This window comes from Streptomyces sp. ISL-96, assembly GCF_018614035.1.
Taxonomy (GTDB): domain Bacteria; phylum Actinomycetota; class Actinomycetes; order Streptomycetales; family Streptomycetaceae; genus Streptomyces.
This window is the reverse complement of record NZ_JAGGPA010000018.1, coordinates 1-55,763: the sequence shown is the minus strand read 5'-3', so window position 1 is coordinate 55,763 and position 55,763 is coordinate 1. Positions and strand designations below refer to the sequence as shown.

Sequence of the window (55,763 nt, the reverse complement as noted above, 5' to 3'; positions counted from 1 at the left end):
CCGCCGTGACCCGTACGGCCCCCGCACACCTCCCGCCACGGGCCGCCCCCTTCGACGCACGCGGCGCATCACTCCTGGTGGCGCTGGCGACCGCGCTGGTCTTCATCCCGCACTACCCGCTGCCGGCGGCCGTCGCGGCGCTCGCGTTGGCCGCGCTCCTGACCGCCCATGTCCGCGCCCGCCCCGACGGCTTCGTCCCGGCCACGCTCCTGCGCACCCCGGCGTTCCTGTCGGCCGCGCTGCCGGCCTGCGCCCTGTCGACGTCGTACTTCACCCTCCTCTTCGCGATCCCCCAGCTCCTCGCCGCCCGTACACACTGGTCGACCGCCACCATCGGCACCGGCCAGCTCCTCGTCCTCCTGACGGGTTCCTTCCTCTCCCTCGCCTTCGCCGCGGTCTCCGCCCGGCTGGGCAGGCGCAGGGTCCTGGCGGTGCTGATCACCCTGGGCGCGCTGGCGCCGGTGACGGCCGCCGTGAGCCCTTGGGCGCCGCTGCTCCTGCTCGCAGCCGCGACGGCCGTCTTCACGACCACGGCGGGCAACGCCACCCTCGCGGTGTACGCGACCCGGGCCGCCCCGGACTCCCAACGCCCCACGGTGATCGGACTGTTCAGCCTCTGCTACCAGCTGGGCGGCGCCTTCGGCCCGGCGTTCGCCACACTGATCACGCTCACCTGACCTCGGCGGGCGACGCGTCATTTGCACCGCTGTGTGGGAAAATGGAACGGAACATGTCACCACGCCCGACGTGGAGGTGGATCATGGGGCAGGCACGTGAAGTGATGGACCAGCTCACCGAGGCGCTGACCACGGGTACGGACCTCAAAGCCGTCATGGAGTGCTTCGCAGAGGACGCGGTGGCCGTTACGCCGGACGGCGAGATCCGGGGCCGGGAGAGCATCGGCGAGTACTGGCGCCAGATGACGGACGCGATCCCGAACAGCGAGTACGAGTCGACGCACAAACACGAGTCGGGCAACACGGCGATCGACGAGGGATTCTTCCACGGAAAGAACACCGGTCCGCTGGTGCTGCCTTCCGGGGAAAGCCTGGAGCCGACCCAGAAGGACGTCAGGGTACGGGGGTGCGACATCGCGACCGTCGAGAACGGCAAGATCGTCAGCTACCGGCTCTACTTCGACCAGCTCGACTTCCTCGGCCAGCTCGGCCTCCTGCCCAACGCGCCGGTCTGAGGCTTGGAGGCAAAACCCTGCTCAGCGGCGGCTCTTACCCTTACGGGCCACGTAGTAGACGTTGAGGATGTCGCCCTCCACCTCGCGCACCTCGACGTCGTCGAAGCCTGCCTCCGCGAGCATCCGCAACGCCCGCTGCTTGCCCCACACCGTGCCGAGGCCCGCGCCGCCCTCGGCGAGCGAGACGGTCATGCAGTAGAAGACCGAGAAGGTGTAGAGGGTGGGGCCGAGCGGGTGGGCGATGTTCTCCTCCAGCTTGCTGGAGGCGGCGATGTCACCCATCAGGAACACCCCGTCGTCCCGCAGCGCCCCGGCCACGGCCGACAGGGCGCGCTCCGGCCGCGCCAGGTCGTGGATCACGTCGAAGGCCGTGATGAGGTCGTACGTCCCGGCCAGTTCGGCGGTGTCGGACACGACGAACCGCGCGTTGTCCAGCCCGAGCAGCTCCGCCTCCTCCCGCGCTGCCGCGATACCCGTGTCGGAGATGTCCAGGCCGAGGAACTGGCTGGCGGGGAAGGCCCGGGCCAGCAGATTGACGGCGTGCCCCTGGCCCGTACCGATGTCCAGTACGTCGATGCCCTCGCTCAGGCGCTCCGTGAGTCCGGGCGCCAGCGGGATGATCGTGTCGACGAGCGCGGCGTCGTACACCCGCGCCGTCTCCTCGGCCTGGAGCTCCTGGAAGCGCGGATACGCCGAGTACGGGACGCCGCCGCCCCGGCGGAACGCGTCGAGCACCTTGTCCTCGACGTTGCCCAGCAGCGCGAGGTCCTGCATGAAGGAGGCGAGGTTGTCGGGCCCGGCGGCGCGGGTGAGGGAGGCGGCGTGCTCGGGCGGCAGCCGGTAGGTGCCGCCGGCGGGGTCGTACTCGACGAAGCCGCCCACCGTCATCCCGCCGAGCCACTCCCGTACGTACCGCTCGTCGAGACGGGTGGCCTCGGCGATCTGCGCACTGGTCGACGGCTGCAGCCCGGCCATGACGTCGAAAAGCCCTGTGCGGTGGCCGAGGCTGCACAGGTATCCCAGACAGGAATCGTTGAGCACGTGGAGCATCCGCTCCGCGAACTGCTCCCGCCGCGCGGGGTCCATCGTCTGCTCAGTCGTCATCGCAGTCGCATCCTTGTCAGTTGCACTGGCACACCACGCCCGGGCTCCGCTGTCCATGCTCCGCCGGTTCGGCCACGCTCTCCACTCGGGCGGCGTTCACCTGAATGCCCCGGTCACCTTGATTCCTGTGTCCTCCACCCGTCGCATGGAGTGCGGGACACGGCCCACCCGGGGTTCGCCGCAGGAAGGGCGCCATGTACGTACGCACCACCTACGCGACAGGCGATCCGGCCAAGCTCGACAGCGTGGCCGATGCGCTCAGCACTGAAGCACCCAGGCTGCTGTCGGAGCGGCCCGGCTACCGCGGGATGGGCCTGTTCGTCGACCGTGAGCTCGGCAAGCTGCTGGTGGGCTCGTGGTGGGAGGACGAAGAGAGCCGACGGACCAGTGACGAGGCCCTTCGCGAGCGCCGAGCGGAGTTGATCGCACCGTTCGCCCATTCCGTGGCGACCGACAACTGGGAGGCGGCCGTCGTCAGTCGTCCCGAGGCGCTGGAGCCCGGTGCGTGGTTCCGGCTGGTCCGTCTGGAGTTCGAGCCGCCCGACGCGGACCTGCTGGTGGAGACGTTCCGCGACACCGCGCTGCCCAAGCTCCGGGGCATTCCCGGCTTCGCGGGCGGCTCACTGCTCATCGACCGCGCCAAGGGCCGGGCCACCGTGGGCGCGTTCTACACCGACCGCAACGCGCTGGCGGCATCCCGCAGCGCCGTCGCGGCGGTCCGTGCCGAGGCCACCGCGAAGGCACGCGTGATCACCCGGAGCATCGAGGAATTCGAGGTGGTCCTCACCCAGGTAATCCGCCCGTCCTGACCCGAACCGCGCGTGAATCGAGGAACCGAAATGGCAATTCTGGTGATCAACCATGGCGCCAACTGGACCAAGGATCTCTACCAGGCCACCTTCGACCGGGTAATCCCGGACCGTACGAACCCTCCGGCCGGACTCATCTCCCACGTGGGGGCGCCCGGCGACGGCGGTGGCTGGCAGGTCATCGACGTATGGGAGTCGGAAGAAGCGTTCCGGCGCTTCATGGAGGAGTCGGTCAAACCCGCCGCGCAGGAGCTGGGAGCGCCGCCGTTCGACTCAAAGGTGGTCGAGGTCTACAACTCCCTGATCCCGTAGCGATCAGCAGGGGTAGCGGTCAGCCGGGTGGCCCTGCCGGGCAGGTCGATGAAGGGGCCGATTCCCGGAAGAGTCGGCCCCATCTGACATGTACGTTTGCCAGGCCGCAGGCGTGGTGTTACTTCACCCGCTCACACATTGAAGTGGAATGTCTAGTACAGAGCTCCCACCTGCAGGAACATCGATTTTGAGGGGGCCATCCCAGCACCATCCCAGCACGGAAGCTCCATCCCAGCACCATGCAGCTCAGACGCCCCTCACGCCCCCTGTGAACGGGCCTGATTCGGGCGACCCGTTTCTCGTTGACCCGCCGCCCTTTCTCGCGGAGCTCGGCGGTCACTCGCGGGGAGCCGTAGGCGCCGCCGGACTCGCCGTGGACCTCGCGGATCTCCTCGGCCAAAACCCGGTCCTTGTGCTGCCGGGCGGCCCGGGCCTCGGCGCCGGCGAGCCACTTGTAGTAGCTGGACCGGTTCACGTCCAGGACTTGGCAGAGCCGCTTCACCTCGTAGGTGTCCCGGTGGTCGTCAACGAACTGGAAGCGGCTCATCACCAGTTCGTCTCCCCGGCGAAATACTTGGCCGCCTTGCGGAGGATGTCCCGCTCGGTGGCGAGCTTGCGCTCACTCGCCTCGAGTTCCGCCACCCGAGCCTCCAGCTGCCGGACCCGCTCGTCCGGATCAGCGGACAACATCGCCACCCCCGGTCGGGCGGCCGGTTTCGCAGCCGCAGTGGTGACGCCACGGCGCTCACGGTCCCGCAGCACCCATTCACGCAGCGTCGCCCGGTTGACCCCCAGGTCAACGGCGATGCTCTTGTAGGTCGCCCTGGGTGTGGACTCGTACAGAGCCACCGCATCGGTCTTGAACTCGACCGAGTAATCCTTCATCGCCATCGGCGGTCTTCTCGCTTCCTCCGGATCAAGCAGATCCAGTATCAGCGTGTCCACCACTCAGGGGGAGGCCCCCCGGTCATCACCGACGACATGCTGCACACCGTGCTTCGCCGGAGGGCGATGGGCGAGTCCGTCGAGCAGATCCAGCCGGACCTGATCATCCCCACAGGCAAGCGCAAGGGACAGAACCCCTTCGTCGCCAGCATCTACCGGGCCCTCGCCGAACACGCCAAGCGCGAGGCGTACCCGGCGGCTGTCGCCCAGGCGCACGCCGACTTCGCCGCCCTGACCGGCGGCGAAGTGCCCGAGCCCGGCACCGAGGACAAGGCCCTGACGACACGCTGACGCACGCCGACGACCCCTGATGTCGGGCGGGAATCAGGGGCCGTCACCACACGAGTTCCGGCAAGAAGCCGGAAGGGGTGCACGTGTCGCTTGTCCAACGCGCCCACGGGCGGGAAGGTCACGCCGCCGGGGGCGAGAGTCGGTGAACGCCGTGGCAGTTGGGATCCTGGGCTATCTGGCGTTATCGGATGGGGCGGCGGCCGGAGCGCCGGGACCAGCGCACCGCGATGAAGGCCACAGCGGCCACGAGGACCACGATGCCGATGATCAGCAGGTAGCCCAGCCCCTCCACCGCCACGCCGACGATTCCCAGCACGACGGCGACCAGAACGAGAAACAGGAACGGAGCCATGACACGAACACCTCCTTCGGGATGAGCGCGGGGCGGTCAGCGGCGCGCGAGTTGCCTCTCGCCGCCCGCGCCCGGCTGGTAGGTCAGGTCGTAGTACTGGAAGATCGCTTCCTCTGCCTCGGCGGGCAGGATATCGTCCATGCCGACCGTGGGCGACTTCTTCACCAGCGCCTTGTCGTAGGAGACCTTGACGTAGTCCGGTCCCAGGATCGCCTCGTCGAGGGGCACGAAAGCCAGCTGGTGACGGGTGGGAAGTCCGATACGGACCGTGGCCATGGCAGGTTCGTCGGTGGTGGTGTCCACGTAGATGGCTTCGAGCACGCCGATCTTGCGGCCCTTGGGGTCGACGACGCTGTGGTTGCGCCACTCACGGATATCGGCTGCATGGATCATGGTCTGTCCGTCTCACTCTGCTCTGTCGTCTGGTTCGGTCAGCACAGCCTCGTCGCCCTCGCCCTCGCCCTCGCCGGCGCGGGCAGGCTTCAGCCCTATCAGCATGGCCCCTGGGAACGGATCGCGGTGATTGCTTCGGCGAGCTGGTCACGGCAGCCTGCCCACACCCTCTGGCCCCGCCGCCGCAGCGGCCGGGCTCTCGGCGTCCTGCCTGTTCCGGTCGTTCTCGCTCACCCCGTGAAGGGTGCCCCGAAACCGGTTCCCCCAACGCCCCGTCCGCACGCTGCGCGCCCGGCACCGACCCGTACACCGGCCGCAGACGGGAAGGTGACGCGGCCGGACCCCGGGGGTCAGTGGACCCCGTGGCAGTTCGGATCGGTGCACCCGCCCAGCTCGAAGGAGCGGTCCGCCGCCGGCGCGTCCTGCCACTGCGCCCGCATCGCCTGGAGCCTGGCCACGTCCGAGGAACGTCCGGCAGCTCTGATCGCAGCCGGGCCGCCCACCTGCTACCTTCCCCTGCCGGACCAGGGCCTCGGTCGCAGCCCGGGCCCGGGCCGTCGCCGCCTCATCAACCGGCGGCAGCGGGTCCGGCGGCCCGGGCGGCTCCAGCATCACCACTGACGTCATGGATGACGGCTCGGACCAGCACTGTCGTAACCGCCCTGCTCGCCGACCTCGTCAACACCACGCGATACCTCACCCGCCGGAGGGGCGGCTGAAAAGGCTCCAGTTATGCCGGATCCGTAGCAGTCACCGGGTGTTTGGTGAAGCGATGCCACCAGTGGCGGCGCCGGGGATGCACTGCACGGCCCAACCGGAGGCCGATCAGCAGGTAACCCAGAAGAGCACCTGTGGTGTTGAGCAGAACGTCATCGATGTCGAAGGTACGCCCGATGATAAGGGCGCCTTGAACGAGTTCCACGAGGAGCATCACGAGAGCGGTGACCACCGCCACCCGGACCAGCCCTCGCGTTCGGGGCACCAGCACCGGCAGCAGCACACCGAACGGCACACCCATCACGATATTGCCGCCGAGCTGCTTGACCGTGTCAAGGGACGCGGGCTGGGCGAGATAGGCACGGATGGAGTCACCAGGGCGCAGATTGCTGTGCGTCAACGGCACGGAGGCCGCCGACGGTTCCAGCGTCAGCCGGGCCAGCACCACCGCGAATCCCACCATCGCCGAGAAGGCCAACAGCATGGCCAGTACCCGGCCGAGCACAGACATGGGAGATTTTCCGGAAACCCGGTCTTCGGGTTCCGTCGCGGTCTTATCACGCAGGACCATCCGCGCCATTACAAGCTCCTAGCCACATTGGTTTGCTTGGACGTTCCGATATCCGCGACGTGAAGCGGCAGGCGCTACGCGGGGGTCCGTCCCGGTCCGAAGATGTCGGCGTGCACCGCAGGCAGAGCATGCGGCGTAGCAGCGCGTCGTCAGGCTCCTCAACGACCGGGGCGGGCACTGGTCACCGACGGGCCAGTTGAGTGTGTCACGCTCTCAGCCTTTTCCAACCTCACACGTGCCGATGCGGGTCTTCTGTGGCATGCGGCGTGACGGGATGGGCAGCGGTTGTCAGTGGCACTGGCACTGGCACTGGCTACGGTGCCGGGCGTACGGGTCGTCGCTTTGCCTGCGGGGGTGCCTGGGTGCGAGGGAATGGAGTGGCCGACCGACCGGGACGAAGGCTGGGCAGCTTACGCCCTGTTGGTCACCGACGGCGAAGTTTGGCCAGTTCGGCGTTGAACTGGGCGCCGGTGAGGAGCGCCAGGTTGGACAGCCACAGCCACACCAGGAAGACGATGATCCCGGCGAGCGACCCGTACAGCCGGTTGTAGGTGCCGACGTGCGAGACGTAGAGGGCGAAGCTCGCGGAGGCGACGAGCCACAGGGCCACGGCCAGAGCGTCTCCCACAAGCCTCTGCCGCACCCCGCGTGTCCCGGCCGGGCCCGAGCGGAACAGCACCAGCACCAAGATGGCGACCAGGCACAGCAGGAGCGGCCATTTCAGCGCGTTCCAGGCGGTGCCGGCCATGCTGCCCATGCCCACGAGCCGGCCGACGGTGTGGGCCGCTTCGCCGGTCAGGATGAGCACCAGGGCACTGGAAACCAGAAGCATCAGCAGCACCAGGGCGGTCATCACCAACCGTGGTGCCGTCCTCCACGCCGGGCGCAGGTCCTCGACGCCGTGCATGACGTGCAGGGCTCGGCGGAAGACCCCGAGATAGCTGGAGGCGGACCACAGGGCGCCGATCATGCCGAAGACAGCCAGCGTCCAAGCAGCTGCGTGCTGCTCCGCCATGCCCTGCAACGTGCTCTGCATGACGGGGCGGGACTCGGTCGGCACGACAGCGATCACGTTACTGATCAGGTTGTCGGTGGTCGAGGCGCCGACGATTCCCAACAGTGAGACCGTGACAAGAAGCGTCGGGAAGAGCGCGAGCACCGCGTAGTAGGTGAGGGCGGCGGCGAAGTCGGTCACGTTGTCGTTCCACACCGAGGTGGGGGTCCGGCGCAGCGCGGTACCGATGTGCTGCCAGCCCGGCAGGTCGCGCGCGTACGTCGGGGGCGGCAAGGGCGGTGTGGATGCCTGGCGTGTCTGCAAGTGGTGTGCAGGGGACTCTGTTTTGGAGCGGGGCAGCGGTGCGCGGTCGGCACCGCCCGGCTCGAGCGCAGGCGTTGGCGAGCTGCTCATCAGGCGGGCGCCTCCCCCTCGTGCCGTGGGCCGTCGTCCGGCTCCTGTTGGCAGGCTTCCCCGGCGAGCCGTTCGTACGTCACCCGGGCGGCACGCCCCTCTCACCGATGCGCGATCTGCCTGGAGATACCGGGGTACCCGCATCTGTTCGTGCCGCAGAACTTATCCGCTGCTCCGCCGGACAGCCAACTCCCTCATCTTCCAGGGCTTCAAGATCAACAACTGGCGGCTTTGGCGCTTATCTCGGCGGCACAGACCCCAGAAGGGCTCGACACCGCGGCACGCAAGGGCTTGCACGGCGGCCGGCCGCCCGTCATCACCATCCCAGCACCATCCCAGCACGGGATTCGCGACAAAGTACGAGAGGGCTCAGGATCGCCAACGCTACACAACAGCGCCGGCAACGGGCCAAGGTCTGAGGGGCGTCTCCGCAACATCTGCGGCCTGATCGCGCTCACCAACTCCCGTGCCTCGCCTGCCATCCGCCACTCACAGCGGCCAGGCGGTCAGCAAATCGCCGGGGCCGTAGGCGGCATCGAGCCCCGGACAGTCGACTCCACTGCGCGAGACCGCCACGACTGGAACAAGTTCGTCGGTGAGGGCGGCCCGATGCCGATGGAGAGCTGCCAGGTCGTGCCGGTCGAAGGGCGACTGCTCCAGCCACTTGATGGAGCCGACGAACAGCAGCTCCTTGGCGATGGGCGCGCGGTCCGCCCCAACGATGTCGATCTCGACGTCGTTGGTACGGGTCCAGTAGCCGCCCACTGCGGGGGCCGCGGGGAGCCGGTCGTCGGGCAGTATCCGGGCGAGCGCCTCGCGGACGAGCGGCTCGATCGCCCGGCCGCGCCAGCTGGTCCAGCTCTCCCGGATCCGCGCCAACGCCAGATCGCCCCGCCCTCGCTCGATCTCCTCCATGGACGGGCCGAGCAGGTGCAGCCAAAACCGCAGGTAGGGATCCGTCACCCGGTAGCGGCGATCCTTCGACGGACGCAGCGATACGGGCAGCTCCGCAGCGACCATCCGCTTGTCCGTAAGCAGCTCCAGCGCTCGCTGCAGTGGCGTGGCCCCGATCCCGCCGGCCGCGCGGGCAATGTTGGTGAAGGTCCGCTCGCCACTGCCGATAGCCGCCAGCACCGTACGCGCCTGAGCCTGCGGGGGGAATTCGGCCGCCAGCGAGCGCTCGGCCGACACCAGCAGGGCGGAGACCGGATCACTCAGCGCCTCGCCGAGGAAGTCCCACAGCCGCTCCCCTGGCGGCCACTCCGCACAGATCAGCGGCAGCCCGCCGGTGACCAGCGCGGCATCGAAGGCTTCCGCCGGACCCAGCCCGAGCATCCGCCCTACCTCGGTGGGGTTCAGCGGCCCTAGCACCATCTCCCGGCCGCGCTGGTGGAAGGGTCGTCCGTAACTGTTCAGAGCCTCCATCGTCGACAGATCGGAGCCGATGAGGACCAACAGCACTGGCTTGGTCTCCAATACCCGGCTCCAGGCCCGTTGCAGCATCCCCTCAAAGGCGCCATCGACATCCATCAGGTACGGCACCTCGTCGATGACCAGCACGCTCGCCCGGTCGGCGGGCAGCGCCGCAGCCAGCACATCGAACGCGGCATCCCAGCTCTCCGGCCGCGCGGCGGCCACGAGCCGCGCCAGCGGCAGCGTCGATGCCTGGGCGTCTCGGGCCAGCCGTGCCAGATCATCCCTGGGGGACGCACCGGTCGCCGCGTAGAACAAGAACGGGGCGCCGGAGCGCTCCGCAAACCGCTCGACCAGTCGCGACTTGCCCACCCGGCGCCGCCCACGCAACATCACGCACCGACCGGGCCGCTCCCCGCCAACCCCTGCCGCCACCTTCTGCAGCTCTCGCTCCAACGTCGCCAGCTCCTGCCGTCGGCCTACGAAATCCACCACGGCCTGCCAACCTCCACTCACAGCACTAACGACAATGTTAGTAACATAGATGTTAGTAGAGCATTTGCGCAGGCGGTAGGAACACTCGTGACCGTGGGCGACAGAACGAACTCTTACCGTCGCGGCGCACGGCTATCCGACCGAGTCGGAGAAAAGCAGGAAGAGGCCAGACCCTAAGATCTGGCCCCTGACCTGGGGTTTCTTACTCTGACCAGCGCCTTCGACCGGTCAAGGAATCAGGCACTACACGTTGAAACGGAATCTTCAGCACAGCGCTCCGACCTGCGAAAACAGGGGTTTGAGAGATCTTATCCAGCACCAATCCAGCACCGTCGGGGATCATCCAGCGCATCAGGCCGCGAGAAAGGACCAGGACCGACCGACGCCGCGACGTTGCGTACACATGGGGCACTCGGTACGCTTGTGCGCATGACGCAGCCCTTGCCAATAGAGTCCATCCGCGATGTGCGCGCACACCTGGCTGAGGTCGTGGAGCGGGCCGACCGGGACGACGTACCCACCGTGATCACACGCCGAGGCAAGGAAGTCGCCGCGGTCGTGTCCATCGAGGTGCTTCGGAAGTACCAGGAGTGGGAAGAGCGCGAGATCAACCGGATCATCGACGAGCGCATGGCGAATCCGACAGCCGGCATCCCGATTGAGGACATCATGAGGGAGACGCTGGCACGCAGTGAGTGAGTACCGCACCGTCTTCCGACCCGAAGCTCAGACAGAGCTACGCAAGATCCCCCGCGACATGGCGCTCCGCATCCTGGCCAAGCTGACCGAGCTGGAAAGCGACCCACTCGGCTTCAACACCACCGCACTCGTGTCCCAGCCCGAGCGCCGCCGCCTACGAGTGGGTGACTACCGCGTCGTCTACACAATCGACAACGGAGAGCTGGTGGTGTGGGTCGTGCACGTCGGGCATCGCTCCACCGTTTACGACACCTGAACCTGCGCCAGGAACACGTGTTGTCAGTGGTGGCTGCTTTCATGGCGCCATGAGCACAGTGCACGAGATAGCCGCCCTCCTCCCCGAGCCCGCCAAACTCCGCGCCCACCTGCGTGCGCTGGCCATTCTGGACGCCACGATCGGCGGCGATTCGCAGTTCTGCCGCTACGCCTTCGACACATCCCGGGGTCCCGGCGAAGAGACGGCCTTGATGGAGAACGGCTCGGGGGACGATTTCTCCGTCCACTTCACCCCGGCCGGCGTGCTCATACGCGGGTTCGACCACGAGTCGGAGATGAGCCCGTACGGGACGGACGACGAGCAGGTCTGGCCCGGTGTCATCGACGAAGTGCCCGCCGCGTTGAGCTCGCTTCTGGACGAACCCGCCTGCCGTGACAAGGGCGTCGACGTCCCTCGCGTCACCGCCTGCCTGTGGCGGGCGACCGGCAACAGGGCCTGGCGCACCGGCTCAGCCATCGCCTTCCCGCCCGGCAGCGATGACCCGGACGGCTCCGGCTTCCTCTTCCGCCTCCTCGCCGACCGCTCCGCCGAGGCTGTCCAGGCCCAATTCGAGGACTATTACGAGCGCCCAGTCCCCCTCGACGCCGTCCGCCACGTCCTCGCCGGACATCCCCTCACCCCTGCGATCACCGCAGCCCTCAACCCGGCCGCCCTCTCGCACGACGCACTGCTCCGCAGGATCGCCGCGCACCCCGAGGCCGCTTCCTACCTGGCCTGCGACGGAGAGTTCGACCTCGTCCGCACCGACCCGATCGAGTCGATCGCCCTGCCCAACGGCCTCCTGGTGGAGCCCGTCGCCGGCTGCAACGCGGGCGGCACCCACTACCTATGCGGCCCGGCCGTCCCCGGCAGCCCTCGGCCCGTCCTCTACACCGACTCCGAGGGTCGAGCCTCCCTGATCGCCGAATCCCTCGCCGAGGCCCTGACCCTCACCATCGTCCTCCCGTCCTGGCACGACGCCCTGGCCGGCTTCCGCGCCCCGGCCCTCAACTCCGACTACCTCGACGACCACCCGGACCACCCCGCGGTCCGCGATCGCCTCCTCACCGCCCTTGGGCTCCCACCGGCCACCGAACGGGAAGTCCTCGGCCGCCTCCTTGCCACCGCCGCCCGCACCGTCCCCGACGACTTCCTCCCGTACGTTCCCGATGAGGAGGACTCCGCCTTCCAGCCGATGCTCGAACTGCCTGCCGACTAAGACCCCCGAGGATCTTGCAGAGAAGACGCGGTGCTGTACGTGCTCCGTTTCGCCGGTCCCGGTGCGCAGGCTGGCAACTCACAGGCAAACTGACGAGCCATCCCGTCGGCCGTCGACGTCCCATCTCGGCGACAACTTCAAGTCCATGCCCAGGTGACGACACATCAGAGAATCCAGCACCTATCCAGCACGGGAACGGGTAAGGGGCCGACTCCCGAAAGAGTCGACCCCTTACCACCTGTGAACTTGACGATTCACCTAGCTCAAAGTAACGAACTGATCACACATTGAAGCGGAACTCCACCACATCGCCGTCCTGCATGACGTATTCCTTGCCCTCCATGCGGGCCTTGCCCTTCGCGCGGGCCTCGGCTACCGAGCCGGTCTCGACCAGGTCGGCGAAGGAGATGACCTCGGCCTTGATGAAGCCCTTCTGGAAGTCGGTGTGGATCACACCGGCCGCCTCGGGGGCCGTCGCGCCCTTCTTGATGGTCCAGGCGCGGGTCTCCTTGGGGCCTGCCGTCAGGTAGGTCTGGAGGCCCAGGGTGTCGAAGCCGACGCGGCCGAGGGTGGCGAGGCCGGGCTCTTCCTGGCCCATGGACTGGAGCAGTTCCAGGGCCTCGTCGTCGTCGAGCTCGATCAGCTCGGACTCGATCTTCGCGTTGAGGAAGATCGCCTCGGCGGGGGCGACGAGCGCGCGCTGCTCGTTCTTGAAGTCCTCGTCCACCAGCTCGTCCTCGTCGACGTTGAAGACGTAGAGGAAGGGCTTGGTGGTGAGGAGGTGGAGCTCGTGGAGGAGGCGGCCCTTTTCCGTGCCTGCGGTGATGCCTGCCGCGAAGAGCGTGGTGCCCGCTTCGAGGATCTTCTGGGCTTCCTCCACCGCTGCCAGGACCGCGACCTTCTCCTTCTGGAGGCGGGACTCCTTCGTCAGGCGCGGGACCGCCTTCTCGACCGACTGGAGGTCGGCCAGGATCAGCTCGGTGTTGATCGTCTCGATGTCGTCCTTCGGCGAGACCTTGCCGTCGACGTGTACGACGTTCTCGTCCTTGAAGGCACGGATGACCTGGCAGATCGCGTCGGACTCGCGGATGTTCGCCAGGAACTTGTTGCCCAGGCCCTCACCCTCCGATGCACCCCGGACGATGCCGGCGATGTCGACGAAGTCCACCGTCGCGGGGAGGATCTTCTGGGAGTTGAAGATCTTGGCGAGCGTGGCCAGGCGCGGGTCGGGGACGCCGACGACGCCGACGTTCGGCTCGATCGTGGCGAACGGGTAGTTGGCCGCCAGCACGTCGTTCTTGGTCAGGGCGTTGAACAGGGTCGACTTGCCGACATTCGGCAGGCCGACGATTCCGATCGTGAGCGACACGTTGGCGACTTCCTGAAGTGAGGACTGGCCCGGGAGTGGACCGATCCCCCAGTTTACGGGCGGGCGGCGGGAGGCCGACGACGGGAGCTGCGGGAGCCTTCAGGGGGCTTCGATCGGCCACGTTGCGTCGAACGCAGGGCCAAGGTCGGCCAAAGGGCGTGTCCTGCGCCTGATTCATCCCTCCCTGCGACCTACGTTGTCCAGGTGGAGCAACACAGGGCACGTCCCCCTCGTCCCCAGCAGCAGTCGCAGACCCCCCTGCTCCCCTCGGGCCGGTCCGCCGACGCCGCCGCCGTCTACCGGGTGGCGGCGAGACCGGCACGTCCCGTGCCGCCCGTCGTGCTGGCCCTGCGACGGCTGCCCAACCCCCGGCTCACCGGGCTCGGCAGCGGGCTGTTCGCCGCCGCCGTGATGCTGGTGCTCGGCGGTCTCGACCGGCTGCTGTTCGGCGGTTCGCCGATCGTGTACGGGCTGCTGTTCCTGCCGGTCAGCGCCCTGACCGCGCTGTGGGTGCGACCCGCCGACCTGGTCACCGCGCCGATCGCCGTACCCATCGCCTTCGCCGTCGGCCTGGTGCCGATCGCCGGGGGCGCGAGCGGGTTCGGCAGCCGGATCATGGCCGTGGTCACGGCGCTCGCCGTACACGCGGGCTGGCTGTACGGCGGCACGCTCGTCGCCGGGGTCATCGCGACCGTACGCAAGGTGCGGCTGATGACCCGGCGGCGGGCGATCCAGGCCGCCGCCGCCCAGCGCGGCGCCGCCAGGCGGCCGAGCCCCGACCCTGTGGAGTAGCTGTGAGCTAGGAAGCCGCGCCTGCCGCCATCGCGGCGCCCACGATCCCCGCGTTGTTCTGTAGCTGCGCGGGGACGATCTCCGCACGGATGCCCTCGACCAGCGGGAGAAACTTCGCGGCCTTGCGGCTCACCCCGCCGCCGATGATGAAGAGCTCCGGCGAGAACAGCATCTCCAGGTGCGCCAGGTACTTCTGAACCCGGTGCGCCCACTGCTCCCAGCTCAGGTCCTCGTCCTCCTTGGCCTTCGTGGACGCGTGCTTCTCCGCGTCCTGGCCGTTCAGCTCCAGATGACCCAGCTCGGTGTTGGGCACCAGGATGCCGTCACGGAAGAGTGCGCTGCCGATGCCCGTACCGAACGTGAGCAGGAAGACCGTGCCCTTGCGGCCCGCGCCCGCGCCGAACGTCATCTCGGCGACGCCGGCCGCGTCGGCGTCGTTGAGGACGGTGACCGGCAGGCCCAGGCGGTCACTGAGCAGGGCCCGCGCGTCGACGTCGATCCAGCCCTTGTCGACGTTCGCGGCGGTACGGGTGATGCCGCCCGTGACCACTCCGGGGAAGGTGACGCCGACCGGGCCGCTCCAGCCGAAATGGCTGACGACCTCATGGACGCACCCCGCCACGCCGGACGGCGTGGCAGGGTGCGGGGTCAGTACCTTGTGCCGCGGCTGCGCCAGGTCGCCGCGCTCCAGGTCTACGGGAGCGCCCTTGATGCCGGATCCGCCGATGTCCACTCCGAACACGTTCATGGACTCAACGTTACGGTGTGGCACTGACAGTGTCGCTGAAAGTCACTTTCCGGAGAGGCGGGCCGCTTCGGCTCGCAGGTCGCGGCGCAGCTCCTTGGGCAGCGAGAAGGTGATCGACTCGTCGGCGGTCTTCACCGTCTCGACGTCGCCGTAACCGCGCTCGGCCAGCCATTCCAGTACGCCGTCGACCAGGACGTCGGGCACCGAGGCGCCAGAGGTCAGACCGACCGTCGTGACGCCTTCCAGCCACGCCTCGTCGATCTCGTCGGCGAAGTCCACCAGGTGCGCGGCGGGGGCGCCGGCGTCCAGGGCGACCTCGACCATGCGGATGGAGTTCGAGGAGTTCTTGGAGCCCACGACGATGACGAGCTGCGCGTCCTCGGCCAGCTTCTTCACCGCGATCTGACGGTTCTGCGTGGCGTAGCAGATGTCGTCACTGGGAGGCGAGAGCAGGTTCGGGAACTTCTCCTTCAGGGCGTCGACGGTCTCCATCGTCTCGTCCACGGAGAGCGTCGTCTGGGAGAGCCAGACGACCTTCGACTCGTCGCGTACGGAGACGTTGGCGACGTCCTCGGGGCCGTCGACCAGGGTGATGTGGTCGGGGGCCTCGCCGGAGGTGCCGATGACTTCCTCGTGGCCCTCGTGGCCGATCAGGAGGATGTCGTAGTCCTCCTTGGCGAAGCGGACCGCTTCCTTGTGGACCTTGGTGACCAGCGGGCAGGTCGCGTCGATCGTCGCGAGCTTCCGCTCGGCGGCCTCCTCGTGCACGGCCGGCGCGACGCCGTGCGCGGAGAACATGACGATCGAGCCCTCGGGGACCTCCGCCGTCACGTCCACGAAGATCGCACCCTTCTTCTCCAGGGTCTGCACGACGTACTTGTTGTGGACGATCTCGTGCCGGACGTAGATCGGCGCCCCGTACTGCTCCAGAGCCTTCTCCACGGCGATCACGGCACGGTCCACGCCCGCGCAGTAGCCACGGGGAGCGGCGAGAAGGACACGACGGGCGGCGGTAGCAGTCATGTCCACCATCGTAAGGCCGCGCCACGCAGGCCAGGGGACGCCGCTGAACCGCCTCGGTGATCAAGACTGGACGCCTGGTTCCACGTACGGAGGCGCGATGACCGTGACCGTGAGGGCGACCGCGGGGCTGCGGCGGAGTCTTGGATTCCGCGATCTCGTCGTCTACGGGCTGCTTTTCATCGCCCCCATGGCGCCCGTCGGCGTCTTCGGGACGCTCGACGCCAAGTCGCACGGGGCGGTGGCCCTCGTCTATCTCGTCGCGACGGTCGCGATGGCGTTCACCGCATTCAGTTACGCCCAAATGGTGCGGGTGGTCCCCCAGGCGGGCTCGGTCTTCGCGTACGCCCGCAAGGCGCTCGGCGAGGGCCCCGGGTTCATCGCCGGGTGGATGGCGATGCTCGACTACGTGCTCATTCCGGCGGTCGCGTATCTCTTCTCCGGAATCGCGATGCACGCGCTCGTGCCGGCCGTTTCGCAGTGGGTGTGGACGGCGCTCGCGGTGGTGGTGACCACGGGGCTGAACATGTGGGGCGTACGGGCCGCCGCGCGCGTGGGCTTCGCGGTGCTCGCCATGGAGATCGTGGTGCTGGGGGTCTTCGTGGTGGCCGCCGTCGTGGTGCTCACGCAGGACGGGGCGCGGCGCGGCTGGCTGTCGCCGCTGACCGGCGACGGCTCCATGGGCGGCTTCTCGCTCGCGGCGGTCCTGGGCGCGGTGTCGGTGGCGGTGCTGTCGTATCTGGGGTTCGACGCGATCGCGTCGTTCGCGGAGGAGGTGACGGGCGGGTCGGCGAAGGTGGCGCGGGCGGTGCTGTTCTGCCTGGGGCTCGCGGGCGCGCTGTTCGTGACGCAGACGTATCTCGCGGCGCTGCTCCAGCCGGTGTCGGCGGCGGAGCTCGCCGCGGATCCGGGGAAGCAGGGGACCGCGTTCTACGACGCGCTCGATGCGTCGATCGCGACCTGGCTGGGAGACCTGGTGGCGGTGAGCAAGGCGGTCGGGGCGGCCTTCGCGGCGCTGGCGGGGCAGGCGGCGGCCGGGCGGCTGCTGTTCGCGATGGCCAGGGAGGGGCGGCTGCCGCGCGTACTGGCGAAGGTGGATGCCGCTTCCGGCGTACCGAGGATCGCGCTGGGGGTCGCGGCCGTGGTGACGCTGGTGGCGGCGGTGTGGGCGTCCCGGCGCGACGACGGCCTGGACCATCTGGTGTCGGTGGTCGACATCGGGGCGCTGACGGCGTTCGTGCTGCTGCACGCGTCGGTGGTGGGCTGGTTCGCCGTACGGAGGATGGAAGGGCCGCCGGTGTGGTGGCGGCACGTGCTGCTGCCGGTGCTGGGTGCGGCGGTGGCGGTGGCGGTGATCGCGGAGGCGTCGGGCGCGGCGCAGGTGGTGGGCGCGCTGTGGCTGGCGGTGGGGCTGGTGGTGGTGGCCGTGCAACGGGGGCGTCGGACCGGCATGGGTGTCAGTGGCGGCGGCTAGCCTTCGTACATGGCTCTGAATACGTCCGCCGACGCCCCGCTGCCGGTCGGTCAGGTCTCGCGCCTCATCGGCGGGTGGATCGACCGGCTCGGCGCGGTGTGGGTCGAGGGTCAGATCACGCAGATCTCGCGCAGGCCGGGCGCCGGGGTCGTCTTTCTGACGCTGCGCGACCCCTCGCACGACATCTCGGTGGGCGTGACGTGCTTCAGGCAGGTCTTCGACCCGATCGCGGACGTGGTGGCGGAGGGCGCGCGGGTCGTGGTGCACGCGAAGCCCGAGTGGTACGCGCCGCGCGGGCAGCTTTCGCTGCGCGCGACGGCGATAAAGCCGGTCGGGATCGGGGAGCTGCTCGCGCGGCTGGAGCACCTGAAGAAGGCCCTGGCGGGCGAGGGGCTCTTCGCGCTGGACCGCAAGCGGCCCCTGCCGTTCCTGCCGCAGTGCATCGGGCTGGTCACGGGCCGGGCGTCGGCGGCCGAGCGCGACGTCCTGGAGAACGCACGCCGGCGCTGGCCCGCCGTCCGCTTCGAAGTGCGGAACGTGGCGGTGCAGGGGGTGAGCGCGGTCGCGCAGGTCGTCCAGGCCGTCAAGGAGCTGGACGAGCTGCCGGACGTCGACGTGATCATCGTGGCGCGCGGCGGGGGCAGCGTCGAGGATCTGCTGCCGTTCTCGGACGAGCAGCTCGTACGGACCGTGTTCGGGTGCCGTACGCCGGTGGTGTCGGCCATCGGGCACGAGCCGGACTCGCCGCTGCTGGACCTGGTGGCCGACGTCCGGGCTTCGACGCCGACCGACGCGGCGAAGAAGGTCGTGCCGGACGTGGGCGAGGAGCTGAACCGCGTCCAGCTGCTGCGTGACCGGGCGCTGCGGACCGTACGCGGACTGATGGACCGCGAGGAGCGGGGGCTGGCGCACGCGCTGGCCCGGCCGGTGATGGAGCGGCCGCACCGGATGGTGGAGGACCGCGAGGCGGAGGTCGAGGCGCTGGTGGCGCGCAGCCGGCGCACGCTGGGGCATCTGCTGGACCGCGCCGACTCGGAGCTGTCGCACACCCGTGCGCGGGTGGTGGCGCTGTCGCCGGCGGCGACGCTGGAGCGGGGGTACGCGGTGCTTCAGCGGGCGGACGGCGCGGTGGTCCGCTCCCCGGACGAGGTCACGGCGGGCGACGAGCTGCGGGCGCGGGTGGCCGAGGGCGAGTTCACAGTGCGGGTCGCGGAGTGACCTCGTACGCACACATAGGGTGGATCACATGGCACAGACGGACGAAGCGGCGACGCCCCTCGGGTACGAGCAGGCCCGGGACGAGCTGATCGACGTCGTACGACGCCTGGAAGCGGGCGGTACGACGCTGGAGGAGTCGCTGGCGCTGTGGGAGCGCGGCGAGGAGCTGGCGAAGGTCTGCCGGCGGTGGCTGGAGGGGGCCAGGGCGCGCCTGGACGCCTCGCTCGCCGACGAGAGCTGAGGGCGGGGGCAAGCAAAGTTCCGCTGTGAAGTGGACCACTGCGGCGCCGTTTTAGTTGAAAGTTAACACACCTTGGCTTACGGTGAGATCACAGCCTGACCCGCTTGACCCCCCTTGCACGTCCGGAAGGTAAGCCGCATGTCTCTCGTTCTTGACCCCGCCGCCCAGGACCTCCTCTTCCGTGAGGCCCGCACCGCGAACACCTTCACCGACGAGCCGGTGACCGAGGAGCAGGTCCAGGCGATCTACGACCTGGTCAAGTTCGGCCCGACCGCGTTCAACCAGTCGCCGCTGCGTGTCGTCCTGGTCCGCTCCGCCGAGGCTCGTGAGCGCCTCGTGCCCCTCATGGCCGAGGGCAACCAGCCGAAGACCGCCTCCGCCCCGCTGGTCGCGATCCTCGCCGCCGACAACGAGTTCCACGAGGAGCTCCCGGCGCTGCTTCCGCACTTCCCGCAGGCCAAGGACATGTTCTTCTCCGAGCGCCCGGCCCGCGAGTCGGCCGCCGGTCTCAACGCCGCCCTCCAGGCCGCGTACTTCATCGTCGGCGTCCGCGCCGCCGGCCTGGCCGCGGGCCCGATGACCGGCTTCGACTTCGCCGCCGTCCAGAAGGAGTTCCTGGACGACGACCACACTCCGCTGATGATCGTCAACATCGGCAAGCCGGGCGACGACGCGTGGTTCCCGCGCTCCCCGCGCCTGACCTACGACGAGGTCATCACCACCGTCTGATCACGGGGCGCGCAAGACACGACAGAGACGACTGACACGGCGAAGCCGCCGCACCGCGAGGGGTGCGGCGGCTTCTCCGTGTCAGTCGCGCTTCAGGACTTCTTCGCTTCCAGCGCCCCGGCCATCTCCGCCAGCCGCTCCTGCGACGCCGTGCCCGTGACCACCGTCGTCGCACCCTTTTCCTCGCGCACCAGCGCGTCGTACTTCGGGCCCTCCCAGCGCTGCCAGGTCTCGCCGCCGACCAGCACCGTCTTCTCGGTCTTCGCCGCCCGCTGGCTGACCTTGTGGACGAACTTCTCCGCGGGCCCGTTCGACTGCTCGACCGCGACGTACTGCCGCTCCGGGTCGAGGAAGCCCAGATGCCAGGCGTTGCCGTCCTGCCGGTCGTACGTGACCGACGTCGGCTTCCAGGTCTCGGGGAGCCCCACCGGGGCCGCCACAGGGTAGGGCGCCGCCCGTCGCGCCGTGATGAGCTCGACCCGGTAGTCGACCGGCTTGATGGGGTCCACCGAGTCGTCATGCGGGATGAACATGTAAACGCTCGCGGCGACGGCACCGATCGCCGCCATCGACAGCATCATGCTCCGGACCGTCTGCTTGCCTGTGCCTTTCATACCTGCCACGCCCCCCATGGTCCCCCATGGCCTGCCACCGCCCGCGCGAGGGGCATCTCATCCCGATATGCCGCTCATAAGTGCCCCGCCCTGCTCATTTTGTCGACGTACCGATAGAGTCGGCAGCACCCTCTTTACTCCGGCCGTCGCCGTACAGAAAGGTGCGCTCCGATGACCGAGCACCATCTTCCGTCTCAGCTCGAGGTCTCGCCCGAGGCCCCCGACCGCAACCTGGCCCTGGAACTCGTCCGGGTCACCGAGGCCGCTGCCATGGCCGCCGGGCGGTGGGTCGGCCGCGGTGACAAGATCGGCGCGGACGGCGCAGCGGTGAAGGCCATGCGGACCCTGGTCTCGACCGTCTCGATGAACGGCATTGTCGTCATCGGTGAAGGCGAGAAGGACGAAGCCCCGATGCTCTTCAACGGGGAACGTGTCGGCGACGGCACCGGCGCCGAGGTCGACATCGCGGTCGACCCGATCGACGGCACCACGCTCAACGCCAAGGGCATGCCGAACGCCATCGCCGTGCTCGCCGCCGCCGACCGCGGCACCATGTTCGACCCGTCCGCGGTCTTCTACATGGAGAAGCTGGTCACCGGTCCGGAGGCCGCCGACTTCGTCGACATCAACGCCCCCGTCTCGGTCAACATCCGCCGGGTCGCGAAGGCCAAGAACTCGACCCCCGAAGACGTCACCGTGATGATCCTCGACCGCCCCCGTCACGAGGGCATCGTCAAGGAGATCCGCGAGACGGGCGCCCGGATCAAGTTCATCTCGGACGGCGACGTCGCCGGCTCGGTCATGGCGGTGCGCGAAGGCACGGGCGTCGACATGCTCATGGGCATCGGCGGTACGCCCGAGGGCATCATCTCGGCCTGCGCGATCAAGTGCCTCGGCGGCACCATCCAGGGCAAGCTCTGGCCCAAGGACGAGGCCGAGCGCCAGCGCGCCCTCGACGCGGGTCACGACCTCGACCGCGTACTGCACACGAACGACCTGGTCAGCGGCGACAACGTGTTCTTCGTCGCCACCGGCATCACGGACGGCGAGCTGCTGCGCGGCGTCCGCTACCGCTCGGAGACCGCCACCACGCAGTCCCTGGTGATGCGCTCGAAGTCGGGCACGATCCGCCAGATCGACTCGACGCACCGCCTCTCGAAGCTGCGCGCGTACAGCGCCATCGACTTCGACCGCGCGAAGTAGTACCCGGCAGGAGAAGTACGAGAAAGGGGCGCCCCGGCTCTACGGCCGGGGCGCCCCTTTTTCTCATGTCCTGATCAGCCGGTCAGCCCGCGGCGGCGATCCTGCCCGCCTGAGCCGCCTGGCTCAGCTCCATCTCGCGCCGCCTTCGCCTGGCCAGCACCACCCGGCGCTCGGCCGCGGTCAGGCCGCCCCAGACGCCGTACGGCTCGGGCTGGAGCAGCGCGTGCTCCCGGCACTCGACCATCACGGGGCAGCGCGCGCAGACCCGCTTCGCGGCTTCTTCCCGGGCCAGCCTCGCGGCCGTCGGCTCCTTCGACGGGGCAAAGAACAGCCCGGCTTCGTCCCGGCGGCACACCGCCTCCGTGTGCCATGGGCCGGCCTGATCCCGGGCCGGCGCGCGCTGCGACGGAACGGCGGCGACCTGCAGGGACTGTTGCGGCGGATGCAGCACGGTCTACTCCTGACGACGGCTTCGGGAGCGAGCAGCGATGCAGCAGTCCCTACCCGCTGTGCGCGCGCCTATGCACAGGGTTTCGAACCGTCTCAGTACGCGTCAGTGCCCGAGGTGCTTGCGCATGCGACCGCGGAGGTCCGCGACGCGCTTTCCGCGCTTGGGCTTGGCCTCGATGTTGCCGAACACCGAGTACCCGTTGATCACCACGACCGGCGCCTCGGGGTTGGCGGCTTCGAGGGTGTCGACCTCGAAGTTTCCGAAGATCCCGGTGCCACCGCCGCGCAGCGTGATGTTTTCGGGGACGCGCACCTCGACGTTGCCGAGAATCGAGGTCACGTTGATCACGGTCAGTCGCTGGCCGAAAAGCGCCTCGGTGAGGTCGATCTCCACGCTGCCGAAGAGCGCGAAGGCGTTCGTCCTGCCGCCGATCCGCCAGCGGCCCTTACGGGTCGAGCTGCTGAAGACGGCGATCAGGTTCTCCGCCGCGACCGGCACCGAAGGATCGACCGGGTCGTACGCCGCCGAGGCCGGCTCGCGCCGGGCGTCGCCGCCGGGGGCGGGCAAGTCCTGGACCAGGGGCTCCAGTTCGGCGAGGGTCTTGGCGCGGTAGACCGAGTCGACACGGTCGGAGTGCTCCTCGGCGGTCAGCCTGCCCTCCGCCATGGCGTCGCGCAGAATGTCCGCGATCCGGTCGCGGTCCGCGTCGGACGCGCGCAGGGCGGGCTCATGAGGTGCGGGCGCTGAATGATTCTTGTCGAGGTCCACCGACCCAGCGTACCCAAACGCGATAGATCGCGACTAGGCATGATGGTGAAACCGGCCGCCGACAGTAGCGCCTTGCGGCCGGTTCGCCGAGCAGGGCGCCATCGGTGGCCAGTGTCGGCTGTGGGGATGCTTTCGTTCAGTCGGCCGCAGGCCGCCACTGGTCGGCCTCTCGTGCTGCCGCGCGTGCGCCGAGGAACCCGACGGTCAGCGAGACCGCGGCGCACGCCGCGATGCCGGCTGTCAGGATTGTCCAGGACACGGAGCCTTCCTGTACCAGGGCGATGAAGAACACTGAGTGCCATGCGGTCACGGCCCCAGTGACAAGGGTGGCGATGAGCAGGGGGACGGTCAGGGGCCATGAGGTCACGGACCGGAACACACGGCGGTGGCCGGTCAGGACGGAGAGCGGGGCAAGAGCATGGCGGATCCGGACGAACTCGGCCGCCGCGCTCACCGCACCGGCCACGAGAATGAAGAGGATGCCGGTGACGCCGAACAGCTGGATCCAGTTCGGCAGGCGGGAACCCGAGGACCCGAGCCAGTTTCCCCCCAGTGCCTGGACCTGCACCGAAGGATTGGGAAGCGTGTACGCGGCTTGCTTCACCGCGGCGAGCTGCCCCGGTGCGGGGGTCACGACGAGGAGGGACTGTGTGCCGTCCGGCTTCACAGTGATCCGGGGGACTTGTGTGAACCTGAGGTCGCCGTACCAGCGGCGCATCTCTTCCACCTGAACCCTGCTTCCCGCCGCCGACCCCTTGTCGCCGCGACAGGCCACGTGCAGCGTGCGCAGGTCGCGGCAGGATCCTGCGATCGTCACCCACGGATCTCTGGGCGGCCCCGGATCGTGGAAGGTGCGGGTCAGCAGCACCGACCCGGCCGGAAGGGACGACCGGAACCGGTCGGTCTGCGACGCGGTCATGTTGCTGGCGGCCACCTCGATCACCGTGTCCTTGATCCGCTGGTGCGTGGCGACGGCTGCGTGCGAGTGCCCCCCGAGCCTGCTGGTCCACACCTGCATCTGGGCGACGATCCCGATGCCGATCACCATGGCGAGAGCGAGGCGCACGATGACGCCGGGATGCGCGTGCGTCCACCGTCCGCCGATCATGCGGCCCGCATGTCCCCTTCGCTTCCCGCTGTCGGCGAGCCAGGAGCCCAGGTGGCGGGTGAGGAGAGCCACGACGGAGGACAGAAAGGCCCACATCACGACGGTCCCGCAAGTGAATACGGCAAGCTGCGCCCTCTGGGGCACGTACTGGCTTGTCAGGACCAGTGCGACGCCGACACCACAGACGAACAGGCGCCACGCGGGAACACGGGACGTGAAGGAGGCGGGGCGGGTGGACGTGCCGTCCCGGTGAATGCGGTGCGTGCCCACCACGATGCTCAGCACAGCCAGCAGCGATACTGCTGCCGATGCGGCGGCGGTGGGCCATGCGGCCCACACGTCACGGTGGTCGAGGATGTATCCGGTGGGCGAAAGGCGTGTGTCCCGTACGGAGGTAACGGCATACGGGAGGAGCGCGGCGAGGGTTCCCAGCGCGGCGGGGATCGCGGCTTCACCGATGTTGACGATCATCCGGTGCCGCCATGTCCCACCCAGGGCTTGCAGCAGACTGCTGCGCCGGTCACGGGTGCGGGAGCCGACCCGCGCGGCGACCACGGTCAGGGCGAGGGCGGGCAGCCCGGTCAGGGCCCACGAGGCGAGGGCGGGGGAACTCACGGGCCGCTGATCGGCCATCTCTCCTGTCGCGCCGCCGCCGCTTCCGAAGGCGGACACATGCATCCACCTGGGATCGTCCTTCGGTGGTGTGTCCGCCACCCGGACATAGGCGATCCGCTCGGAGGGAGTGACCAGACCGTCGGTGGTGATGGTTCCTGCGAACGTTCCGTACCGGGTCAGGATCCCTTCTCCGCGTCCGGTCCTGAGGAGTTCGGGAGAGAGCAAGACCTGGCCCGGCTCGGGCCAGCGGGTCACACCGGTGGGAACAGGAGCCTCGGGAGTAAGTGGGTGGACGAACACGATAGATACGGGCCTGGTGCCGACGGAGTCGCCTCCCTCCCGGTACAGCAGTGCGGCATCCTTGCTGTCGGTGATCACCGGTCCTCTGGCGTCCGCTCTTGTCTCGCGGCCGTGATAGGTGGCGACGGTGGCCACGGTCGCCAGGGTGACGAAGGCGACGGCGGCTGCGGCGCCGAACAGCCCCCACCAGCGCAGGCGGTCGCCGGGCGTGGAGCGGCCCGCGGCGAGGCCGATCCTGATCAGTTTGCCCGCGGTGCGGATGCTTTCTTTCATCAGACGGCTCCTGCTTCGGCCAGGATCCCGCCTTGGAGCTCGTGGCGGCGGTCGGCCCGACTGGCGACCGTGAGGTCGTGCGTGACCAGCAGCAGTGCGCAGCCCCGGTCACGGGCGGTCGTGAAGAGCAGACGGGCGACTCCCTCTTTGGCGTCGGGGTCGAGGGCGCCGGTGGGCTCGTCGGCGAGGAGGACGTCAGGCTCGGTGATCAGGGCGCGGGCGACGGCAGTCCGCTGGCGCTCGCCGCCGGAGAGCATGCCGGTGGGGGTGGAGCCGGCGGGGACGCCGAGCTCGTCGAGGAGTTCCTCCGCTCGCCGGTAGGCGTCCTGGTGGCGGCCTCCGTCGAGCAGGACCGGCAGGGCGACGTTCTCAACCGGGCTGAGTTCGGGGAGGAGTTCCCCGAACTGGAACACCATGCCCAGAGTCGCCCGCCGTACCTGCGCAAGCTGTGCGGACTTGAGTCCGGTGATCTCCCGGCCCCCGGCGGTGATGGTGCCTGCCTGCGGTTTGATTAGGCCGAGGATGCACATGAGCAGGGTCGACTTGCCGGATCCGCTAGGGCCGGTCACCGCGACCGACTCGCCGGGGGACACTGACAGTTCCACGCTGTCCAGGAGAGTCCGTCCCTCCACCCGGTAGCACAGGCCGCTCACGCGGAGCCCGGACGAATCACTTTGCTTCACAGAATTTGGCCTCTTGTTTGAGAAAAAGGGGACGCCGCACCAGCCCGGGACGGGCTGGTGCGGCAGAAGCAGCTCTGGAGAGCCGGTTTACGAGATGGTCCAGTTCGCCGCGCAGTCGTCCGGCGAGCCGTAGTTCTCGTCGCAGGCCTTGAACTTGTAGATTCTGGACCCGTCACCGGAGTAGGCGGTGGTTCCCGGGCCACTGTGATTCCACAGGGTCCGCTTCGTCTCCGAGCTGTCCACCCGGTAGTACTCGGCCTTCACCGGGTCCCCGTCACGGCTGTTGTCCTTGACGGCTATCTTCCCGCTGTCACTGCTAGCCGGAGACCAGGCATGGGCGCCGCCGCCGTAGGATTCAGCGGCAACCGCCGTGGCCGTGGGCACCGCGAGTGCCATGGTGAGCAGCGTGGCAGCGACGAATTTCATCCTCGTCATTCGTGTGTACTCCTTCAGCTGGTGACGTCTTAGCTAAAGCCCCCTGTGGGACGCGGTGATTAAAGGCACAAGTGAGTTACCTGCAGCAAGAGTTGGCTGCACATCATATCCCCACCGTCCTGGACCAATCCCGGCCCTTGCCTTGTTGCAGCATGCGCAATCCTGCTGCATATGCTGTGCGTTACCCGTGACTGGCCCGCGAAGAGGGAGGCGAATCACAGACTCCATTCCGGATATGCTCGACCGGAAATCGATCTTCGGAACTGGGGCCTCCGCACCGGGTCAGCGAGAACGCGTCGCACACGAGCCGCTTCGCTGAAGAAGCCCCCCAGGTGTACACGGCGGGTGAGGAGCCGACGTGGCGACGGCGGCCGGGTCGGCGCCCCGGGATGCGCGAGGGGCGCAAGGCGGAACCGTGTGCGGGGATCATCGACGCGCAATGGGCGCGGGCTGCCGCGTCGGTGCCGGCGGCCTCACGGGGATACGACGGCGGCAAGAAGGGGCCGGGCAGAAAGAGGCACATCGTGACCGACTGCCTGCCCTGCTCCTGGTTGTCGCAATGACCGCCGCGACGTCCCCGACCGGTATGCCGCCGTCGGTCTGCTGGGGCGCCTGCGGTAGCTGCACCGCGAGATCACCCTGGTCCGGACCGACGGCGTCTACGCCGGCTCCCTCGTTGGCTGGTGCCGCGAGAAACTCGACCTCGCCCTGGCGGTCGTCAAGCGAACCGGGGCCGCCCACCGAAACGTCCGGGGTTGCACCGGCGTATCGCGCACTGGCTCGCTCCGGCAATTACTTCGCGGCACCTCGGGGGGACGTAGGCGCATCCCAACCCACCCCCGAGGCGCCGCGAAGCCGGTCACCAGGGCAGGACGACCCAGGACTTGGTGCCGTAGTGGGGTGGGCGGGCGTCGCCGATGCCCCACTCGCCGCCCCAGTCGTCGACCACGGCCGCGAGCAGCCACAGCGAGCGCCGGCGCCGTTGCTCGCAGAGGGTTACGGCGTCGGGGTCGGCGTGGTGAGGGTGCTGGTCCCAGACGACCAGGCGGAGTGCGTTGTCGCGGTGGCGGAGGGAGAGGTAGAGGTCATCGCCCGTGGTCAACTTTGCTGCTGTGGAGATCAGTTCAGTCGCGGCAAGGGTGGCGAGCGGGCCGTAGCGGTCGAGGCCGTGTGCGTGCAGCGCGGATGTCATCGCGTTACGGGCGATGGCGGCGCTGCGGGGTTCGCAGGGCACGGTGAGGCTGAGTGCGAGCCCGTCGTCCGCGCGGGGACGCAGGTACGGGCCGCCGGGCCTGGGCGCGGCGCTGGCGACGGGACAGAGTGCGGTGCGGAGGTATGGAGGCATCGTTGACTCCCTTGGTGGGGGCGGGTGGCTCACGCGGCGGTACGGGCGATGAGTGGTGGCCTGTCTCCCTGACGCGGGCTGCCCCTCCCAGGGAAGGAGGTTGCGGGCAGGACCGCGCGATGCACTTCTCAACTCACCGGAACGTGAGCGGTGCGTTACTCAATGTAGAGCAGTCGGGGGCACCTGTGTCCATCGAATGAGAGGCAATTGCCTCGAAGGGTGGACCGGCACCACCGTGCGGCGGCAGACTGAACCCGACCATCCGGCCCGAGAAGGGGCAGCATGCCGACGCGACCCACACCCACCGAACGCCAGAAGAGACTGGGTGCCGAACTTCGGAAGATGCGCACTGCCGCCGGTGCAACCACCGAATATGCCGCAGGGCTCCTGGGCCTCGACCGGACCAAGATCTCCAACATGGAGTCCGGTATCCGCCCCATCAGCCCGGAACGCGTACATACGCTTGCCAGCAACTACGAGTGCTCAGACAGGCGTTACGTCGACGCCTTGGCCGAGATGGCCGGCAACCGGGATCGCGGCTGGTGGGACCACTACCGTGGAACGCTCCCACAAGGTCTTCTCGACATCGCAGAACTGGAGTGGAGCGCAGCCCGCCTGCGCACCGCCCAGACCGTGCACATCCCGGGCCTTCTCCACACCGAGGAGTACGCGCGCACCGTCTTCAGCGCCGTGCTTCCGCCGCTGCCCCGGCTCGAAGTCGAACTGCGCGTAGCCCACCGCCTGGAACGCCAGAAGGTCTTCACCCGGGACGTACCGCTCGACTACGTGGGCTACATCCATGAGGCAGCGCTGCGCATGCAGTTCGGCGGCCGCAAGGTCACTCAGGCGCAGCTTGATCACCTCTGCACAGCGTCCGAGCGCGACCACGTGGCGTTGAAGGTCATCCCAGTCGAGCGCGGCGCTTTCCCCGGCGCCGGTCACGCGCTTCTCTACGCGGAGGGGATCGTCCCTCAACTGGACACCGTGCAGCTCGACTCCGCGCACGGACCCGAGTTCATGTACTCCGAGGCACAGCTCAGCAAGTACCGCACCCACCTGGACTGGATGGACAAGGCCGCGCTTCCACCCAAGGAGTCACGGGACTTCATCCACCACATCGCACGCCAACTGTGAAGGACGCCGACATGGCCGAAATTGACTGGGAAGACGCCTTCTGCGGCGAAGGCAACAACTGCTTCCGCATAGGAACCGATAACGAGGGTAACGGCTACATCGCCATCAACGGCGAGGAGGACCGCCACCTCACCGACAGCCACGAGGCCCTGCGCAACATGATCCGCGACATTAAGGCCGGCAAGGCCGACCACCTGTTGTAGGCGACAGTGCGCCCGGTCGGCGACCAACTCCGACCGGGCCGGCCCCGAGGCGCGCTTGTAACACCCGGACCGCTCCGACCAGGACCGTTTCCTGAGCGAATACGTGCCGGGCCCGTCTGGAAAGAGCGGCGCAACCCTGGGAACGTTTGCTGGAGCAGGTCGCCGCGGCGGACGCCGCGAGTGAGGTCGCCCGGGACATCGTGGTGGACTCCACCGTCGTGCGCGCGCAACAGCACGCGGCTGGTGCCCGCCGCACGCGAACCGGAAGATCGACAGGCCAGCCGCCCGCCTGCCCCAGAGGTCGTGCGGCAGACGGCCATCGCCCAACTGAGGCTTACCTCACAGACCCGGCATTCCGCCGGCGTCTTACGCTGGTGGGCGCGCTGCGCCAATGGAGGCCAGTTGCCGTCTGCCGAGTGAGGAATGGCCGTAATGCCAGAGTTTGCGTACTCCGATCTGCTCCCCCTGGGAGAGGACACCACGCCGTATCGCCTGGTGACCGCAGAGGGTGTTTCCACCTTCGAGGCCGACGGCCGTACGTTCCTCAAGGTCGACCCCGAGGCGCTGCGCACCCTTGCCGCCGAGGCGATGCACGACATCTCGCACTACCTGCGGCCGGCGCACCTGGCGCAGCTGCGCCGGATCATCGACGACCCCGAGGCGTCCTCGAACGACAAGTTCGTGGCGCTCGACCTGCTGAAGAACGCGAATATCGCGGCTGCGGGCGTCCTGCCGATGTGCCAGGACACGGGCACGGCGATCGTGATGGGCAAGCGCGGGCAGAACGTCCTGACGGAAGGCCGCGACGAGGAAGCCCTCTCTCACGGCATCTACGACGCGTACACCAAGCTCAACCTGCGCTACTCGCAGATGGCCCCGCTGAACATGTGGGAGGAGAAGAACACCGGCTCGAACCTGCCCGCGCAGATCGAGCTGTACGCGGCCGACGGCGGCGCGTACAAGTTCCTCTTCATGGCAAAGGGCGGCGGCTCCGCCAACAAGTCCTTCCTCTACCAGGAGACGAAGGCGGTGCTCAACGAGGCCTCCATGATGAAGTTCCTGGAGGAGAAGATCCGCTCGCTGGGTACGGCCGCGTGCCCGCCGTACCACCTGGCGATCGTCGTCGGTGGTACGAGCGCCGAGTTCGCGCTCAAGACCGCGAAGTACGCCTCCGCGCACTACCTGGACGAGCTGCCGGCCGAGGGCTCGCCCCTCGGCCACGGCTTCCGGGACAAGGAGCTGGAGGAGAAGGTCTTCGAGCTGACGCAGAAGATCGGGATCGGCGCGCAGTTCGGCGGCAAGTACTTCTGCCACGACGTGCGCGTGGTGCGGCTGCCGCGCCACGGCGCCTCGCTGCCCGTCGCGATCGCCGTGTCCTGCTCGGCGGACCGGCAGGCCGTCGCGAAGATCACGGCTGAGGGCGTCTTCCTGGAGCAGCTGGAGAAGGACCCGGCGCGGTTCCTGCCGGAGACGACTGACGAGCACCTGGATGAAGCCGGGGACGTCGTCAAGATCGACCTGAACCGGCCGATGGACGAGGTGCTGGCCGAGCTCACCAAGTACCCGGTCAAGACCCGGCTCTCGCTGACCGGGCCGCTGGTCGTTGCGCGCGACATCGCGCACGCCAAGATCAAGGAGCGGCTGGACGCGGGCGAGGAGATGCCGCAGTACCTGAAGGACCACCCGGTGTACTACGCCGGTCCGGCAAAGACTCCTGAGGGCTACGCGTCCGGCTCCTTCGGCCCGACCACAGCCGGACGGATGGACTCGTACGTCGAGCAGTTCCAGGCGGCGGGCGGCTCGAAGGTCATGCTCGCCAAGGGCAACCGGTCGAAGCAGGTGACGGACGCGTGCGGTGCGCACGGCGGCTTCTACCTGGGCTCGATCGGTGGTCCGGCGGCGCGTCTCGCGCAGGACTGCATCAAGAAGGTCGAGGTCGTCGAGTACGAGGAACTCGGCATGGAGGCGGTCTGGCGGATCGAGGTGGAGGACTTCCCGGCGTTCATCGTGGTCGACGACAAGGGCAACGACTTCTTCACTGAGCCCGCCCCGGCCCCGACGTTCACCTCGATCCCGGTGCGGGGTCCTGGCCTGGCCTGAGCCCCCGGCCCCCGAGGCGACTGCCCCCGACCGCACATCGCGGTCGGGGGCAGTCGCCGTTTTTCGCCCGCAGCGCGCTCTACTTCTGTAGAGTCCTCTACAGAAGTAGAGTCCGGCAGAGAGGTCAATTCCATGAGCACGCTCGCCGACCGGTTCGTTCCTCACCCCCACTTCGCCTCCGCGCACGAGGCCGTCATACCCGCCCCCGCCGAGGCCGTATGGGCAGCCATCCAGGACTTCGACAGGACCGGCGGATTCAAGAACGTCCGGGCGGTACGGGCGCTGGTCGCCGTCCGCCGGCTCCTCGGCCGGCTCCGCAACCGGGGCGGAACGCACGAAGACATGCCCACCCTGTCCGTCCCGCTCGCCGAGGACCCGCCCCGCGAAGTGGTGCACGGCATCGTGGGTCAGTGGTGGACGATGGGAGGCGCCGCCAACCGTACGGACGTCGTCGGCGCCGAGGCGTTCCTGGCGTTCGCCGAACCGAACCACGCGAAGGCGGTGTTCGTCCTGAAGCTCACGCAATCACCTGACGGCCGGCGCACCAGGGTCGTCACCGAGACGCGCGTCGTCTGCACCGATCCCGAGGCGCGGCGGGCGATGGGACGCTACTGGCTGGTGATCCGTCCGTTCAGCGGCCTCACCCGCAGACTGATGCTCGGGGAGCTGCGGAAGCGGGCGACAGCGTGAGCCGGAGCCCACGGGTGGCGGCCCTGCTGCATGCCGCCGTCTCGGTCATCGCCGCCGAGGGGCTGCGCGGCCTCACGCACCGGGCGGTCGATGCCCGGGCGAACGTGCCGGTGGGCTCGACGAGTTACTACTTCCGCACCCGGGAAAAGCTGCTCGCCGGCGTCGTCTCACTCATCGCCGAGGAGGAACTGGCCGACATCGGGCAGGCGGAAGTCGCCGAGGAGTTCGCGTCCGCCCCGCCCGTCCGGCAGATGGCCGACCGGTTCGCGGGCGTACTGGCCCACTGGCTCGGCCCGCAGCGCGAGCGCACCCGGGCGCGGCTGGAGATCCTGCTGACCGCCGGCCGCCCCGACGACGAGACCGGCGCCGAGCTGCGGCGCGCCCGGGAACGCTTCGTCGAGCAGGCCCGCCTGGTGGCGGCCGGGCTCGGCAGCCCGAACCCCGCGGAAGGCGGGCGGATCGTCGTGGCGTTCGCCGAAGGGCTCACGTACGACGGAGTGGTCCGGCCGGGGCCCGACACCACCGACCGGGCCACCCTGCGGCGGGCGATGGAGACCGTCCTCGCCGCCCTGGCCACGCCGCCGCCGTGCGGGCCCCGGTGAAAGGGCCCGCACCACCGCGCCACGCCGATCCCGTTCCCGTTACGCGAACCGCTGGTTCGCCGCGCCCGTGCAGGGCTGGAGCTTCAGCGGGTCCTTCGCCGCCGCCAGCGTCACGCACAGACCCGTCGCCGCTGCCGGGCGGATCGTCGAGCCGTCGCGTACGAACTGCTGGTTCGCCGCGCCCGAGCAGTTCCACAGGATCAGCCCCGCACCCGCCTGATACTTCGCGCCGGGCACGTCGAGGCACCGGTCGTGACTCAGTGCCGTACGGAGCGACTTCTGGGCGGTGTCGTACCACCAGCCCTGGTTCCGGCCGCCGTGGCAGTCCCAGCCGCCCACCGCCGTCCCGTTAAGGGTCGTCGATCCGGGTACGTCCGCGCACGTCCCCGTCCCCGCGTTCTTCAGCGGCTTGTACGCGTCGTCCCACGCCCCCGCGAACAGCACGGGCTTTCCCGTACTCGCCGGGTCCGCGCAGCTCGCCTCCCTCAGCGAGGAGTTGTAGACCTGGGTGAGGCACGAGGCGAAGGCCGCGTGGCCGCGGATGTTCGGGTGGAAGGACTGGCGGACCGAGTTCTCGTCCGGGGTGCCGGGCTTGGAGAGGTCGATGTACAGGCCGCGCGCCCAGGGATCCTCCATGCACACCTCGTGGCCGTGGAACAGGCGGGAGTTGTCGAGATAGACCGACCCGGTGTTCGCCGCCGCCGTGCGCATCCCGCGCTCGAAGACCGGGACCGCGGTGTTGCGGCCCCAGGCGGCGTCGGAGTCGTACCCCACGCACCCGCCCGGGATCTTGCCGGGGAAGTTCGGATTGTCCTTGAAGTCGGGGCCGATCGGGCTCGGGTAGCCCATCACGACCATCTTGTAGTCGCCGTCGGCGTACCCGGCGCCGCGCATGACCGTCCGCAGATCCCTGACCGTCTGCTCGACCTTGGGCACGAGCGCGTCGACGCGCCCCTGCCAGCCGGGCGCGTACTTCGGCTCGCAGGGCCCCTGGATGGTCAGCCAGCGCGTGACGCAGTCCGTCATGACCGGGCCGAACTGGAGGTCGTCGTTGGCTCCGGCGACCAGCAGGACCATCTTGATCCTGGTGTTGCGGGCCTTGACGGCCAGACTGTCGCTCTGGACCAGTTCGTCGGCGTACTGCTTGTTTCCACCGATCCTGATGTTGCCGGTGTACGCGCCCGAGCAGGAGACGTTGTACGTGACGTCGGCCGGGATGCCGGTCCGGTGAATGGCGGCGTCCGGCGAGCGGTGGCACCAGTTGTCGGGGCCGTTGGTGCCGGGTTCGTACGTGCCGACGCCCTCACCCGAGATCTCGCTGTCGCCCAGCGAGATCAGCCCGCTCTTACGCTGATCCATGGGCCGCTCGGCCGGGTCGCCGTAGAGCTTGGTCGCCTCGGCTGCGCGGATGGCTTCCAGTTCGGCCGGAAGGGGGGTGGATGCGGTGGTGGATGCGGTAGTGGTCGAGTCAGCGGCCGTGGCGGGGGTGGTTGCCGCCAGGCCGCCGCCGATGGCCACCGCCAGTGCGGCGGTGGCCGCGAGCGTGGAGCGAAGTCTGAGCCGTGTGCGCTGCATTGCGCCTCCCCGGTTTGTTGTTACCCCGGGTATTTACTGGCGGGTAGGCGACTTGGGAATACGCAGAACAAGACAAGTGCTCAACTTTTTCCGAGGAGAGGATCGATCATGACGGCTGAGGACCACCGGGACGACTACCGCGTCGAGCACGACTCGATGGGTGAAGTACGTGTTCCGGCCCACGCCAAGTGGCGCGCCCAGACCCAGCGGGCCGTGGAGAACTTCCCCGTCTCCGGGCAGCGCCTGGAGCGCGCCCACATCGAGGCACTGGCCCGCATCAAGGCCGCCGCCGCCCAGGTCAACGCCGAACTCGGCGTGCTCGACAAGGACATCGCGCAGGCGGTCCAGGACGCGGCCGCGGAGGTCGCGGAGGGGCGTTGGGACGAGCACTTCCCCGTCGACGTCTTCCAGACCGGTTCCGGCACGTCCTCCAACATGAACATGAACGAGGTCGTCGCCACGCTCGCCACCGAGCGCCTCGGCAGCCCCGTCCACCCCAACGACCACGTCAATGCCTCCCAGTCGTCCAATGACGTGTTTCCGTCCTCCATCCACATCGCCGCGACCGCCGCCGTGACGGGCGACCTCGTCCCCGCCCTCGACCACCTCGCCGCCGCCCTGGAGCGCAAGTCCGCCGAGTTCGCCGACGTCGTCAAGTCGGGGCGTACGCACCTGATGGACGCCACGCCCGTCACCCTCGGCCAGGAGTTCGGCGGCTACGCCGCCGCCGTCAGGTACGGCGTCGAGCGCCTGCGCGCCTCCCTCCCGCGCCTGGCGGAACTCCCCCTCGGCGGTACGGCGGTGGGCACCGGCATCAACACCCCGCCCGGCTTCTCGGCCGCCGTCATCGCCGAAGTCGCCCGCAGCACCGGACTGCCGCTCACCGAGGCACGCGACCACTTCGAGGCGCAGGGCGCGCGGGACGGACTCGTGGAGACGTCCGGTCAGCTCCGTACGATCGCGGTCTCCCTCACCAAGATCTGCAACGACCTGCGCTGGATGGCGTCGGGACCGCGCACCGGATTGGCCGAGATCAGCCTTCCCGACCTCCAGCCGGGCTCGTCGATCATGCCCGGCAAGGTGAATCCGGTCATTCCCGAGGCCGTGCTGATGGTCGCGGCGCAGGTGATGGGCAACGACGCGACGGTCGCGGTGGCCGGCGCGGCGGGCAACTTCGAGCTCAACGTCATGCTGCCCGTGATGGGCAAGAACCTGCTGGAGTCCGTGCGGCTGCTCGCCAACGCCTCCCGGCTGCTGGCCGACCGTACGGTCGACGGCATCACCGCCCATGTCGAGCGCGCCCGCGAGTACGCGGAGTCGTCGCCGTCCGTCGTCACCCCGCTCAACAAGTACATCGGGTACGAAGAGGCCGCGAAGGTCGTCAAGAAGTCGCTGGCCGAGCGCCGGACCATCCGCGAAGTCGTCCTGGAATCCGGGTACGTCGAGCGGGGCGACCTCACGGTGGAACAGCTCGACGAGGCGTTGGACGTGCTGCGTATGACGCACCCGTGACCTCGGTCGGAGCAACTGGCGGAACCTGCTCCTAAGATCTGCTCATGACAGCTACGGTGAGCGGGGCGGGCGGGGCGCGCTGGGCGCCGGGGGACCACATCCTCTGGCGCTACCGCGGCAATGCCTCCGACCGGATCCACATCTGCCGCCCCGTCACGGTCGTCCGCGACACCGACGAACTGCTCGCGGTGTGGATGGCGCCGGGCACCCCGTGTGTCCGGCCGGTGCTCGCGAACGGTACGCCCGTACACGAAGAGCCACTCGCCACGCGGTATACGGCGCCGCGGACCACCACCACCTCGCGGTGGTGGGGCAACGGCGTGCTGAAGCTGGCGCGGCCGGGCGACCCCTGGTCGGTGTGGCTGTTCTGGGAACGGGGCTGGCAGTTCAAGAACTGGTACGTGAACCTGGAGGAGCCGCGCACCCGCTGGTCGGGCGGCGTCGACTCCGAGGACCACTTCCTCGACATCGCCGTGAGCCCGGACCGCGCCTGGTGCTGGCTGGACGAGGACGAGTTCGAGCAGGCCCGCCGGGTGGGGCTGCTGAGCGCCGCCCAGGCCCGGCAGGTACGGGACGCGGGGCGCGCGGCGGTCCGCCTGATCAACGCGTGGGGCGCTCCGTTCCGGGACGGCTGGGAGAACTGGCGGCCCGATCCGAGGTGGGCGGTGCCCCGATTGCCCGATGACTGGGACCGCACTCCTGTTCACATGGCTCCGTGAGACCCTTGAAACGCCCCCATGGGTCAAACGTAGGATCGCCTTCCGCAACACTGATCGCAATGATCCCGCCCGCAACAAGCGGACCCGGAGTAGAACCTGACCGTATGTCACCACAGGGGGGTGGAGCCGTGCCGGAGAGCAAGTCTGCCGAGTTCAGGGCCCACCGTCCTGTCGAGGCCGCCCGCAGAGCGGGTATATCGCCACACAAAGCGATTGCATCGCACAAGCTCCCCGGACGGACGGAACCCCACGCGTGACGGAGCACCAGTCCACCTCGCACGAAGGCCGGCAGCCCCTGGTTGCCAGGCCGCACGAGCGCACCCGGACGCGGCAGGAGGAGGCGCCCCCAACGGTGCCGAGTCCCGCGCCCGCTCCCTTGCCGGCCAACGGCGGCGGAGTCCCGGAACAGGCCGGGGAGGCCAGGAGTGAGGGGGACCGGCTGCGGTTCGTGGGCGCGGCGACGCGGCGGATCGCGCGGGGCATCGATCTCGACGAGATCGTGCTCGGCCTGTGCCGGGCGTCCGTGCCGACCTTCACCGACGCGATCCTCGTCTACCTGCGCGACCCTCTGCCGGTCGGCGACGAGCGTCCCGCCGTGCCGTTCGTGCTGCGTCTGCGCCGCACGGACCGGCTGCGTTTAGCCGATGACGGAGCGGAGGAGATCGACCTCCAGGCCGAGCCGCTGCCCGCCCACCAGCTGTGCGAGGTGCGCAGCGGGGGCGCCCTCGCCGAGGTCCTCAGGGGCGTACGCCCGGTGTTCGGCGACTCCGCGTCGGCGCGGGCGGCCCTGCCCGAGCTGCTCGGCGACTCCATGGGCCTGCCCGCCGGGCGACGCGCGATCCTCGCACCGCTGCGCGGCCGGCGCCGCGTGATCGGCGCCGCGGTGTTCCTGCGCCGCCCCGAGCGGCCGGCCTTCGAGGCGAACGACCTGCTGGTCGCGGCCCAGTTGGCGACTCACACCGCGCTCGGCATCGACAAGGCCGTGCTGTACGGGCGCGAGGCGTACATCGCCGACGAGCTCCAGCGCACCATGCTGCCCGACTCGCTCCCGCAGCCGACCGGCGTCAAGCTGGCCTCCCGCTACCTGCCGGCCGCCGAGACGGCCCGCGTCGGCGGCGACTGGTACGACGCGATCCCGCTGCCGGGCAGCCGCGTCGCGCTGGTCGTCGGAGACGTCATGGGCCACTCCATGACCTCCGCCGCGATCATGGGCCAGCTGCGGACGACGGCCCAGACCCTCGCCGGTCTGGATCTGCCGCCGCAGGAGGTCCTGCACCACCTCGACGAGCAGGCGCAGCGGCTCGGCCAGGACCGGATGGCGACCTGCCTGTACGCCGTGTACGACCCGGTCTCGCACCGGATCACCATCGCCAACGCGGGCCACCCGCCGCCCATCCTGCTGCACCTGGGCGGCCGCGCCGAAGTGCTGCGGGTGCCGCCGGGCGCGCCCATCGGCGTCGGCGGAGTCGACTTCGAGGCCGTCGAGCTGGACGCCCCGGCGGGCGCCACACTGCTGCTCTACACCGACGGGCTGGTGGAGTCGCGGCTGCGGGACGTCTGGACCGGCATAGAGCAGCTGCGGGAACGGCTCGCCGCCACCGCGCAGTTGACGGGGCCGGACCACTCGCCGCCGCTGGAGGCCCTGTGCGACGACGTACTCGACATGCTCGGACCAGGTGACCGGGACGACGACATCGCGCTGCTCGCCGCCCGCTTCGACGGGATCGCGCCGAGCGATGTCGCGTACTGGTTCCTGGAGCCGGAGGAACAGGCCCCCGGACGGGCCCGCAGGCTGGCGCGGCGCGCGCTGGCACGCTGGGGTCTGGAGGAGCTGAGCGACTCGGTGGAGCTGCTGGTCAGCGAGGTGGTGACGAACGCGGTGCGGTACGCCGAGCGGCCCGTGACGCTGCGGTTGCTGCGTACGGACGTACTGCGCTGCGAGGTCGGAGACGACTCGCCGCAGCTGCCCAGGCAGCGGCGGGCGCGGGACACGGACGAGGGCGGGCGCGGGCTGTTCCTGGTGAACCGGCTGGCGAGACGGTGGGGCGCTACGCGGCTGTCGTCGGGCAAGGTGGTCTGGTTCGAGCTGGCGACGCGCCCGTAGCCGATTCTGTACGCACGGCACATACGACTGCGGCGGGCACCGAGGGTGTCCGCCGCAGTCGTATGTGTGTGGCCGTGTGTGGCCGCTCAGGGGCGCGGCGGCCGGAGGTCGTTGTTGGCGCCGCCGTCGGACCCGCCGTCCGCGCCACCGTCCGCTCCGCCGTCGGACCCCCCGTCGGAGCCGCCGGTGTCACCGCCGCCGTCCGCGCCGCCGTCGGAGCCTTCGGTGTCACCGCCGGGGTCCGGCGGGTCGAGCGTGATGGGCGGCGGCGACGTCGAGGGTGTGGTGGACGGCGACGTCGGAGGTGTGGTGGAGGGCGACGTCGGAGGTGTGGTGGACGGCGACGTCGGAGGCGTGCTCGGGGTCGTCGCGGGCGTGCTCGGTGTGTTGCTCGGGTCGGGCGTGTTGGTCGGCGGGGGCGAATAGGTGTCGTCCGGGTCGATCTCCAGGTCGAAGTCGGCGTCGGAGCCGCCCCCGAGGGCGCCCAGGGTGTAGTCCGCCCAGATGCTCGCGGGGAAGCCACCACCGCTGGCGCGGCCGGCGTTGGCCGTACCGGTCAGGGAGACCTGCCCGCCGCCCGGCTTCGTGGACTCACCGAACAGGGCTACGGCGGTGGAGAGTTCGGGGGTGTAGCCGACGAACCAGGCGGACCGGTTCTTCTCCGACGTACCGGTCTTGCCGGCCGCGTTGTAGTGCGGGCTGCTCGCCCGGAAACCCGTACCGCTGTTCACCACTCCGGTCAGCACCTTGGTCACGCTGTCCGCCGTCGAGCGGTCGATGACCTGCTCCTCCGCCGGCTTGGGCAGGTCGACCCGGCCGCCCTCGCGGTCCTTGTGCTCCGCGGACTTCACGATGGTCGGCGTGACCTTCTTGCCGTGGTTGTCGAGCGTCGCGTAGACGCTCGCCATGTCCATGGTGCTGGCGCCCATCACACCGAGGGACATCGCGGGGCGCTCGTCGAAGCCGCCCTTGTCCTCCATGCCCATCCGCAGCGCGGTTTCCTTCACGCGCGACGGGCCGACATCGACCAGCATCTGCGCGAAGACCGAGTTGACCGACTTGTTCATCGCCTGCTGGACGGTGATGGGGCCGTAGCTCTTGCCCAGGTCGTTCTGCGGGGCGAAGGGGGTGGTGCTGCCCTCGACGGGGCGCTTGCTGGTGCCGTCGTAGATCGTGCTGGGTGTGATCGGCTCGCCGTCCTGCGTCTTGGAGTTGCTCTCCAGGGCGGCGGCGAGGACGACGGGCTTGAAGGTCGAGGCCGGCTGGTAGTCGGACCGCGTGGCGTTGGAGAAATAGTGCTCGGTGGCGTCCACGCCGCCGTACATCGCGACGACCTTGCCGGTCTTCGGGTCCACCGAGGTCGCGCCGGCCTGGAGGGTCGCGTCGACCTTGTTCTTCTCGCGGTCGAGCTTGGACTCCAGCTGCCGTTCGACCGCCTTCTCCAGCGACTTCTGGCGCTTCTCGTCGATGTTGAGCGTGATCGTCCACCCGCCCGCGTCGAACTCGGCGTCGGTGACGCCCTGCTTCTCCAGCTCGGCCTTCGCGGCGTCGACCATGTAGCCGGTCTGGCCCTCCATACCGGCGGCGCCCTTGGGGTTGCGCGGTATGTCGAACTTCAGGGTGTCGCGCTTGGCCTGGTCCAGCGCCTTCATCTCGACCATGTTGTTCAGTACGTAGTTCCAGCGCTCCGTGACCAGCTTCTGGCTTGTGGGGCCCGCCACCGCCCAGTCGTACTGGCTGGGGGCCTGGAGGAGCGCCGCGAGGTACGCGCCCTGCGTGACGGTCAGCTTGTCGGCGTCGACGCCGTAGTACGCCTGGGCGGCGGCCTGGATGCCGTACGCGCCGCGTCCGAAGTAGCTGGTGTTGAGGTAACCGGCCAGAATGTCTGACTTGCTCTGCTTCCGGTCCACCTTGATCGAGATCACCAGCTCCTTGAGCTTGCGACTGACCGTCTGCTCCTGGGTGAGGTAATAGTTCTTGACGTACTGCTGGGTGATGGTCGAGCCACCCTGCTTGCCCTTGCCGGTGACGGTGTTGAGCAGACCGCGGGCGGTGCCCTTGAGGTCGACGCCGGAGTCGCTGTAGAAGTTCTTGTTCTCGGCGGCGACGAAGGCGGTCTGGACACCCTTGGGGATGTTGGCGAGCGGGACGATCTCGCGGTTGACCTTGCCCGACCGGGCCATGATCTTGCCGTTGCTGTACTTGTAGACGTTGCTCTGCATCTCGGCCTGAGCGTTGGCCGTCGGTACGGGAACCCATATGTAGAGCGCTACGAAGACCCCCATCATGAGCAGGCAAAGCCCGAAGAAGGTGCCCAGCATCTTCTTCAACGTGAAGAAGCGGCGTATGCCTCCCGCCTTCTTCGCCCGGCGCGCACCGCGCTGCCGGTCCTTCCGCGCTTCTGCTCGGCCCATTACTCCGTAACTCCGCTCATCGAGCCCCCGGATGTCAGCTCAGAAAGCTAACACCGCACCTGCGGACAAAGGGATGCCGATCCGCTCTTTTCCGTACGTGACAATCAGCACCTGTCTCTCTGGAACCGACTCATCAGAGGGCTCCAGGGTTGCGAAGGTCCTCGCACAGGTTTACGGTCATCGAAAAAGTGATATCACTTTGATAGACCAGATCACCGCACGAAACCGGGGGACCGCATGCCTGCGACCAGCACCACGCCCGCACCGACACCCACGCCCACCGACCTGCCACAGATGCCCGCGCCACGAGTCCGCGAGACGGCCGCGCACAGCATCGGCGGCGGCCTCGCACTGCTGCTCGGCCTGCTGGGACTGCTGGCGGGAGCGGCCCTCATCGCCGCCGGCGCCACCATGGCCTCGACCGGCCCCAAGGTGGCGCTGATCATCATCGGCGTCCTGATCGCCTTCGCCGCGTTCCTCGCGATGTGCGGCCTCAACATGGTGGCGCCGGGCGAGGCCCGCGTCGTCCAGCTCTTCGGGCGCTACCGCGGCACCATCCGCACCGACGGACTGCGCTGGGTCAACCCGCTGACCACGCGCTCGAAGATATCGACCCGGATCAGGAACCACGAGACGGCTGTCCTCAAGGTCAACGACGCCTACGGAAACCCGATCGAGCTGGCGGCGGTCGTGGTCTGGAAGGTGGAGGACACGGCGCAGGCGACGTTCGAGGTGGACGACTTCCTGGAGTTCGTCTCCACCCAGACGGAGGCCGCCGTGCGCCACATCGCCATCGAGTACCCGTACGACGCGCACGACGAGGACGGCCTGTCGCTTCGGGGCAACGCCGAGGAGATCACCGAGAAGCTCGCGGTGGAACTGCACGCGCGGGTGGAGGCGGCGGGCGTCCACATCATCGAGTCCCGCTTCACGCATCTCGCGTACGCCCCCGAGATCGCATCGGCGATGCTTCAGCGGCAGCAGGCCGGCGCGGTCGTCGCGGCGCGCAAGCTGATCGTCGAGGGTGCGGTGGGAATGGTCGAGATGGCCCTCACCCGGATCACCGAGCAGGACATCGTCGAGCTCGACGCCGAGCGCCGGGCGGCGATGGTCAGCAACCTGATGGTGGTGCTGTGCGGTGACCGGGCGGCGCAGCCGGTCCTGAACACCGGCACCCTCTACCAGTGACGGACGAGGCGCCGCGGCAGCGCAAGCAAGTGCTGCTGCGGCTCGATCCGGCGGTGTACGACGCGGTGGCCCGCTGGGCGTCGGACGAGCTGCGCAGCGCGAACGCGCAGATCGAGTTCCTGCTGCGCCGGGCCCTGTCGGAAAGCGGCCGCCTTCCGGGCGGCGCGGGCCCGATCCCCCGCCGCGGCCACCCCCCGAAGGCGCCGGACGCGGCCCCGGAACCCCCGTCGACGTAGGGCGGGCCCTGCGGGCGGCTTGTTCCCCTACCCGCCCCTTCCCACAGCGACACTTTGCGGCTCCGCCGCGTGGGGGCGCTGCCCCAGGCCCCGGTCCTCAAACGCCGGACGGGCTGAATTCGCCGGGAGTTCTCACCCGCCGTCCGCCACCACCCGCACAGGCAGCCGCCTCATCGCCTCGCGCAAAGCCTGCGCGAACGTTTCGAACTCGCTCTGGCGCGCCGCCCCCGCCCGCATCGCCAGCGCGACCCGCCGTGACGGCGCCGGATCGGCGAAGTAGCCCGTCACCAACTGGTCGTTACGGTCGGTCTCCACCCGCACCGCCGTCCGCGGCAGCAGCGTCACCCCGAGCCCGCCCGCGACCAGCTGCACCAGCGTGGAGAGCCCGGCGGCCGTCGTCGTGACCGGCGCACCCTCCGTACGGCCCGCCTCCCGGCAGATGTCGAGCGCCTGGTCGCGCAGGCAGTGCCCCTCGTCGAGCAGCAGCAGATGGAGTTCCTTCAGGGCCTCGCGGGGTATGTCCTCGCGCCCGCCCAGCCAGTGATCCCGCGGCGTCACCAGTACGAAGTCCTCGTCGAACAGGGGGAGTTCGGTCACCCCCGGCACCCCCAGCGGCACCGCGAGCAGCAGCAGGTCGAGCCGCCCCGCCGCCAGCCCCTCCAGCAGCGACGAGGTCTGCTCCTCATGCACCTGAAGGTCCAGTTCCGGATACCGCTCGTGTACGAGCGTGAGCACCGTCGGCAGCAGATACGGCGCCACCGTCGGGATCACCCCCAGCCTGAGCACCCCGGTGAAGGGCGCCCGTACCGCCGCCGCCTCCTCCATCAGCTCGCCCACCGCCTCCAGCACGGCCCTCGCCCGCACCGCGAGCCGCTCCCCCGCCGGTGACAGCAGCACCTTGCGCGTCGTACGCTCGACGAGCTGCACTCCGAGCGCGTCCTCCAGCGCCGAGACGGCCCCCGACAACGCCGGCTGGCTCATGCCGATCGCGGCGGCCGCGTCCCTGAAGTGCAGATACTCCGCGACGGCGGCGAACGCGCGCAGCTGCGCCAGGGTCGGCTGCTTTCCATTACTCACACTGGCCACTGATAACCGCCTCCGATCGGATCAAGCCAGTCTAGCTATTTCTGCGATCAATGGTTCCTGTGTCAGGGTAGGGGTCCGTCCAACCCCCCAGGAAACTCCCGTAACGGAATTTCCCTGTTTGCAAGGAGCGCGCGTGCTCACTGTTGGTGACCAGTTCCCCACGTACGACCTCACTGCCTGTGTCTCCCTGGAGACCGGCAAGGAGTTCGAGCAGATCAACCACAAGTCCTACGAGGGCAAGTGGCGCGTCGTCTTCGCGTGGCCCAAGGACTTCACCTTCGTCTGCCCCACCGAGATCGCCGCCTTCGGCAAGCTGAACGAAGAGTTCGCCGACCGCGACGCGCAGATCCTCGGCTTCTCCGGTGACTCCGAGTTCGTGCACCACGCCTGGCGCAAGGACCACCCGGACCTGACCGACCTGCCCTTCCCGATGCTGGCCGACTCGAAGCACGAGCTCATGCGTGACCTCGGCATCGAGGGCGAGGACGGCTTCGCGCAGCGCGCCGTCTTCATCGTCGACCCGAACAACGAGATCCAGTTCACGATGGTGACCGCCGGTTCCGTGGGCCGTAACCCCAAGGAGGTCCTCCGGGTCCTCGACGCGCTCCAGACCGACGAGCTGTGCCCGTGCAACTGGACCAAGGGCGAGAACACCCTCGACCCGGTCGCCCTGCTGGCCGGTGAGTGACCCATGGCCCTCGACGAGCTGAAGTCCGCCATACCGGACTACGCCAAGGACCTGCGCCTGAACCTCGGCTCGGTCATCGGCAACAGCGACCTCCCGCAGCAGCAGCTGTGGGGCACGGTCCTGGCCTGCGCGATCGCCTCGCGGTCGCCCAAGGTGCTGCGTGAGCTGGAGCCGGAGGCGAAGGCCAACCTCTCCGCCGAGGCGTACACCGCGGCGAAGTCCGCCGCCGCGATCATGGCGATGAACAACGTCTTCTACCGCACGCGCCACCTGCTCTCCGACCCGGAGTACGGGACGCTGCGCGCCGGTCTGCGGATGAACGTCATCGGCAACCCGGGCGTCGAGAAGGTCGACTTCGAGCTGTGGTCGCTCGCGGTCTCCGCGATCAACGGCTGCGGCCAGTGCCTCGACTCGCACGAGCAGGTGCTGCGCAAGGCCGGTGTCGAGCGCGACACCATCCAGGAAGCGGTCAAGATCGCCGCGGTGATCCAGGCCGTCGGCGTGACGATCGACTCCGAGGCCGTTCTGGCCGGCGAGTAGTCAGCAGTACGTACGGGTGAAGGGCCCCGCGGACATCGCGTCCGCGGGGCCCTTCACGTGTCGTGGGCCGGCTAGCTCTTGAGCGTGGCCATGAAGTCGCGCATGTCCTCCACCATGAGGGGCGGGAGCTCGGAGAGGTCCAGTTCGGGAGCGTCGGCTTGGGCCGGCTCCTCGTACACGTCGTCCTCCTCGGAGATGAAGCCGGCACTGACCTGGAGCGACAACACGGCTCCCCCGTCCAGAACCATGAGCTGCCTGCCGTCCTCCCCCGTGTCCGTCAGGTAGGCGTTCTCGCCGAGGCCGGTTACTTTCTTCGGCTTGGGCGGGGTCCCGTCGCCATACGGGGAAGGCTCGGCCAGGTACGCCTCGAACTCCGGCCCCGGGTCGGTCACCTTGTGTATCTCGGCCGTCAGCTCGACCTGGTAGTGCGCGGAGAGCTCGTCCTTGGCCGGCTTGCGTGTCGGCTCGAACCCGATATAGCAAGTGACCTTGTCCCGGGCCCGATGCTCGTACAGCTCCTCGGACTCATCGCCGCGCTTCCCGAGGTTCAGTGCCAGGGCGTTCAACTCGGCCTTCTCGCACAGGCCCTCGCCATGCACGCGGTAACCCCGCGTATCGACCGCCTTCGGCGAACCGTAGGCGTACAACGCACCCGCCCACACCGCCGAGGCGACCGCCGCACCGCCCAGCGCCCACAGCCAAGGCCTGCGGCCGCGCGGCGGCGGAGGCCGGTCCTCGCTCGTCGCGGTCTCCGGCTCGGGCCAGGCCGGGAAGTCCCCCACCATCTCCGGCTCGGAGATCATTCCCGGCCGCCCGCCACTGGCTCGGCGGACTCCAGTGACGGCTCCGGTGCCGTCGCCGGCGTCGGCACCGTGCGTACCGCCGCCTCCATGCTGTACGCCCGCAAGTAGCCGACCACCGTATTGGTCACCGCCACCAGCGGCACCGCCACCACCGCCCCGCCGATACCGGCGACCATGCCGCCCGCCGCCACCCCGAGGACGACCGCCAGCGGATGCACCCGCACCGCGCGCCCGAGGATGAACGGCTGGAGCACGTGGCCCTCGATCTGCTGTACGGCCAGTACGACGACCACCACCATCAGCGCCGTGAACACGCCCTGTGTGACAAGAGCGACGACCACCGCCAGCGCGCCCGACATGACCGCGCCGACCAGCGGGATGAAGGCGAACAGGAAGATGAAGACGGCGAGCGGCACGGCCATCGGTACGTCGAGGAACCAGATCCCGAGGCCGATGAAGATCGCGTCGATCAGGGCGACTATCACCGTGCCCCGCACATACGCGGTGAGCGTGCGCCACGCGCGCGGGCCCGCGCCCGCGACGCCGGGCCGGGCCGCCGACGGCACCAGCTTGAGCGTCCAGTGCCAGATGCGCTTCCCGTCGTACAACAGGAAGAGCGTCGAGAACATCGCGAGCAGTATCCCGGTGAGCACCTCGACGATGACGGTGACGCCCTGGAGGCCGGCCGACGTTATTGACTCGGTGTTCGTACCGATCGCGTCGGTGAGGTTCTTCGCGACGTCGTTGATCTGCTTCTCGGTCACATGGAACGGGCTGTTGAGCAGCCAGCGCTTGAGCTCCTCGATGCCGTCCTTGACGCGTTCGGAGAGGTTGTCGATGTTCTCCAGGACCTGCCACACCACGAACCAGCCGACCAGGCCCATGATGACGAAGCCGAGGATCGCGGTGACGGCGGTGGCCAGACCGCGCGGCAGCCCGATCCGCTTCAGTCGGGCGACCGTCGGCTGGAGCATCGCGGTGACGAGCAGGGCCGCGACGAAGGCGAGCACCACCAGCTGCACGGCGGTGATGATCTTCATCAGCACCCAGAGCGTGCCCGCCAGTACGAGCAGCCTCCAGCCCGCCTCGGCCGCGACGCGCATCCCCCACGGGACGGCGGCGACGGGGTCGGGCCTGGCGGCGACGGCGGGGGCGTAGGCGGGCGGCGCGGGAACACTGTCGACACTGGCGACGCCGCCCGCGGGCTCCGTGAGGCCCGATCCGTACGATGCCGCGCCCCCGGAGGCGGCGACATCGGCGGCACCGGGCGAGGCCTCGGACGCGGCCTCGGCCTCGGCCCGGGCGCGGCGCTCGTTCAACCGCTCCCCCATCCTGGTCAGTTTGGCGCCCGTACGGCCGAGCCATCCCAGTTGTGGTCGTGGCTGCGGCTGCGACTGCGGTGGCTGTGACTGTGGCTCTGGTTGTGTTGTCATGTCGCTCTCTCTTCTCCCCGTCGCATGCTCGCTCCCCCCGGGGAGACACCGGACTCGACCGTACACGCGCGGAGCCCCTCACCGTAGGACGGTGAGGGGCTCCGCGAGGTTGTGCGACCACCACTGGTGCTAGTACCAGTTGTTGGCCTGCCAGAAGGACCAGGCGCCGCAGGGGCTGCCGTAGCGCTCGTCCATGTAGTTCAGGCCCCACTTGATCTGCGTGGCCGGGTTGGTCTGCCAGTCGGCGCCGGCCGAAGACATCTTCGAGCCGGGCAGCGCCTGCATGAGGCCGTAGGCACCGGACGAGGGGTTGCTCGCCTGGTAGTTCCATGTGGACTCGTGGTTCACGATGTTGCTGAAGCACTGGAACTGGTCACCGGGGACCATCTGCCGCGCCATCGCCTGGACCTCGGCGACGGTGTAGGAGCCCTTCGCGGAGAAGCTGGACGCGTCACGCGTCGCGGAGCGGCTGGCGGCAGCCTGCTTCTCCTCCTCGCGCTCCTTGGCCTCGGCTTCGGCCTTCGCCTTGGCCTCAGCCTCAGCCTCAGCCTCCGCTTCGGCCTTCGCCTCGGCGGCTTCCTTCTTGGACTTGGCGTCCTTGGCGGCCTGAAGGCGGGCCGATTCCTCCGCGGACTTCTTCGCGGTCACGTCGGCGGCGTAGGCCTGTGCGTCGGCCTGCTGCGTCAGTGACGCGGTCTGCACCTGGGCCTGCTGGCCGGCAGGGATATCTGCGAGGAGCGTCGTGTCAGCTGCGGTCACCTCGAAGTTGTCGTTCGAGGGCTGAGTGTCGCCCGAGGCGACGCCCACTACGGCGCCGACAGTGGTGACCGCGGTAGCCGAAGCCACGGCGAATCCCCGGACCGAAATCCGGCTCACACGGTTTCCTTCCAGCAGTGCCCGCTTGGGTGACCTCGCGGACGCAATCGTGCCCCTGGCACTGGCCTCCCCTATCGCTAGGTCACGGGAGGCGCGGACCCGGTGGGCAACTCCTTTGCGGGAGCGCCGCGTAGTAACTCGGGCGGCATACGGCGACGGCTGTTGAGTTGTCTGTGTTGCAGGTGTGCCGTATGCGGGGCCTGACGGAAGCAAGACTCTGCCGGAAGCGGACGCCCGGAAGCAATTCTCCGTTGCGTGGGAAAGCTCACACGCCGTTTACACCAGGAGTTTTACGGAAACTTGAGCGCAGCAGGACGCCGCCCGGCTAGGATTCTGCGCTCGGCCGGGCGGCGCCAACTGCCTTTCGCCTCTTATGGGATCAGAGGACTCAGAGCACTCAGAGGACTCAGAGGTGCACGTCCTCCAGCATTTCGGTCACCAGCGCGGCGATCTGCGAGCGCTCCGAGCGGGTGAGGGTGACGTGCGCGAAGAGCGGATGGCCCTTCAACTTCTCGACGACGGCGACCACTCCGTCGTACCGGCCGACCCGCAGGTTGTCGCGCTGGGCGACATCGTGGGTCAGAACCACCCGCGAATTCGCCCCGATCCGGGACAGAACGGTCAACAGGACGTTCCGTTCCAGCGACTGGGCCTCGTCCACGATCACGAACGCGTCGTGCAGCGAACGGCCCCGGATGTGCGTGAGCGGCAGCACTTCGAGCATGCCGCGCCCCAGCACCTCCTCGATCACCTCGCGGCCCGCCACGGCCGACAGCGTGTCGAAGACCGCCTGCGCCCAGGGGCTCATCTTCTCGGACTCGGAGCCCGGCAGATAGCCGAGCTCCTGGCCGCCCACCGCGTACAGCGGCCGGAAGACCATCACCTTCTTGTGCTGCCGGCGCTCCAGCACGGCCTCAAGCCCCGCGCACAGCGCCAGCGCCGACTTGCCCGTACCCGCCCGGCCGCCCATCGAGACGATCCCGACGTCCGGGTCGAGCAGCAGGTCCAGCGCTATCCGCTGCTCGGCGCTGCGCCCGTGGATGCCGAAGGCCTCCCGGTCGCCGCGTACGAGCCGGACCATGCCGTCGGCGGTGACCCGGCCGAGCGCTTTGCCGCGCTCGGACTGGATGACCAGGCCGGTATGTACGGGTAGGTCCGCTGCGGCCGGTTCGTACACCGTCTCCTCGGTGAAGAGCAGATCCACCTGATCGGCGGTCAGCGGCAGGTCCGCCATCCCGGTCCAGCCGGAGTCGGTGATGGCGAGCTCGGCGCGGTACTCCTCGGCGAGCAGGCCGACCGAGGACGCCTTGATCCTCAGCGGCAGGTCTTTCGACACGACTGTTACGTCGAACCCCTCGGCCTGGAGGTTGCGCGCAACCGCCAGGATCCGTGAGTCGTTGTCCCCCAATCGATAGCCGGCCGGAAGCACGCCGGGATCGGAGTGGTTGAGCTCGACACGGAGCGTTCCGCCCAGGTCGCCCATCGGGATGGGGGCGTCGAGGCGTCCGTACCGGACGCGGCAGTCGTCGAGCAGCCGCAGGGCCTGCCGGGCGAAGTAGCCGAGTTCCGGATGGTGCCTCTTGGCCTCCAGCTCCGTCACCACGACGATCGGCAGCACGACTTCGTGCTCGTCGAAGCGGGACATGGCGTTGGGGTCGGCCAGCAGGACGCTGGTGTCGAGAACGTAAGTGCGCCTGTCGGGCATGCGGCGCTTTGTGCTGGTCACCACGGAAGGACGTACCCCCTCTGAAGACGAGCCTGGGGTTGGGGTGCGACGGCGTCGCGAGCGGTGGGACCGGGCTCAGGCCACGATGCGCGGGCCGAGCTCCGGCCCTCCGCTTCGTCCACACTCAGCGCGTGGTCGTCCTGGTACAAAGGGCCTCCCGGGCGAGCGGACTTGCCGCTCACTGAGATACGACGTCCGTGGACCGGACGTCGACCTGGAAGGGGTATTCCCTCGAACGACCGCCGCCATGCCATGGCATATGACACGGCGTGAGCCGCGACCTTTCCGTCGGCCCGGCGGGAGTTGAGTCAGGACTCGTGACGGGGGAAAGTCAGGACCCGTAACGCCGGTGGCGGGCCGCGTAGTCACGCAGGGCGCGCAGGAAGTCGACTTTGCGGAAGGCGGGCCAGAAGACTTCGCAGAAGTAGTACTCCGAGTGGGCGCTCTGCCAGAGCATGAAGCCCGAGAGCCGCTGCTCACCGCTCGTACGGATCACCAGGTCGGGGTCCGGCTGGCCGCGCGTGTAAAGGTGCTCCGAGATGTGCTCGACGTCGACGATCTCGGCGACCTTCTCCAGCGAGGTGCCCTTCTGGGCGTGCTCCAGCAGGAGCGAGCGGACCGCGTCCGCGATCTCCTGGCGGCCGCCGTAGCCCACGGCAACGTTGACGAGTATCCCGTCGTTGCCGATCGTGGCCTGCTCGGCCTCCTTGAGTACGGACTGGGTACGGGCCGGCAGCACGTCCAGCGTCCCGACGTGGTGCACGCGCCAGCGGCCGTCGGCGGCGAGGTCGCGGACCGCGCCCTCGATGATGCCGAGCAGCGGCGTCAGCTCGGCCTCGGGACGGTCCAGGTTCTCGGTGGAGAGCATCCAGAGCGTGACGACTTCGACGTCCGTCTCGGCGCACCAGCCGAGCAGCTCCTGGATCTTGCTGGCGCCCGCCTTGTGCCCCTGCTCGGTGGTGCCGCCGGAGGCCTTGGCCCAGCGCCGGTTGCCGTCGAGGATCACGCCGATGTGCTTGGGCACCTGGTCGTGATCGAGGCGGCCTTCCACCCGGCGTGCGTAGAGCCTGTACACCAGGTCGCGCAGGTTCACTGGGTCTCACCTCATGGCGTCGTGCGGGTTCGGTACGTCCCCCGGGACCATCCGGCACGCGCGGCGCTACCCGGCCGGACACGTGCGGTCCCGAAGCGGCCACACTACTGCGCAGGCGTATCAGCGGCCCAACCCGGCCTGTCACAAGTCCGTGATAAGGAGGGGAATGTGACTGATTCCCCTTCGTACCTCGCCGCCGGTGACCGCTACGACTCCATGGAGTACCGGCGCACCGGCCGCAGCGGGCTCAAGCTGCCCGCCGTCTCGCTCGGCCTCTGGCACAACTTCGGCGACGACCGCGCGCTCGACACGCAGCGCTCGATCCTGCGCCGCGCGTTCGACCTCGGTGTGACCCACTTCGACCTGGCGAACAACTACGGACCGCCGGCCGGCTCCGCCGAGCTGAACTTCGGGAAGCTCTTCGCGCAGGACTTCGCCCCGTACCGGGACGAGCTGATCATCTCCACCAAGGCCGGCTACCTGATGCACCCGGGACCGTACGGAGAGTGGGGCTCGCGCAAGTACCTGCTGTCGTCGCTCGACGCCTCGCTGACCCGGATGGGCCTCGATTACGTCGACATCTTCTACTCGCACCGCTTCGACCCGGAGACCCCGCTGGAGGAGACGATGGGCGCGCTGGCGACGGCGGTGCGCCAGGGCAAGGCGCTGTACGCGGGTGTGTCGTCGTACAACGCGGAGCAGACCGCGGAGGCGGCCGGGCTGCTGCGGGACATGGGCGTACCGGCTCTGATCCACCAGCCCTCCTACTCCATGATCAACCGCTGGACGGAGGACGACGGCCTGCTGGACACGCTGGAGGAGGCCGGCATGGGCTGCATCGCCTTCGTGCCGCTGGCGCAGGGCCTGCTCACCGGGAAGTACCTGAAGGGGATCCCGGAGGGCTCGCGCGCCACGCAGGGCAAGTCGCTCGACCCCGGCCTGCTGTCGGACGAGGTCGTACGCCGCCTCAACGGCCTGAACGACATCGCGCGGCGAAGGGGCCAGTCGTTGGCCCAGCTCGCCCTGTCCTGGGTGCTGCGCGATCCGCGCATGACGTCGGCGCTGATCGGCGCGTCGAGCGTGGCGCAGCTGGAGGAGAACGTCGCGGCGCTGGGCGGGCCCGAGCTGACCGACGAGGAACTGAAGGAGATCGACACCTTCGCGGTCGACACCGCGGGCACGAACATCTGGGCCGGGCGGGGCTGACGGCGCGGAACTGTGAGGTCTGTGCCCCCAGGCACAAAAAACGGGCCGGTCCGTGGGGGGGATACGGACCGGCCCGAGGGGGGGGTTTCCACCATAACCCTTCGTAAAGGGTGCTCGCGCCCACGCCGTGCCGAAAGTCGCGGGGGATTTTTTCGGGCGGGGCGCTGCGGGGGCCGTGAGGCCAGTCGGCACTAGGGAAAATACGCTTCTGCGGAGCGGCGGCCGTACCCCCCACGAGCTAATGGGGTGAGGGGAGCCGACTTGACGCTCCGCTTACGCCGAACGCTTACGCCAGTCGCCTACGCCAGTCGCCTATGCCACTGCGCGCTGCTTGGCGGCGAGGATCTGCTCCATGTGCCGGCTGGCCCAGTCGCCGAGCGGGCCGAGGGCCGTGTTGAGGGCCTCCCCCATCTCGGTGAGTGAGTACTCGACGCGCGGCGGGACCTCCCGGTACACCTCGCGATGGACGATGCCGTCCGCCTCTAGCTCGCGCAGCTGCTGGATCAGCATCTTCTCGCTGACACCGGGCACCTCGCGCTTGAGCTGCCCGAAGCGGAGGGTGCCGTCGTGGTGCAGGGCCCAGAGGATCAGGGCCTTCCACTTGCCGCCGACCACGTCCATGGCGGCGTCGAGGCCGCAGACGTAGGGCCCGGTGTCCTTGTTCAACTGCCAACTCCTCTGCTCTGCAACAGCTGCACAGCTGCGACGCTGCGACCGCTGCGACCGCTGTCCAGTTGTCACCGACTGTACGTGAGCTGGCGTTGGCGCAGCAGCGTCACTCCGTCGCGCGCGGCGGCGAGCTCGTAGCCGTACTTCCGCTGGGCGGCGGCCAGTTCGGCGAGCTGGCGGCCGAGCGGGTACGGCCAGTGGCCCTGCGGCAGCGGCCAGGACAGGCCGCGAGGGCTGCCCGGAGGCGTCGTACAGCTTCCCGGGCATCGGATAGCCGGGGAACAGCACCACGGTGCAGCGCGAAGTGAGCTGGAGCGCGAGGCGGTTGGAGGCGGCGACGGTCGCGCCGTCGGGGATGCGGCGCAGCAGGTCGCGGGCGGCCTCGACGTGGGCGGTGGTGCGCCAGGTAGCCCGCTGGGCGACGAGTGCGAACGGGAACGAGGGCAGCAGCACGAGCGCGACCGTGACGGTGGCGGCCAGCGAGGCCCCCAGGGGGCGGCGGGCGGGACGTCGCTGGTGCGGGCGTACGGCGTGAGGGCGTCGATCAGGGCCGCGAAGACGACGGGCATGAGGACGGCGCTGTAGTGGAACGCCGTACCCCAGTGGTTGTCGTGCTGCCACAGCATGCGCCAGCCGAAGGGGGACGACGGGGCGCGGAATCGGGAGTAGGCGCGTACGGCTGTTCGAAGATGCCGAGGTCGTAGCCGGTGGTCCTGAGGAGGGCGTGGCGCCGCCCGGAGACGACGGCGTAGAGCACGAAGAGCCCTGCGGCCCAGCCCCACCAGAGGGGGAGACGGTACGTCGCCCACCGCTTCCGGGCGGAAGCGGTCCGGGAGACCGAGCGCACCGCCGCACCGGCTGCGCCAACCATCACCCCACCACGGTCACCATTTGACCGCATACGCCGGGATCCTAGGCCGGGGCGCGGGAGGAACTACCCCTGACCCGCCCCTCCCCGGCACCGGCATTCGCGACTCGGCCGGAGGGGTCAGTGGCGGAGGGATCAGTAGCGGAGGGATCAGTAGCGGAGGGCGGCCGCGACTCCGCCGGCGTCTGCCAGGGACTCGTCGGGGACGAAGATGACCTCGCCGTCCGCCGACAGCACCGTCTCCACCAGCGAGTCGATGATGTCCTCCTCCGCACCCGCGACCACGCCCGCCTCCTCCGGCTCCAGCAGAGTGAGCGTCGCGCGTTCCGCACCCTCGACCGTGTCCGGCCGGGCCGTCACCCGCAGGCCCTCCTCGACGACGAGCAGCGCGACCCGCCCCTCACCCGCCGCCTGCCAAACGTCCTGCACGCCCGCCGAGCACCGCTTTCCGCTGCGCGCCTCGTCGAGTTCGCGCTGCGCGCGCGCCGTGTCGGCCTCGGCAAGGGCGCGGCGGGCCGGAGCGAGCTGGGCGGACATCTCCGCCGGCGTCGCGTTCCCCAGCCCGCCCACTTCGAGCTCGGTGGCGATCGCCTGCCCGTGTCGGGTGAGCTCGCGGTAGATCGAGATGTGCTTGCTCAACCCGACCAGAATGACCGGCAGCGGGCTCGCCTGGAGGACCGCTGTGAGCTTCCGGTCGGCTTCCATGAGCATGTTCCGGAAGTCCTGGGTGGTCCATTGCCCCCCGTCACGGCTGGGCGCCTTGTCGCGCTCCGCGCCCGACGAGATGACCGGGAAGCCGGACTCGTGGTCCTCGGCCACCTGGTCGCCCTGCCCTCGCCACAGCCGCACTTCGCCCGTACTGAGTACGAGGACCAGGTACGGCCGCTCGCGCGCCTCCAGGGCGACCAGGTTGCGGGTGAGGTACGTCGTATTGATCACGATGCGCTCGGGAACGGACCCGCCGACGAGGAAGCTCCGGTGCTCTTCGGGCGAGGCGTAGACGACGAGGCCGTCACCGAAGTACTCCGGGTCGAGCCGGTCGGCGGCGGTGGCCAGCTGCTGCGCCACCTCGGCCGCCTGCGCCTTCGTGACCTCGGGGTCGTCGGCGAGGCGCTTTTCGGCCTCGGCGAGCAGGTTGCGCAGGCGGATGTGGTCCTGCTGGCTCTCCGGCCAGTGCCGGTGCGTGGGCAGTGTGACCGACACCGCCGGGTACGGGCGTGGCTTGCGCAGTTCGGCGAGCAGTTCCGGGGTGGGGCGGGTCGGCTGCGTCATTCGGGCACTCCTGGCTGCGGCTGCGGCTGTGGATCGCGGGCAGGCGGCTTCCCGTGCCGCCCGTCCGTGCGTGCGGGTGCATTGCGTGTGTTACATGCGTTACATGCCTCTAATGGCAAGTTCTCACGATTGCGTGGTTGGCGCGCGCTCTCAGACGGCAGAAAAGGCGAGTCCGCCCAGCAACAACCCCGCCAGCGTCCCGGTGATCATGAAGGGGCCGAACGGGATCGCGGTCCTGCGCCCGGCGCGCCGCAGGACCACCAGCCCGAGGCCGTACACCGCACCCAGCAGGAACCCGGCGAATGCTCCGGCGAAGAACACCGTCCATCCGTACCAACCGAGCGCGGTTCCGAGGGCGACGGCGAGTTTGACGTCGCCGAAGCCCATGCCGTTCGGGTTAATCAGGAAGAGGAGGAGGTAACCGCCGCCGAGCGCGACGCCGCCGAGCAGCGCGGTCGGCCACGACCCGCCGTGGCCCGGCAGCAGCGAGGCCAGGCCGAGCAGGGCCGCGGTCGCGGCTGCGAGGGGCAGGGTCAGTACGTCGGGGAGGCGGTGCACGCGCCGGTCCACAACCGCGAGGAGCACCGCGAACGGCGCCAGCAGCAGCCACACGACGAGCTCCGGTCTGGCCCCGCTCGCGGCCGCGAGCAGTGCGCAGGCGAGGGCGGTGACGGCGGCGTGGCGGACGGTGGGTGCGTACAGCACGGGGGCGGAACGCCGGCGCGGTGCGCCGACCGGGGTACGTCCCGACGCGGCCGCACTCACCACCGCCGCACACTCGGCGCAACGCGCGATGCCGACCCAGCCGCGGGCGGGGCCCGTGACCGGGTGCCCGGCGGGGCAGGCCGCCCGCCACTCCTCCTCCGGCTCGACGGCGAGCCGATAGGCGGCGCGGGGCACGAGCAACCCGGCGGCGGCGCCCCAGAGGGCGGCGGCCGCGATCAGCGTGGCGGTGGCTGTGGCGTACACGGCAAGGAGCCTAAGGCGGGGCGGGGGGCCGGGTCATGGGTCCGTGGACCCAGAGGGGGGCGGGGCGAGGCCCAGAGGGGTGGCGGTGAGGGCTACGGTCGGCCTCATGGGGCAATGGGCAGACGGGGCAGGGACGTTGACGGTGGAGGGCGGCGAGGAGCGGCCCGTACCGCTGGAGATCGCGGCGTCCTCGCGGGCACGGACGCGCGGGCTGCTGGGCCGGGACGGGATCACGGGCGCGATGCTGCTGAGCCCGGCGAGCAGCGTGCATACGTTCGGGATGCGGTTCGCGATTGATGTGGCCTATTTGGACGGGGAGTTGGGGGTGATGGCTGTACGGAGGATGCCCCCCGGGCGACTGGGCCTGCCACGGTTGCGGGCGCGGCACGTGCTCGAGGCGGAGGCGGGCACGATGGAGGCGTGGGGAGTGCGGCCGGGGGTGCGGGTCCGGGTGCGGGTGGGCGGGGGTGGAGGTGCGGCTGGGCGGGGGTGCGG

57 protein-coding genes and 1 pseudogene (1 of these 58 running past the window's edge) are annotated in these 55,763 nt (G+C 69.3%); 28 read left to right on the top strand and 30 right to left on the bottom strand.

The window, feature by feature from the left end; all coding sequences use genetic code 11:
- Window positions 1-677: the 3' portion of an MFS transporter gene (locus J7E96_RS11905; RefSeq protein WP_215130320.1), read on the top strand. 550 nt of this gene lie to the left of the window's left edge; 677 of the gene's 1,227 nt are visible here — the last part of the coding sequence; its start codon lies beyond the left edge, outside the window; its stop codon occupies window positions 675-677.
- An 83-nt stretch (window positions 678-760) separates the two neighbouring features.
- On the top strand, window positions 761-1,192 hold the full coding sequence (locus tag J7E96_RS11900) for a nuclear transport factor 2 family protein (protein ID WP_215130318.1): 432 nt from the start codon (window positions 761-763) through the stop codon (window positions 1,190-1,192).
- 21 nt (window positions 1,193-1,213) lie between these two features.
- Here the strand turns inward: J7E96_RS11900 and J7E96_RS11895 are convergent, their stop codons facing one another.
- Window positions 1,214-2,296: a class I SAM-dependent methyltransferase gene (locus J7E96_RS11895; RefSeq protein ID WP_251069760.1), complete on the bottom strand. Its 1,083-nt coding sequence runs from the start codon at window positions 2,294-2,296 to the stop codon at window positions 1,214-1,216.
- 194 nt (window positions 2,297-2,490) lie between these two features.
- Here J7E96_RS11895 and J7E96_RS11890 point away from each other — a divergent pair, with 194 nt between their 5' ends.
- Together J7E96_RS11890 and J7E96_RS11885 are read left to right on the top strand one after the other, a co-directional pair.
- Window positions 2,491-3,105, top strand: a complete 615-nt coding sequence (locus J7E96_RS11890) for a hypothetical protein (protein WP_215130316.1) — start codon at window positions 2,491-2,493, stop codon at window positions 3,103-3,105.
- 30 nt (window positions 3,106-3,135) lie between these two features.
- Window positions 3,136-3,417, top strand: coding sequence for a hypothetical protein (locus J7E96_RS11885; protein ID WP_215130314.1), 282 nt, complete (start codon window positions 3,136-3,138; stop codon window positions 3,415-3,417).
- 118 nt (window positions 3,418-3,535) lie between these two features.
- Here the strand turns inward: J7E96_RS11885 and J7E96_RS11880 are convergent, their stop codons facing one another.
- Together J7E96_RS11880 and J7E96_RS11875 are read right to left on the bottom strand one after the other, a co-directional pair.
- Entirely contained in the window at window positions 3,536-3,964 is a 429-nt protein-coding gene (locus J7E96_RS11880; protein ID WP_215130312.1) for an IS3 family transposase, read from the bottom strand.
- Window positions 3,964-4,365, bottom strand: coding sequence for a transposase (locus tag J7E96_RS11875; RefSeq protein WP_215130310.1), 402 nt, complete (start codon window positions 4,363-4,365; stop codon window positions 3,964-3,966). The genes J7E96_RS11880 and J7E96_RS11875 overlap by 1 nt, the downstream gene beginning before the upstream one ends.
- Before the next feature lie 45 nt (window positions 4,366-4,410).
- Between J7E96_RS11875 and J7E96_RS11870 the strand changes: the two genes are divergently transcribed.
- Window positions 4,411-4,653, top strand: coding sequence for a hypothetical protein (locus J7E96_RS11870; RefSeq protein ID WP_251069759.1), 243 nt, complete (start codon window positions 4,411-4,413; stop codon window positions 4,651-4,653).
- A gap of 181 nt (window positions 4,654-4,834) precedes the next feature.
- On the opposite strand, the gene J7E96_RS11865 is transcribed toward J7E96_RS11870, so the two are convergent.
- The 5 genes from J7E96_RS11865 to J7E96_RS11845 all read right to left on the bottom strand — a co-directional run bounded on the left by J7E96_RS11865 (window position 4,835) and on the right by J7E96_RS11845 (window position 10,002).
- On the bottom strand, window positions 4,835-5,005 hold the full coding sequence (locus tag J7E96_RS11865; protein ID WP_215130308.1) for a hypothetical protein: 171 nt from the start codon (window positions 5,003-5,005) through the stop codon (window positions 4,835-4,837).
- Between the two features lie 36 nt (window positions 5,006-5,041).
- On the bottom strand, window positions 5,042-5,398 hold the full coding sequence (locus tag J7E96_RS11860; RefSeq protein ID WP_215130306.1) for a PRC-barrel domain-containing protein: 357 nt from the start codon (window positions 5,396-5,398) through the stop codon (window positions 5,042-5,044).
- A gap of 730 nt (window positions 5,399-6,128) precedes the next feature.
- Complete coding sequence (locus tag J7E96_RS11855) at window positions 6,129-6,626, bottom strand: VanZ family protein (RefSeq protein ID WP_374196661.1); 498 nt, start codon at window positions 6,624-6,626, stop codon at window positions 6,129-6,131.
- A gap of 484 nt (window positions 6,627-7,110) precedes the next feature.
- Window positions 7,111-7,974, bottom strand: a complete 864-nt coding sequence (locus J7E96_RS11850; protein WP_251069758.1) for a YihY/virulence factor BrkB family protein — start codon at window positions 7,972-7,974, stop codon at window positions 7,111-7,113.
- A gap of 609 nt (window positions 7,975-8,583) precedes the next feature.
- On the bottom strand, window positions 8,584-10,002 hold the full coding sequence (locus J7E96_RS11845; RefSeq protein ID WP_215130300.1) for an ATP-binding protein: 1,419 nt from the start codon (window positions 10,000-10,002) through the stop codon (window positions 8,584-8,586).
- A 429-nt stretch (window positions 10,003-10,431) separates the two neighbouring features.
- Between J7E96_RS11845 and J7E96_RS11840 the strand changes: the two genes are divergently transcribed.
- Genes J7E96_RS11840 through J7E96_RS11830 form a run of 3 tightly spaced genes read left to right on the top strand, consistent with a single transcriptional unit; the run spans window position 10,432 to window position 12,176 of the window.
- Window positions 10,432-10,701: a type II toxin-antitoxin system Phd/YefM family antitoxin gene (locus J7E96_RS11840; RefSeq protein WP_215130298.1), complete on the top strand. Its 270-nt coding sequence runs from the start codon at window positions 10,432-10,434 to the stop codon at window positions 10,699-10,701.
- A complete protein-coding gene (locus J7E96_RS11835) occupies window positions 10,694-10,957 on the top strand; it encodes a type II toxin-antitoxin system RelE/ParE family toxin (RefSeq protein WP_215130297.1) in 264 nt (87 codons plus the stop codon). Before J7E96_RS11840 ends, J7E96_RS11835 begins: the two co-directional genes overlap by 8 nt.
- A gap of 49 nt (window positions 10,958-11,006) precedes the next feature.
- Window positions 11,007-12,176 (top strand): hypothetical protein, encoded by a 1,170-nt coding sequence (locus tag J7E96_RS11830; RefSeq protein ID WP_215130296.1) that lies wholly within the window; start codon window positions 11,007-11,009, stop codon window positions 12,174-12,176.
- Between the two features lie 280 nt (window positions 12,177-12,456).
- Here J7E96_RS11830 and ychF read toward each other — a convergent pair whose 3' ends face one another.
- Entirely contained in the window at window positions 12,457-13,545 is a 1,089-nt protein-coding gene (gene ychF, locus J7E96_RS11825; protein WP_215130295.1) for a redox-regulated ATPase YchF, read from the bottom strand.
- A gap of 204 nt (window positions 13,546-13,749) precedes the next feature.
- Between ychF and J7E96_RS11820 the strand changes: the two genes are divergently transcribed.
- Window positions 13,750-14,337: a DUF6542 domain-containing protein gene (locus J7E96_RS11820; protein WP_215130294.1), complete on the top strand. Its 588-nt coding sequence runs from the start codon at window positions 13,750-13,752 to the stop codon at window positions 14,335-14,337.
- A 7-nt stretch (window positions 14,338-14,344) separates the two neighbouring features.
- Here the strand turns inward: J7E96_RS11820 and ppgK are convergent, their stop codons facing one another.
- Entirely contained in the window at window positions 14,345-15,085 is a 741-nt protein-coding gene (gene ppgK, locus J7E96_RS11815) for a polyphosphate--glucose phosphotransferase (protein WP_215130293.1), read from the bottom strand.
- 42 nt (window positions 15,086-15,127) lie between these two features.
- Window positions 15,128-16,117, bottom strand: a complete 990-nt coding sequence (locus J7E96_RS11810) for a 4-hydroxy-3-methylbut-2-enyl diphosphate reductase (RefSeq protein WP_215130291.1) — start codon at window positions 16,115-16,117, stop codon at window positions 15,128-15,130.
- 88 nt (window positions 16,118-16,205) lie between these two features.
- Between J7E96_RS11810 and J7E96_RS11805 the strand changes: the two genes are divergently transcribed.
- The 4 genes from J7E96_RS11805 to J7E96_RS11790 all read left to right on the top strand — a co-directional run bounded on the left by J7E96_RS11805 (window position 16,206) and on the right by J7E96_RS11790 (window position 19,767).
- Window positions 16,206-17,579 (top strand): APC family permease, encoded by a 1,374-nt coding sequence (locus J7E96_RS11805; RefSeq protein WP_215130289.1) that lies wholly within the window; start codon window positions 16,206-16,208, stop codon window positions 17,577-17,579.
- 9 nt (window positions 17,580-17,588) lie between these two features.
- Window positions 17,589-18,797, top strand: a complete 1,209-nt coding sequence (xseA, locus tag J7E96_RS11800) for an exodeoxyribonuclease VII large subunit (RefSeq protein ID WP_215130287.1) — start codon at window positions 17,589-17,591, stop codon at window positions 18,795-18,797.
- A 28-nt stretch (window positions 18,798-18,825) separates the two neighbouring features.
- Window positions 18,826-19,038, top strand: a complete 213-nt coding sequence (locus J7E96_RS11795; RefSeq protein WP_215130285.1) for an exodeoxyribonuclease VII small subunit — start codon at window positions 18,826-18,828, stop codon at window positions 19,036-19,038.
- Between the two features lie 138 nt (window positions 19,039-19,176).
- Window positions 19,177-19,767, top strand: coding sequence for a malonic semialdehyde reductase (locus J7E96_RS11790; protein WP_215130283.1), 591 nt, complete (start codon window positions 19,177-19,179; stop codon window positions 19,765-19,767).
- 92 nt (window positions 19,768-19,859) lie between these two features.
- Here J7E96_RS11790 and J7E96_RS11785 read toward each other — a convergent pair whose 3' ends face one another.
- A complete protein-coding gene (locus J7E96_RS11785) occupies window positions 19,860-20,381 on the bottom strand; it encodes a DUF4245 domain-containing protein (protein ID WP_374196660.1) in 522 nt (173 codons plus the stop codon).
- 171 nt (window positions 20,382-20,552) lie between these two features.
- Here J7E96_RS11785 and glpX point away from each other — a divergent pair, with 171 nt between their 5' ends.
- Window positions 20,553-21,584 (top strand): class II fructose-bisphosphatase, encoded by a 1,032-nt coding sequence (glpX, locus tag J7E96_RS11780; RefSeq protein WP_214969656.1) that lies wholly within the window; start codon window positions 20,553-20,555, stop codon window positions 21,582-21,584.
- 82 nt (window positions 21,585-21,666) lie between these two features.
- Here glpX and J7E96_RS11775 read toward each other — a convergent pair whose 3' ends face one another.
- From J7E96_RS11775 to J7E96_RS11750, 6 genes are all read right to left on the bottom strand, one after another.
- Window positions 21,667-22,035, bottom strand: coding sequence for a WhiB family transcriptional regulator (locus J7E96_RS11775; protein WP_215130279.1), 369 nt, complete (start codon window positions 22,033-22,035; stop codon window positions 21,667-21,669).
- Window positions 22,036-22,137: 102 nt separating this feature from the next.
- A complete protein-coding gene (locus J7E96_RS11770) occupies window positions 22,138-22,803 on the bottom strand; it encodes a DUF1707 domain-containing protein (RefSeq protein ID WP_215130277.1) in 666 nt (221 codons plus the stop codon).
- A gap of 136 nt (window positions 22,804-22,939) precedes the next feature.
- Window positions 22,940-25,099 (bottom strand): permease, encoded by a 2,160-nt coding sequence (locus J7E96_RS11765; RefSeq protein ID WP_215130275.1) that lies wholly within the window; start codon window positions 25,097-25,099, stop codon window positions 22,940-22,942.
- Window positions 25,099-25,782, bottom strand: coding sequence for an ABC transporter ATP-binding protein (locus J7E96_RS11760; RefSeq protein ID WP_308295913.1), 684 nt, complete (start codon window positions 25,780-25,782; stop codon window positions 25,099-25,101). The genes J7E96_RS11765 and J7E96_RS11760 overlap by 1 nt, the downstream gene beginning before the upstream one ends.
- Window positions 25,783-25,869: 87 nt before the next feature.
- Window positions 25,870-26,217, bottom strand: a complete 348-nt coding sequence (locus tag J7E96_RS37250; RefSeq protein ID WP_251069757.1) for a hypothetical protein — start codon at window positions 26,215-26,217, stop codon at window positions 25,870-25,872.
- A gap of 859 nt (window positions 26,218-27,076) precedes the next feature.
- Window positions 27,077-27,562: an ATP-binding protein gene (locus tag J7E96_RS11750; protein ID WP_215130272.1), complete on the bottom strand. Its 486-nt coding sequence runs from the start codon at window positions 27,560-27,562 to the stop codon at window positions 27,077-27,079.
- 282 nt (window positions 27,563-27,844) lie between these two features.
- On the opposite strand from J7E96_RS11750, the gene J7E96_RS11745 reads away from it, so the two are divergent.
- From J7E96_RS11745 to J7E96_RS11725, 5 genes are all read left to right on the top strand, one after another.
- Window positions 27,845-28,696: a helix-turn-helix transcriptional regulator gene (locus tag J7E96_RS11745; protein WP_215130270.1), complete on the top strand. Its 852-nt coding sequence runs from the start codon at window positions 27,845-27,847 to the stop codon at window positions 28,694-28,696.
- An 11-nt stretch (window positions 28,697-28,707) separates the two neighbouring features.
- Window positions 28,708-28,899, top strand: coding sequence for a hypothetical protein (locus tag J7E96_RS11740; protein ID WP_215130268.1), 192 nt, complete (start codon window positions 28,708-28,710; stop codon window positions 28,897-28,899).
- A gap of 423 nt (window positions 28,900-29,322) precedes the next feature.
- On the top strand, window positions 29,323-30,999 hold the full coding sequence (locus J7E96_RS11735; RefSeq protein WP_215130266.1) for a fumarate hydratase: 1,677 nt from the start codon (window positions 29,323-29,325) through the stop codon (window positions 30,997-30,999).
- Between the two features lie 132 nt (window positions 31,000-31,131).
- Window positions 31,132-31,689 (top strand): hypothetical protein, encoded by a 558-nt coding sequence (locus tag J7E96_RS11730; protein ID WP_215130265.1) that lies wholly within the window; start codon window positions 31,132-31,134, stop codon window positions 31,687-31,689.
- Entirely contained in the window at window positions 31,686-32,291 is a 606-nt protein-coding gene (locus J7E96_RS11725) for a TetR/AcrR family transcriptional regulator (RefSeq protein ID WP_215130264.1), read from the top strand. The genes J7E96_RS11730 and J7E96_RS11725 overlap by 4 nt, the downstream gene beginning before the upstream one ends.
- Before the next feature lie 39 nt (window positions 32,292-32,330).
- Here J7E96_RS11725 and J7E96_RS11720 read toward each other — a convergent pair whose 3' ends face one another.
- Window positions 32,331-33,866: a ricin-type beta-trefoil lectin domain protein gene (locus J7E96_RS11720; RefSeq protein ID WP_215130263.1), complete on the bottom strand. Its 1,536-nt coding sequence runs from the start codon at window positions 33,864-33,866 to the stop codon at window positions 32,331-32,333.
- Window positions 33,867-33,974: 108 nt separating this feature from the next.
- On the opposite strand from J7E96_RS11720, the gene J7E96_RS11715 reads away from it, so the two are divergent.
- The 3 genes from J7E96_RS11715 (at window position 33,975) to J7E96_RS11705 (ending at window position 38,201) form a co-directional block, all read left to right on the top strand.
- Window positions 33,975-35,378 carry an aspartate ammonia-lyase gene (locus J7E96_RS11715; protein ID WP_215130262.1) on the top strand — a complete coding sequence of 468 codons (1,404 nt, stop codon included), beginning with the start codon at window positions 33,975-33,977 and terminating at the stop codon, window positions 35,376-35,378.
- A gap of 44 nt (window positions 35,379-35,422) precedes the next feature.
- The gene (locus J7E96_RS11710; RefSeq protein WP_251069756.1) at window positions 35,423-36,097 is read left to right on the top strand and encodes a DUF402 domain-containing protein; all 675 of its coding nucleotides are present in this window, start codon (window positions 35,423-35,425) and stop codon (window positions 36,095-36,097) included.
- 253 nt (window positions 36,098-36,350) lie between these two features.
- Window positions 36,351-38,201, top strand: a complete 1,851-nt coding sequence (locus J7E96_RS11705; RefSeq protein ID WP_215130261.1) for a SpoIIE family protein phosphatase — start codon at window positions 36,351-36,353, stop codon at window positions 38,199-38,201.
- Window positions 38,202-38,287: 86 nt separating this feature from the next.
- Here the strand turns inward: J7E96_RS11705 and J7E96_RS11700 are convergent, their stop codons facing one another.
- Window positions 38,288-40,615: a transglycosylase domain-containing protein gene (locus J7E96_RS11700; protein ID WP_215130260.1), complete on the bottom strand. Its 2,328-nt coding sequence runs from the start codon at window positions 40,613-40,615 to the stop codon at window positions 38,288-38,290.
- Window positions 40,616-40,852: 237 nt separating this feature from the next.
- Here J7E96_RS11700 and J7E96_RS11695 point away from each other — a divergent pair, with 237 nt between their 5' ends.
- Together J7E96_RS11695 and J7E96_RS11690 are read left to right on the top strand one after the other, a co-directional pair.
- On the top strand, window positions 40,853-41,803 hold the full coding sequence (locus J7E96_RS11695) for an SPFH domain-containing protein (protein ID WP_215130258.1): 951 nt from the start codon (window positions 40,853-40,855) through the stop codon (window positions 41,801-41,803).
- A complete protein-coding gene (locus J7E96_RS11690; protein WP_215130256.1) occupies window positions 41,800-42,039 on the top strand; it encodes a hypothetical protein in 240 nt (79 codons plus the stop codon). The genes J7E96_RS11695 and J7E96_RS11690 overlap by 4 nt, the downstream gene beginning before the upstream one ends.
- Window positions 42,040-42,171: 132 nt before the next feature.
- On the opposite strand, the gene J7E96_RS11685 is transcribed toward J7E96_RS11690, so the two are convergent.
- Entirely contained in the window at window positions 42,172-43,116 is a 945-nt protein-coding gene (locus J7E96_RS11685; protein WP_374196656.1) for a hydrogen peroxide-inducible genes activator, read from the bottom strand.
- 142 nt (window positions 43,117-43,258) lie between these two features.
- Here J7E96_RS11685 and J7E96_RS11680 point away from each other — a divergent pair, with 142 nt between their 5' ends.
- Together J7E96_RS11680 and J7E96_RS11675 are read left to right on the top strand one after the other, a co-directional pair.
- The gene (locus J7E96_RS11680; RefSeq protein ID WP_214969683.1) at window positions 43,259-43,813 is read left to right on the top strand and encodes a peroxiredoxin; all 555 of its coding nucleotides are present in this window, start codon (window positions 43,259-43,261) and stop codon (window positions 43,811-43,813) included.
- 3 nt (window positions 43,814-43,816) lie between these two features.
- A complete protein-coding gene (locus J7E96_RS11675; protein ID WP_215130252.1) occupies window positions 43,817-44,353 on the top strand; it encodes an alkyl hydroperoxide reductase in 537 nt (178 codons plus the stop codon).
- 71 nt (window positions 44,354-44,424) lie between these two features.
- Here J7E96_RS11675 and J7E96_RS11670 read toward each other — a convergent pair whose 3' ends face one another.
- The 5 genes from J7E96_RS11670 to J7E96_RS11650 all read right to left on the bottom strand — a co-directional run bounded on the left by J7E96_RS11670 (window position 44,425) and on the right by J7E96_RS11650 (window position 50,284).
- Window positions 44,425-45,156: a hypothetical protein gene (locus tag J7E96_RS11670; protein WP_215130250.1), complete on the bottom strand. Its 732-nt coding sequence runs from the start codon at window positions 45,154-45,156 to the stop codon at window positions 44,425-44,427.
- On the bottom strand, window positions 45,153-46,487 hold the full coding sequence (locus J7E96_RS11665) for an AI-2E family transporter (RefSeq protein ID WP_251069755.1): 1,335 nt from the start codon (window positions 46,485-46,487) through the stop codon (window positions 45,153-45,155). The genes J7E96_RS11670 and J7E96_RS11665 overlap by 4 nt, the downstream gene beginning before the upstream one ends.
- A gap of 231 nt (window positions 46,488-46,718) precedes the next feature.
- Window positions 46,719-47,465, bottom strand: a complete 747-nt coding sequence (locus J7E96_RS11660) for a transglycosylase SLT domain-containing protein (protein ID WP_215130246.1) — start codon at window positions 47,463-47,465, stop codon at window positions 46,719-46,721.
- Window positions 47,466-47,871: 406 nt separating this feature from the next.
- Entirely contained in the window at window positions 47,872-49,194 is a 1,323-nt protein-coding gene (locus J7E96_RS11655; RefSeq protein ID WP_214969701.1) for a PhoH family protein, read from the bottom strand.
- A 328-nt stretch (window positions 49,195-49,522) separates the two neighbouring features.
- Window positions 49,523-50,284, bottom strand: coding sequence for an isoprenyl transferase (locus J7E96_RS11650; RefSeq protein ID WP_215130244.1), 762 nt, complete (start codon window positions 50,282-50,284; stop codon window positions 49,523-49,525).
- Between the two features lie 168 nt (window positions 50,285-50,452).
- Here J7E96_RS11650 and mgrA point away from each other — a divergent pair, with 168 nt between their 5' ends.
- Entirely contained in the window at window positions 50,453-51,490 is a 1,038-nt protein-coding gene (gene mgrA, locus J7E96_RS11645) for an L-glyceraldehyde 3-phosphate reductase (RefSeq protein ID WP_215130243.1), read from the top strand.
- Window positions 51,491-51,802: 312 nt separating this feature from the next.
- Here the strand turns inward: mgrA and J7E96_RS11640 are convergent, their stop codons facing one another.
- The 4 genes and pseudogenes from J7E96_RS11640 to J7E96_RS11625 all read right to left on the bottom strand — a co-directional run bounded on the left by J7E96_RS11640 (window position 51,803) and on the right by J7E96_RS11625 (window position 55,268).
- Window positions 51,803-52,111 carry a helix-turn-helix domain-containing protein gene (locus J7E96_RS11640; RefSeq protein ID WP_215130610.1) on the bottom strand — a complete coding sequence of 103 codons (309 nt, stop codon included), beginning with the start codon at window positions 52,109-52,111 and terminating at the stop codon, window positions 51,803-51,805.
- Window positions 52,112-52,489: 378 nt separating this feature from the next.
- A pseudogene (locus tag J7E96_RS38730) lies at window positions 52,490-52,780 on the bottom strand (hypothetical protein); the annotation flags it as partial.
- Window positions 52,781-53,177: 397 nt separating this feature from the next.
- On the bottom strand, window positions 53,178-54,299 hold the full coding sequence (locus J7E96_RS11630) for a chemotaxis protein (RefSeq protein ID WP_215130239.1): 1,122 nt from the start codon (window positions 54,297-54,299) through the stop codon (window positions 53,178-53,180).
- 150 nt (window positions 54,300-54,449) lie between these two features.
- Window positions 54,450-55,268 carry an A24 family peptidase gene (locus J7E96_RS11625; protein WP_215130237.1) on the bottom strand — a complete coding sequence of 273 codons (819 nt, stop codon included), beginning with the start codon at window positions 55,266-55,268 and terminating at the stop codon, window positions 54,450-54,452.
- A 106-nt stretch (window positions 55,269-55,374) separates the two neighbouring features.
- Here J7E96_RS11625 and J7E96_RS11620 point away from each other — a divergent pair.
- A partial coding sequence (locus tag J7E96_RS11620; protein ID WP_215130235.1) for a DUF192 domain-containing protein occupies window positions 55,375-55,763 on the top strand: 389 nt, incomplete at its 3' end.

Excerpts from the sequence above, each read along its gene's own strand:
- J7E96_RS11720 (WP_215130263.1), bottom strand. The coding sequence starts at position 33,866 with ATGCAGCGCACACGGCTCAGACTTCGCTCCACGCTCGCGGCCACCGCC.
- J7E96_RS11765 (WP_215130275.1), bottom strand. The coding sequence starts at position 25,099 with ATGAAAGAAAGCATCCGCACCGCGGGCAAACTGATCAGGATCGGCCTC.
- J7E96_RS11735 (WP_215130266.1), top strand. The coding sequence starts at position 29,323 with ATGGCCGTAATGCCAGAGTTTGCGTACTCCGATCTGCTCCCCCTGGGA.
- J7E96_RS11785 (WP_374196660.1), bottom strand. The coding sequence starts at position 20,381 with ATGAAAGGCACAGGCAAGCAGACGGTCCGGAGCATGATGCTGTCGATG.
- J7E96_RS11675 (WP_215130252.1), top strand. The coding sequence starts at position 43,817 with ATGGCCCTCGACGAGCTGAAGTCCGCCATACCGGACTACGCCAAGGAC.
- J7E96_RS11900 (WP_215130318.1), top strand. The coding sequence starts at position 761 with ATGGGGCAGGCACGTGAAGTGATGGACCAGCTCACCGAGGCGCTGACC.
- ppgK (WP_215130293.1), bottom strand. The coding sequence starts at position 15,085 with ATGAACGTGTTCGGAGTGGACATCGGCGGATCCGGCATCAAGGGCGCT.
- J7E96_RS11895 (WP_251069760.1), bottom strand. The coding sequence starts at position 2,296 with ATGACGACTGAGCAGACGATGGACCCCGCGCGGCGGGAGCAGTTCGCG.
- J7E96_RS11750 (WP_215130272.1), bottom strand. The coding sequence starts at position 27,562 with ATGCCTCCATACCTCCGCACCGCACTCTGTCCCGTCGCCAGCGCCGCG.
- J7E96_RS11745 (WP_215130270.1), top strand. The coding sequence starts at position 27,845 with ATGCCGACGCGACCCACACCCACCGAACGCCAGAAGAGACTGGGTGCC.
- J7E96_RS11795 (WP_215130285.1), top strand. The coding sequence starts at position 18,826 with ATGGCACAGACGGACGAAGCGGCGACGCCCCTCGGGTACGAGCAGGCC.
- J7E96_RS37250 (WP_251069757.1), bottom strand. The coding sequence starts at position 26,217 with ATGACGAGGATGAAATTCGTCGCTGCCACGCTGCTCACCATGGCACTC.
- J7E96_RS11840 (WP_215130298.1), top strand. The coding sequence starts at position 10,432 with ATGACGCAGCCCTTGCCAATAGAGTCCATCCGCGATGTGCGCGCACAC.
- J7E96_RS11630 (WP_215130239.1), bottom strand. The coding sequence starts at position 54,299 with ATGACGCAGCCGACCCGCCCCACCCCGGAACTGCTCGCCGAACTGCGC.
- J7E96_RS11710 (WP_251069756.1), top strand. The coding sequence starts at position 35,423 with ATGACAGCTACGGTGAGCGGGGCGGGCGGGGCGCGCTGGGCGCCGGGG.
- J7E96_RS11670 (WP_215130250.1), bottom strand. The coding sequence starts at position 45,156 with ATGATCTCCGAGCCGGAGATGGTGGGGGACTTCCCGGCCTGGCCCGAG.
- glpX (WP_214969656.1), top strand. The coding sequence starts at position 20,553 with ATGACCGAGCACCATCTTCCGTCTCAGCTCGAGGTCTCGCCCGAGGCC.
- J7E96_RS11810 (WP_215130291.1), bottom strand. The coding sequence starts at position 16,117 with ATGGTGGACATGACTGCTACCGCCGCCCGTCGTGTCCTTCTCGCCGCT.
- J7E96_RS11695 (WP_215130258.1), top strand. The coding sequence starts at position 40,853 with ATGCCTGCGACCAGCACCACGCCCGCACCGACACCCACGCCCACCGAC.
- J7E96_RS11860 (WP_215130306.1), bottom strand. The coding sequence starts at position 5,398 with ATGATCCATGCAGCCGATATCCGTGAGTGGCGCAACCACAGCGTCGTC.
- J7E96_RS11865 (WP_215130308.1), bottom strand. The coding sequence starts at position 5,005 with ATGGCTCCGTTCCTGTTTCTCGTTCTGGTCGCCGTCGTGCTGGGAATC.
- J7E96_RS11805 (WP_215130289.1), top strand. The coding sequence starts at position 16,206 with ATGACCGTGACCGTGAGGGCGACCGCGGGGCTGCGGCGGAGTCTTGGA.
- J7E96_RS11855 (WP_374196661.1), bottom strand. The coding sequence starts at position 6,626 with ATGTCTGTGCTCGGCCGGGTACTGGCCATGCTGTTGGCCTTCTCGGCG.
- J7E96_RS11700 (WP_215130260.1), bottom strand. The coding sequence starts at position 40,615 with ATGGGCCGAGCAGAAGCGCGGAAGGACCGGCAGCGCGGTGCGCGCCGG.
- J7E96_RS11830 (WP_215130296.1), top strand. The coding sequence starts at position 11,007 with ATGAGCACAGTGCACGAGATAGCCGCCCTCCTCCCCGAGCCCGCCAAA.
- xseA (WP_215130287.1), top strand. The coding sequence starts at position 17,589 with ATGGCTCTGAATACGTCCGCCGACGCCCCGCTGCCGGTCGGTCAGGTC.
- J7E96_RS11880 (WP_215130312.1), bottom strand. The coding sequence starts at position 3,964 with ATGAGCCGCTTCCAGTTCGTTGACGACCACCGGGACACCTACGAGGTG.
- J7E96_RS11730 (WP_215130265.1), top strand. The coding sequence starts at position 31,132 with ATGAGCACGCTCGCCGACCGGTTCGTTCCTCACCCCCACTTCGCCTCC.
- J7E96_RS11665 (WP_251069755.1), bottom strand. The coding sequence starts at position 46,487 with ATGGGGGAGCGGTTGAACGAGCGCCGCGCCCGGGCCGAGGCCGAGGCC.
- J7E96_RS11890 (WP_215130316.1), top strand. The coding sequence starts at position 2,491 with ATGTACGTACGCACCACCTACGCGACAGGCGATCCGGCCAAGCTCGAC.
- J7E96_RS11715 (WP_215130262.1), top strand. The coding sequence starts at position 33,975 with ATGACGGCTGAGGACCACCGGGACGACTACCGCGTCGAGCACGACTCG.
- J7E96_RS11740 (WP_215130268.1), top strand. The coding sequence starts at position 28,708 with ATGGCCGAAATTGACTGGGAAGACGCCTTCTGCGGCGAAGGCAACAAC.
- J7E96_RS11790 (WP_215130283.1), top strand. The coding sequence starts at position 19,177 with ATGTCTCTCGTTCTTGACCCCGCCGCCCAGGACCTCCTCTTCCGTGAG.
- J7E96_RS11885 (WP_215130314.1), top strand. The coding sequence starts at position 3,136 with ATGGCAATTCTGGTGATCAACCATGGCGCCAACTGGACCAAGGATCTC.
- J7E96_RS11640 (WP_215130610.1), bottom strand. The coding sequence starts at position 52,111 with ATGGACGTGGTCGGCGGCAAGTGGAAGGCCCTGATCCTCTGGGCCCTG.